The 57671-nt window shown below is 43.4% G+C and carries 51 protein-coding genes, 1 tRNA gene and 4 pseudogenes (1 of these 56 running past the window's edge); 53 read left to right on the top strand and 3 right to left on the bottom strand.

What is annotated here, in order from left to right; translation table 11 throughout:
• The 36 genes and pseudogenes from ACLTD4_RS01195 to ACLTD4_RS01020 form a co-directional block, all read left to right on the top strand.
• Window positions 1-247 carry the 3' end of an MFS transporter gene (locus ACLTD4_RS01195; protein ID WP_181988610.1) on the top strand. 920 nt of this gene lie to the left of the window's left edge, so only the last 247 of its 1167 coding nucleotides appear in the window; its start codon lies beyond the left edge, outside the window; the stop codon is at window positions 245-247.
• An 85-nt stretch (window positions 248-332) separates the two neighbouring features.
• Window positions 333-428 (top strand): annotated as a pseudogene (locus ACLTD4_RS01190) (helix-turn-helix domain-containing protein); the annotation flags it as partial.
• Window positions 429-513: 85 nt separating this feature from the next.
• Window positions 514-846 carry a DUF3795 domain-containing protein gene (locus ACLTD4_RS01185; RefSeq protein WP_025531836.1) on the top strand — a complete coding sequence of 111 codons (333 nt, stop codon included), beginning with the start codon at window positions 514-516 and terminating at the stop codon, window positions 844-846.
• 92 nt (window positions 847-938) lie between these two features.
• A pseudogene (locus ACLTD4_RS01180) lies at window positions 939-1202 on the top strand (MBL fold metallo-hydrolase); the annotation flags it as partial.
• 4 nt (window positions 1203-1206) lie between these two features.
• Window positions 1207-1666: pseudogene (locus ACLTD4_RS01175) on the top strand (site-specific integrase); the annotation flags it as partial.
• A gap of 25 nt (window positions 1667-1691) precedes the next feature.
• Entirely contained in the window at window positions 1692-2552 is an 861-nt protein-coding gene (locus ACLTD4_RS01170) for a phosphoadenosine phosphosulfate reductase family protein (protein WP_270467505.1), read from the top strand.
• Between the two features lie 290 nt (window positions 2553-2842).
• A complete protein-coding gene (locus tag ACLTD4_RS01165) occupies window positions 2843-3778 on the top strand; it encodes a DUF5688 family protein (protein WP_117623076.1) in 936 nt (311 codons plus the stop codon).
• A gap of 36 nt (window positions 3779-3814) precedes the next feature.
• Window positions 3815-3949: a hypothetical protein gene (locus ACLTD4_RS01160; protein ID WP_002591431.1), complete on the top strand. Its 135-nt coding sequence runs from the start codon at window positions 3815-3817 to the stop codon at window positions 3947-3949.
• Window positions 3950-3962: 13 nt separating this feature from the next.
• The gene (locus ACLTD4_RS01155; protein WP_117623075.1) at window positions 3963-5090 is read left to right on the top strand and encodes an endonuclease III; all 1128 of its coding nucleotides are present in this window, start codon (window positions 3963-3965) and stop codon (window positions 5088-5090) included.
• Window positions 5091-5145: 55 nt separating this feature from the next.
• On the top strand, window positions 5146-6177 hold the full coding sequence (locus ACLTD4_RS01150; RefSeq protein ID WP_117623074.1) for a YqaJ viral recombinase family protein: 1032 nt from the start codon (window positions 5146-5148) through the stop codon (window positions 6175-6177).
• Between the two features lie 15 nt (window positions 6178-6192).
• Window positions 6193-6771, top strand: coding sequence for a hypothetical protein (locus tag ACLTD4_RS01145; protein WP_117623073.1), 579 nt, complete (start codon window positions 6193-6195; stop codon window positions 6769-6771).
• A 13-nt stretch (window positions 6772-6784) separates the two neighbouring features.
• Window positions 6785-7243 carry a hypothetical protein gene (locus ACLTD4_RS01140; RefSeq protein ID WP_117623072.1) on the top strand — a complete coding sequence of 153 codons (459 nt, stop codon included), beginning with the start codon at window positions 6785-6787 and terminating at the stop codon, window positions 7241-7243.
• Window positions 7224-8273 carry an ERF family protein gene (locus ACLTD4_RS01135; protein ID WP_243008272.1) on the top strand — a complete coding sequence of 350 codons (1050 nt, stop codon included), beginning with the start codon at window positions 7224-7226 and terminating at the stop codon, window positions 8271-8273. Before ACLTD4_RS01140 ends, ACLTD4_RS01135 begins: the two co-directional genes overlap by 20 nt.
• 38 nt (window positions 8274-8311) lie before the next feature.
• Entirely contained in the window at window positions 8312-9604 is a 1293-nt protein-coding gene (locus tag ACLTD4_RS01130) for a DNA primase (protein ID WP_117623070.1), read from the top strand.
• Window positions 9537-10004, top strand: a complete 468-nt coding sequence (locus ACLTD4_RS01125; RefSeq protein ID WP_227898893.1) for a hypothetical protein — start codon at window positions 9537-9539, stop codon at window positions 10002-10004. Before ACLTD4_RS01130 ends, ACLTD4_RS01125 begins: the two co-directional genes overlap by 68 nt.
• Before the next feature lie 103 nt (window positions 10005-10107).
• Window positions 10108-10677 carry a single-stranded DNA-binding protein gene (locus ACLTD4_RS01120; protein WP_117623069.1) on the top strand — a complete coding sequence of 190 codons (570 nt, stop codon included), beginning with the start codon at window positions 10108-10110 and terminating at the stop codon, window positions 10675-10677.
• Window positions 10678-10751: 74 nt separating this feature from the next.
• Entirely contained in the window at window positions 10752-11282 is a 531-nt protein-coding gene (locus tag ACLTD4_RS01115) for a hypothetical protein (RefSeq protein WP_117623068.1), read from the top strand.
• Between the two features lie 18 nt (window positions 11283-11300).
• A complete protein-coding gene (locus ACLTD4_RS01110) occupies window positions 11301-13526 on the top strand; it encodes an ATP-dependent RecD-like DNA helicase (protein WP_117623067.1) in 2226 nt (741 codons plus the stop codon).
• A gap of 18 nt (window positions 13527-13544) precedes the next feature.
• Entirely contained in the window at window positions 13545-15347 is a 1803-nt protein-coding gene (locus tag ACLTD4_RS01105) for a hypothetical protein (RefSeq protein WP_117623066.1), read from the top strand.
• A gap of 18 nt (window positions 15348-15365) precedes the next feature.
• The gene (locus ACLTD4_RS01100; protein WP_117623065.1) at window positions 15366-17447 is read left to right on the top strand and encodes a cobaltochelatase CobT-related protein; all 2082 of its coding nucleotides are present in this window, start codon (window positions 15366-15368) and stop codon (window positions 17445-17447) included.
• Between the two features lie 12 nt (window positions 17448-17459).
• Window positions 17460-18191: a hypothetical protein gene (locus tag ACLTD4_RS01095; RefSeq protein ID WP_117623064.1), complete on the top strand. Its 732-nt coding sequence runs from the start codon at window positions 17460-17462 to the stop codon at window positions 18189-18191.
• 108 nt (window positions 18192-18299) lie between these two features.
• The gene (locus ACLTD4_RS01090; protein ID WP_002602380.1) at window positions 18300-18554 is read left to right on the top strand and encodes a UPF0175 family protein; all 255 of its coding nucleotides are present in this window, start codon (window positions 18300-18302) and stop codon (window positions 18552-18554) included.
• Window positions 18547-19044: a DUF3368 domain-containing protein gene (locus ACLTD4_RS01085; protein WP_117623063.1), complete on the top strand. Its 498-nt coding sequence runs from the start codon at window positions 18547-18549 to the stop codon at window positions 19042-19044. The genes ACLTD4_RS01090 and ACLTD4_RS01085 overlap by 8 nt, the downstream gene beginning before the upstream one ends.
• Before the next feature lie 245 nt (window positions 19045-19289).
• Window positions 19290-19589: a helix-turn-helix domain-containing protein gene (locus ACLTD4_RS01080; protein WP_039892437.1), complete on the top strand. Its 300-nt coding sequence runs from the start codon at window positions 19290-19292 to the stop codon at window positions 19587-19589.
• The gene (locus tag ACLTD4_RS01075) at window positions 19586-20437 is read left to right on the top strand and encodes a DUF5688 family protein (protein ID WP_117623062.1); all 852 of its coding nucleotides are present in this window, start codon (window positions 19586-19588) and stop codon (window positions 20435-20437) included. Before ACLTD4_RS01080 ends, ACLTD4_RS01075 begins: the two co-directional genes overlap by 4 nt.
• 29 nt (window positions 20438-20466) lie before the next feature.
• On the top strand, window positions 20467-20835 hold the full coding sequence (locus tag ACLTD4_RS01070) for a hypothetical protein (protein ID WP_002591449.1): 369 nt from the start codon (window positions 20467-20469) through the stop codon (window positions 20833-20835).
• Between the two features lie 166 nt (window positions 20836-21001).
• The gene (locus tag ACLTD4_RS01065; RefSeq protein ID WP_117623061.1) at window positions 21002-21883 is read left to right on the top strand and encodes a phosphoadenosine phosphosulfate reductase family protein; all 882 of its coding nucleotides are present in this window, start codon (window positions 21002-21004) and stop codon (window positions 21881-21883) included.
• Window positions 21884-22175: 292 nt separating this feature from the next.
• A complete protein-coding gene (locus ACLTD4_RS01060; RefSeq protein WP_390469886.1) occupies window positions 22176-22775 on the top strand; it encodes a hypothetical protein in 600 nt (199 codons plus the stop codon).
• Between the two features lie 11 nt (window positions 22776-22786).
• Window positions 22787-23206 carry a hypothetical protein gene (locus tag ACLTD4_RS01055; protein ID WP_006775514.1) on the top strand — a complete coding sequence of 140 codons (420 nt, stop codon included), beginning with the start codon at window positions 22787-22789 and terminating at the stop codon, window positions 23204-23206.
• 56 nt (window positions 23207-23262) lie between these two features.
• Entirely contained in the window at window positions 23263-24006 is a 744-nt protein-coding gene (locus ACLTD4_RS01050) for a Cas9 inhibitor AcrIIA9 family protein (RefSeq protein WP_412331077.1), read from the top strand.
• Window positions 24007-24019: 13 nt separating this feature from the next.
• Entirely contained in the window at window positions 24020-24580 is a 561-nt protein-coding gene (locus tag ACLTD4_RS01045) for a hypothetical protein (RefSeq protein WP_117634062.1), read from the top strand.
• Between the two features lie 5 nt (window positions 24581-24585).
• Window positions 24586-26787 (top strand): PcfJ domain-containing protein, encoded by a 2202-nt coding sequence (locus tag ACLTD4_RS01040; RefSeq protein ID WP_117623058.1) that lies wholly within the window; start codon window positions 24586-24588, stop codon window positions 26785-26787.
• Between the two features lie 21 nt (window positions 26788-26808).
• On the top strand, window positions 26809-27603 hold the full coding sequence (locus ACLTD4_RS01035; protein ID WP_117623057.1) for a hypothetical protein: 795 nt from the start codon (window positions 26809-26811) through the stop codon (window positions 27601-27603).
• An 80-nt stretch (window positions 27604-27683) separates the two neighbouring features.
• Window positions 27684-28010 carry a hypothetical protein gene (locus tag ACLTD4_RS01030; RefSeq protein WP_025531325.1) on the top strand — a complete coding sequence of 109 codons (327 nt, stop codon included), beginning with the start codon at window positions 27684-27686 and terminating at the stop codon, window positions 28008-28010.
• Between the two features lie 81 nt (window positions 28011-28091).
• Complete coding sequence (locus ACLTD4_RS01025; RefSeq protein WP_243008274.1) at window positions 28092-29009, top strand: DUF5688 family protein; 918 nt, start codon at window positions 28092-28094, stop codon at window positions 29007-29009.
• A 131-nt stretch (window positions 29010-29140) separates the two neighbouring features.
• Complete coding sequence (locus ACLTD4_RS01020) at window positions 29141-31165, top strand: NERD domain-containing protein (protein WP_117623055.1); 2025 nt, start codon at window positions 29141-29143, stop codon at window positions 31163-31165.
• Between the two features lie 527 nt (window positions 31166-31692).
• Here the strand turns inward: ACLTD4_RS01020 and ACLTD4_RS01015 are convergent.
• A complete protein-coding gene (locus ACLTD4_RS01015) occupies window positions 31693-32112 on the bottom strand; it encodes a pyridoxamine 5'-phosphate oxidase family protein (protein WP_002602394.1) in 420 nt (139 codons plus the stop codon).
• Window positions 32113-32206: 94 nt separating this feature from the next.
• Between ACLTD4_RS01015 and ACLTD4_RS01010 the strand changes: the two genes are divergently transcribed.
• The 7 genes and pseudogenes from ACLTD4_RS01010 to feoB all read left to right on the top strand — a co-directional run bounded on the left by ACLTD4_RS01010 (window position 32207) and on the right by feoB (window position 42150).
• Window positions 32207-33148 (top strand): helix-turn-helix transcriptional regulator, encoded by a 942-nt coding sequence (locus tag ACLTD4_RS01010; protein WP_117624614.1) that lies wholly within the window; start codon window positions 32207-32209, stop codon window positions 33146-33148.
• A gap of 400 nt (window positions 33149-33548) precedes the next feature.
• A pseudogene (locus ACLTD4_RS01005) lies at window positions 33549-33656 on the top strand (site-specific integrase); the annotation flags it as partial.
• A 1005-nt stretch (window positions 33657-34661) separates the two neighbouring features.
• A complete protein-coding gene (locus tag ACLTD4_RS01000) occupies window positions 34662-35855 on the top strand; it encodes a site-specific integrase (protein ID WP_006775569.1) in 1194 nt (397 codons plus the stop codon).
• The gene (locus tag ACLTD4_RS00995) at window positions 35852-37135 is read left to right on the top strand and encodes a tyrosine-type recombinase/integrase (protein WP_117624572.1); all 1284 of its coding nucleotides are present in this window, start codon (window positions 35852-35854) and stop codon (window positions 37133-37135) included. The genes ACLTD4_RS01000 and ACLTD4_RS00995 overlap by 4 nt, the downstream gene beginning before the upstream one ends.
• Window positions 37136-37451: 316 nt before the next feature.
• Window positions 37452-39437 (top strand): excinuclease ABC subunit UvrB, encoded by a 1986-nt coding sequence (gene uvrB / locus ACLTD4_RS00990; RefSeq protein ID WP_117624573.1) that lies wholly within the window; start codon window positions 37452-37454, stop codon window positions 39435-39437.
• A 489-nt stretch (window positions 39438-39926) separates the two neighbouring features.
• On the top strand, window positions 39927-40160 hold the full coding sequence (locus tag ACLTD4_RS00985) for a FeoA family protein (RefSeq protein WP_002602399.1): 234 nt from the start codon (window positions 39927-39929) through the stop codon (window positions 40158-40160).
• Entirely contained in the window at window positions 40153-42150 is a 1998-nt protein-coding gene (gene feoB / locus ACLTD4_RS00980) for a ferrous iron transport protein B (protein ID WP_117621355.1), read from the top strand. The genes ACLTD4_RS00985 and feoB overlap by 8 nt, the downstream gene beginning before the upstream one ends.
• Before the next feature lie 111 nt (window positions 42151-42261).
• Here feoB and ACLTD4_RS00975 read toward each other — a convergent pair whose 3' ends face one another.
• The gene (locus tag ACLTD4_RS00975; RefSeq protein WP_117621354.1) at window positions 42262-43401 is read right to left on the bottom strand and encodes a BtrH N-terminal domain-containing protein; all 1140 of its coding nucleotides are present in this window, start codon (window positions 43399-43401) and stop codon (window positions 42262-42264) included.
• A 222-nt stretch (window positions 43402-43623) separates the two neighbouring features.
• Here ACLTD4_RS00975 and ACLTD4_RS00970 point away from each other — a divergent pair, with 222 nt between their 5' ends.
• The 4 genes from ACLTD4_RS00970 to ACLTD4_RS00955 all read left to right on the top strand — a co-directional run bounded on the left by ACLTD4_RS00970 (window position 43624) and on the right by ACLTD4_RS00955 (window position 49092).
• Window positions 43624-45933, top strand: a complete 2310-nt coding sequence (locus ACLTD4_RS00970; RefSeq protein ID WP_055654068.1) for an efflux RND transporter permease subunit — start codon at window positions 43624-43626, stop codon at window positions 45931-45933.
• Window positions 45923-48046, top strand: a complete 2124-nt coding sequence (locus ACLTD4_RS00965; RefSeq protein WP_117621353.1) for a hypothetical protein — start codon at window positions 45923-45925, stop codon at window positions 48044-48046. Before ACLTD4_RS00970 ends, ACLTD4_RS00965 begins: the two co-directional genes overlap by 11 nt.
• Window positions 48047-48283: 237 nt before the next feature.
• Window positions 48284-48484, top strand: coding sequence for a hypothetical protein (locus ACLTD4_RS00960; protein WP_117621352.1), 201 nt, complete (start codon window positions 48284-48286; stop codon window positions 48482-48484).
• Window positions 48485-48486: 2 nt separating this feature from the next.
• Window positions 48487-49092 carry a GNAT family N-acetyltransferase gene (locus ACLTD4_RS00955; protein ID WP_117621351.1) on the top strand — a complete coding sequence of 202 codons (606 nt, stop codon included), beginning with the start codon at window positions 48487-48489 and terminating at the stop codon, window positions 49090-49092.
• Window positions 49093-50663: 1571 nt separating this feature from the next.
• On the opposite strand, the gene ACLTD4_RS00950 is transcribed toward ACLTD4_RS00955, so the two are convergent.
• Window positions 50664-50735: transfer RNA gene (locus ACLTD4_RS00950), tRNA-Arg, on the bottom strand.
• A 115-nt stretch (window positions 50736-50850) separates the two neighbouring features.
• Between ACLTD4_RS00950 and ACLTD4_RS00945 the strand changes: the two genes are divergently transcribed.
• From ACLTD4_RS00945 to ACLTD4_RS00920, 6 genes are all read left to right on the top strand, one after another.
• A complete protein-coding gene (locus ACLTD4_RS00945) occupies window positions 50851-51615 on the top strand; it encodes a hypothetical protein (RefSeq protein ID WP_081034187.1) in 765 nt (254 codons plus the stop codon).
• Window positions 51616-51709: 94 nt separating this feature from the next.
• Complete coding sequence (gene queA / locus ACLTD4_RS00940; RefSeq protein WP_117621350.1) at window positions 51710-52843, top strand: tRNA preQ1(34) S-adenosylmethionine ribosyltransferase-isomerase QueA; 1134 nt, start codon at window positions 51710-51712, stop codon at window positions 52841-52843.
• The gene (locus ACLTD4_RS00935; RefSeq protein ID WP_117621349.1) at window positions 52840-54549 is read left to right on the top strand and encodes an ABC-ATPase domain-containing protein; all 1710 of its coding nucleotides are present in this window, start codon (window positions 52840-52842) and stop codon (window positions 54547-54549) included. The genes queA and ACLTD4_RS00935 overlap by 4 nt, the downstream gene beginning before the upstream one ends.
• 38 nt (window positions 54550-54587) lie before the next feature.
• Window positions 54588-55262, top strand: coding sequence for a redox-sensing transcriptional repressor Rex (locus tag ACLTD4_RS00930; protein WP_117621348.1), 675 nt, complete (start codon window positions 54588-54590; stop codon window positions 55260-55262).
• Window positions 55259-56179 (top strand): LysR family transcriptional regulator, encoded by a 921-nt coding sequence (locus ACLTD4_RS00925; protein ID WP_412331076.1) that lies wholly within the window; start codon window positions 55259-55261, stop codon window positions 56177-56179. Before ACLTD4_RS00930 ends, ACLTD4_RS00925 begins: the two co-directional genes overlap by 4 nt.
• Window positions 56180-56294: 115 nt before the next feature.
• Complete coding sequence (locus ACLTD4_RS00920) at window positions 56295-57485, top strand: iron-containing alcohol dehydrogenase (RefSeq protein ID WP_055654058.1); 1191 nt, start codon at window positions 56295-56297, stop codon at window positions 57483-57485.
• Window positions 57486-57671: the final 186 nt, after the last annotated feature.

The raw sequence follows: 57671 nt of genomic DNA, 5'->3' as shown, positions 1-57671 counted from the left end.
ATCTTCTGCTATTACAGTACCCACATTAAACGCAACCCTTTCAAAAACTGACAATCAGCATAAAGGAACACTGATGGGATTTGCCAGTACCGCCGGAAATCTTAGCAAAGTTATTGCTCCTTTATTAGCTGGGTATCTGTATGAAAGCAATATTGAATTACCATATATAACCACGGGAGGGATAGCCTTAATCGGAGTGGTTATCTGCTATATCTGGATAAAAAATCAAAGTCTTGCTACTACTTAAACCTATAATATCCTTAATTCATTATGACAAATTCCAATTCAACAGTTTTGATACATAAGGAGGTAATAGGAATGCACCAAAGGGAAGCAACCTCACATCATTCACAAGGAAGCTAAGAAAGAAGATAGAGCCGTCCCCAGACTATCCACAGTACATATTAACTGTCTGGGGTGTTGGCTAAAAATTCAACAAGGTAATGATTTGAAAATAGAAGAATGCAAGTAGATACGAAATTGATAAATTTGAAATTATGGGGGTACATTACCATGAAAAAAATGATTGCATATTGTGGACTGGATTGTGAAAAATGTGATGCATATATTGCAACAATCAATGACAACCAAGAATTACGAAAAAAAACTGCGAAGCTATGGGCTGAATTAAATAATGCACCTATTCTTCCTGAGCATATTAACTGTCAAGGCTGTCGTGTTGACGGAATTAAAACCGTATTTTGTGATAATATGTGTGGTATTCGCCAGTGTGCATTAGAAAAGGGTGTTGCTACTTGTGGCGATTGTTTGGATTTAGAGAGATGTCCCACTGTTGGAGAAATCTTAGAGAATAATCCGTCTGCTTTGAAGAATTTGAAAGGATAAATCTCAATTTGTAAAAGTCAATAATCCAAAGATAAATTTTATTTGAAGGGAGTATGCAGGCTATGGATAACTGGTTTACAATAGATAGAGTAGACCGTTGTGATTTACCAAATAACTTCAACGTATATGATTAAGAGCTTTTTCAAGGAATGCCAACAAAAATTGTAACTGACCATGATGTGATAGATATTGGAGGACGGCAAATTGAAGTGTTGCATACACTTGGACATTCACCAGGGCATTTGTGCTTTTGGGAAAAAGACAAAGAATACTTATTTACTGGCGATTTGGTATATAAAGATATACTGTTTGCATACTATCCTTCTACTGACCCTGAAGTATATCTTGCTTCATTGAACTAACCGTGTGATTAACATAGACCACCAGCTATTGCGTGATACAGAGGTGGGTTACTATATTTCCACACCTAAGACAAAAAACGGGAAGCGTGAGCTTCCATTGACAGAAAGAGCATATCAGGCACTTAAACGAATTTTAAAGAACCGAGGAAAAGCACAACCGCTTGTTGTTGAAGGTTACAGCAATTTCTTGTTCTTGAACCGTGAGGGATTGCCAAAGGTGGCAGGAAATTATGAAAGTATGGTGCGTGGGCTGCTTAAGAAGTACAACAAGATCCATAAGGACAAGTTGTCAAACATCACGCCCCATTCATTCAGACATACTTACTGTACGAACATGGCAAATAAGGGAATGAACCCTAACACCCTGCAATACATCATGGGACACGCAAACATAACGGTATTATGTTCACGGTACTTTCCAGTCTGTAAAGGCTGAATTAGAAAGGCTGGCTTCTTAATATCGAAAATGTATCTTACTTTTATTTGAGTTTCAGCGGAGGAAAGGATTCCACAGTACTCATGGATATTGCAAGGCAGATAGACAATCGGATACTTGCCGTATTTGTTGATACCTGGCTGGAATACCCCCAGATTCGGAGTTTTGTAGGAAAGTTTGATAACGTGGTTATGCTGAAACCAACAATGGGGTTAAAGGACATTATCAGACAATACGGCTGGTGCTTTCCCGGCAAGGATGTAGCGCAAACCATCTGGTATGCGAGGCAGGGAAAGGAATGGGCCCTCAACAAGTTGCATGGATTGGATCGGAATGGAAAAAAATCTGAGTATCGGCAGGGGTATACAAAATGGCTACCACTGTATGAATCGGATATTCTGATATCACACTACTACTGTGTTAAGCAGAATGAGGAGCCGATTGCCCTGTATGAGAAGCAGACTGGACGGCATCCCATTTTAGCACTTATGGCAGAGGAATCTGCCAGGCGCAAGGAAGCATATCTTCGTACTGGCTGTAATAGCTTTGAAAGCGAAAGGCCACTTAGTAAGCCAATGGGATTTTGGAGAGCACAGGATGTGCTCCGGTATACAGTGGAAAAACAGTTAGAAATTGCAGAGCCTTATGGTGAGGTGGTCGAAGTGGGGCAAGTTCCCGGTCAGATTGGATTCTTTCCATCATGTGGGCCGTTTAAGTGCACAGGAGAACAAAGAACCGGCTGTCTGTTCTGTCCGGTGGGCTGTCATCTGACAAGCTTTGAAAAATTCGTAAGGCTGAAAGCATATAATCCCAGGCTTTATGATTTCTGTATGGAGGAATTGGGAGAGAAAAAGCTGCTTAGCTGGATAGAGATAAACTATAGGAGAGGATATAAACAGATTGTATGATGCTACGATTTAGCAATCACATTGAATTGGATAACTATATATAGAACTGGAATATTGACAAACACTATATATAGTGATAAAATAAACATGACATTGATTTGTGCCGCTTTTTTACTAAGCGCATTGGAATGTTTGTTCCGGGCAACCGGAAGCTAAGTTTTTCAGGCATGAGCCTAACATAAGAAAGCCAGGCAGAGAAGCAATCTCTGTTTGTAAGTAAGACATCAGAAATTTGAAGAAGTTTCTGGTGTCTTATTTTTTTGCTAAAAAAAGAAAAGGAGAAAGAAAAAATGAACATGGAAACCCGTAAGACAAGTTTTGAAGAGAAGTTAAAGGAGAACTTGGGTGCGGAATATAAAGTGACATTTCCGCAGCGAATGGAAAAACAGGACGAGGAATTTCTCCGGGTTGGAGTCCAAAAATCCGGTGAATCAGCTGGAATTTGGATATACCTAAACGGCAGTGAGTTTCATTGGCTGGATAATGAGGAAGACATTCAAAGGGCGGTAACAAAAGTGATAGAAGAGTACAAAAAAAAGAGTGAATTCTTAAATGGTCCATATCTTACAGGAGATAGCTTTAGCAACGTAAAAAACAATCTTGTTTGTGCATTGGCCAATCGCGGAGACAATGAGGAAGTGCTGAAGTATATACCGAATATCAGATACTACGATATGGTGGCGTACTTCTTGATTTTTATTACGGTGGATGGAGAATCGTATGTTAGAACCGTGGTAAACGAGGATTTAGACCGGTGGGAAGTGAAGCTGCAGGACGTGCTGGAAACGGCAAAGTCAAATATAGATCTCAATCCGCCGGTGATTGAAATGGTTGAAATTAAGGACTGGAAGGTGATATCAGTTCCAATAGGAAACACATTTGGTGAGATGCTCCAATCTATCAAAAGCCATCAGGAACAGAAGAACCCTATGTATGTGCTGTCAAATCAAAGTGGCCGGTATGGAGCCAGCAATATGATTGACAATCATCTGTTGGGACAGATTTCAGAGAGCTGCAATGACAGCCTCCTTATACTTCCGGTAGACATTCATGAGATTATATTAATTCCGTCCAGAAAAAATAGAACCTCTATTGCGGATTGGAAAGCTGTGATACATGCCTTAAATATTGAAAATAAAGGAGTGAAGCTTTCTGACCTTGTATATTTGTTTGACCGGGCGGATAAGAAACTGCATGTAGCAAAAAATGATGATTTTCAGGCATAAGGCCTGGACAAAAATAAAAGAAAGGAAGGAAAACAAATGAAGTTAGAAGCAAGATGGGATAATGCAGGGAGAGACCAGCTCACAATCGGCGAAATGGTTGAGATGGGAAAGGATGGCTATGAGTTTGTTATCAGCGGAGGCCATATTGTATCTGTTCTAATTAACTTATAAGGAGAGGGCGCATATGAATTTTGCAGATGATTTTTCAAAGACATTCTGTGATAAGGAAGAGTTTCTCGAATTTTTGGATGGGATTGAGTGCGGGGCAGAATGGCAGAAACATCCCACCAATACCGTTCTTGTGATTGCCGGAGAGGAAGAACCAGAGATTTGCGAGAAGATAAAGGACATGGACGAGAAAGAGGAAATCATAAAAGATACAATGAAGAATTCCGGCCTGTTCTTATGCCTTGGCAGTACCTATTATCCGGTCGGACAGACCACCATGAAGTCAATCGAGAGCAGGGCCAGGATTGCAGGTTCTGCGCTATTGGATTTGCCGAAGGGGAAATTAGCCCAGGTATTAAATGACTGTCTGAAAGTGACAAAGGGAAATGCACTTGTGAGAATTCATGAAGGAAAGGTGCGCGCGGTACATGGCGGAGACCCAAGTGACTATTCCGTCCTGCCAATGCCGGAATTATTTGAAGTAGCATCTATCTATGTTGCAGAAAACTATGACAAGGCTACCTTTTCAAACGGCCTGTTCAGTCATTCTCTGGCAATGGCGTCCTGGGAATTGGAAGAAAAAGGGCTCTTGGATACATACCGGGAACTGCTGCTCCAGTATGGCTTACAGGCAGATAACGTATTATCAGCTTTGATTCGTGTCCAGACATCCGATGTTGGCGTAAGTGGTGCGAATATCTATTATTCTCTTCTGCTGGGAGCAGAGAAGAAGCCGTTGATTTTAGGAAAACCATTGAAATTGGAGCATACAAATAATGCATCCATAGAAGATTTCTCTCAGAATATGGGACAGATATTTGCCAGATATCAGGAGGCCATTGGTGATTTGTCAAAGCTGTTTCATGTATATGCCAGCTATCCGGCTAACGTTATGGCTAGTGTTATGATTAAGGCTGGTATCAGTAAGGCGCTGACAGCCCAGACGGTAGAACAGTTTAAGGCCGGACATGGACCGGGAATCTGTAATGGCTATGATATTTATTGTGGAATCTGTGAGGCGATTTTTCTGGCACAGAGCAATGGAATGGGTGCAAAGGCATTAACCGATTTGGAAGAGATGGTTTCACGGTGCTTGACCTATCGTTTCCATGAATATGATATCCCAGGAACAATTCTGTACTAATGAAAGAAATAAGGCAGGGCAGGGACCCCTACTGTTCTGTCAGAAAGGAGACAATATGCTGAACCTGAATTATGAACCAGATGTGCTGGTGGAGGATATAACAACCCTATCCCATGACGAATGGAAATTATACAGAACACTGGGGATTGGGGGGAGTGATGCGGCGGCCGTGTGCGGCATCTCGCCATGGAAAACAGCCAGGGATTTATATGAAGAGAAGGTACATAAAAAAATCAAAGAACAGAATGATGATGGCTGGGTAGCAAAGGAAATCGGAAAGCGTTTGGAGGAATTGGTGGTTCAGATTTTTATGAAACGCACAGATACCAGACCGTATGCTTTGCGTAAAATGTTCCGGCATCCGCTGTATCCGTTTATGATAGCTGATTTTGATTTTTTCGTTAAGCTTGATGAAAAGATCTATTTGTTGGAGTGCAAAACCTCGTTCAGTTACCGCCACATGAATGGCTGGGAAGGTGGAAATATTCCGCCGCACTATGTTCTCCAGGGCATTCATTATATGAGTGTGGCTAACGTAGATGGCATAATTTTTCTCTGCCTTCATGGTAACCATGAGGGTTCTCTTATCATACGGCGCCTGGAGCGTGATTTGGCACAGGAAGAAGAACTGATTCGGCAGGAATCGTATTTCTGGAATCAGTGTGTTGCTTTAAGAAAACCACCTAAGTATACGGAGAAGGCTGACTTAATGCTTAAAAGCATTCTGGGACGCTATGGTGTGCAGGAGAATAAAAAAATTGTACTCCCACCATCATATGCGGCAAACATGACGTCCTATCTGAAACTGAAAAAACGGAAGTCAGAATTGAAGCGCCAAATGGATCAGATAGATGAACAGATGAAAATTGCCTATGCGCCAATAAAGGAAGCCATGGAGGGCGCTGAGGAAGCGGTACTGGAAACTGGTAATATCAGATATTTGGCCGGCTATAACAGGAAGGTTACAACTTCCATCAATAAAGACAGCCTGGAGGTGCTGCAGCTTATGCATCCGGATATTTACAGAGAGTATGCGCAGACAAATACCTCACAGTCTTTTTATATTAAAGAGGATAAGGCAAGTTAGGGGAGGAAAATGAAAATGGACGAAGAAATGAGACAGCCAGAAGAAATGGTATCTGTGATAGATGGAAAGAAGGTACAGGAAATCTTGGTTGGCCGATATCTCAATGTTGTTATTGTGGACCATACGGATTTTATGAGGCTTATGTTAAAGGAAGACTACAGAATCAGGCATAATTTTATGATGTTGATTGGGCAGTGGTTTATATGTTTATCCTCCAGTAGTGAGTGGGATGAACGAAATGAGGGCAGTGTGAAATTGTCCTGTAAACTGAAACCAGAGCTTTCAAAGACCAATTTATGGCCTTGGGTCACGTATGGGGATTCTGCACCCAATGAAGTTTCGGTCAGCGGCCACCAGACGGAATCAGTTGAACGGCTGTTTGCAGCATATTTATCTAAAACAGAATGGGAAATTTGCAATCCATTTCGCCAGTTCCTGGTTGCTATGCAAAAAGAGGACCGTACACTTCAGCAGATATTGACTCGGTTCGCAGTGGAATGGTGTGACTGGGTGGTAAAAGAGGAAAAAGAAATACAGGGAGAATCCTACCGTATTGCCAGTCTGATTGCATCAATACCCTCTGTCTTACTATAACATAGGAGGAATTTTGACTGATAATGAGAGACATTTTCTGGAATTAAAGCTTAGAGTTTGGCTAAGAAAGCTGAAACGGGAAAAAGGCGGTTTTGCCGGCCATATAACTCCGAATGACTGGTCCTGTGAGCTAACAGATACTGCGAAGGAATACTTATGTGATGTGGTATATTCCGGTCAGGGCGGTTATGTGCTTGCGAGTGAAGAATCTCGCTTATTTACTGAGTTGCAGCAGGCTGTGACTCAGGCAAAGGTAAAGGAAAAACTCCATCAGGCATTGTTTGTGGATATGGATTTTGAGATGGTACGAGATTTGGCATATGGACTAAGAGGCCGGGTGGAGACAATTATGATGGAATACAAATCACACGTTAAGAAAGGGAATGAACATGGAACAAAAGATTTTAACACTACAGGAAAAAATGGTAAAGATTCGCTCGGAAATACCTGCATTGGTAAAACGCGCATATAGTGAGGACGTGAATTACGATTTTATAAAGATTGATGATATTTTCCGCTATCTGACCCCGGCAATGAACCGATGGAATGTGAACTTTGAAATTGTTTCGGAATCCGCTTCAAAGAGAAACGAGAATGGGGACCCTGTCTATGTTGAATTCTTAGCATATTGTCAAATGTGGCTGTATGAGGCAGATTTAGAACTAAAGTGGATTAATGCAGAGAAGCCAGAAGACGAGGTAACCGTTACAATCCACGCTATCGGTACCCATGAAATGCCGGAGAAAGCAAAAGGCAGTGCGCTCACATATGCCATGAAATACTACCTAATGGATAAATACTGTATCGACCAGGGCGGTGTAGACCCGGATATGCGGGATATTCCACCGGATACATATGATGGGAGCATACCGGAATATGATGGCTTGTCCTCTGATGCATATGATTTCTCAGATCGGGATTCAGAAGGGATAGCAGGAGATGCCTCTGGAATAACCGATATGGAACTGGACGCTGAAATGGAAGGCGGACAGGAAGAACCGGATGAATTACCGGAGGAAGAACCGATGGAGGAAGTTGAGGAGAGCGAAGCTGATGCATCTGAAGAACGTTCCATGATGAATGATTCAGAGATGAACCCAGAATCAGGGCAGGAGGAAACGGATGCGGAAGAAACAGCAAAACAACAAGATGGGGGTATGGAATCAGATGCAAAAAAGACCAGAAAGAAGTCTGCAAAAGATAAACAGAAGGCAGATAAGGGAGACACGAACCGTCCGGTTCCGAGCCGCCATATCATGCCGGAGAATGGGACGATGGTGAATCTGCCAAACGAAGTAAGCCCGCAGCCGGCTGTAAATATGACAATTGAGGAAGCTGGCAATATTGTTTGCACATTTGGTATCTATAACAATAAATGTCTGAGTGAGCTGCTCTATCAGGGAGAAGAAGGGGTGAAGGCGTTGGAGTGGATAGCCTATAATTACCGCGGCAGAAATGAAACAATCCGACAAGGCGCCAGATTGCTTTTAAGCACGCTGTAGGCCGCATGGTGAAAGCAGCGGGAGAGAATCCTTAAAAGATGTTTAACATATCAGATGTAGCAAATTTGTTGGGAATTAAGAGGCTGACGGAAGGAAATTCCTTTAATGTCGTATGTCCGTTCTGTGGCGATACCAGAGGAAAAATGAATTTCCGTATTGTAAAAGACGGTGAGCTGGCAAATACCTATCACTGCTTTAAATGCGGCGCTCATGGAAATATGCTGACACTCTATGCAGACCTGATGGGAATTTGTGGTGTGGATCGGTATAAAATTGCCTATCGTGAAATTAAGACGGCGCTGCATGAGGGCGCTGGCTGCAGAAACAGCTATGACAGCAGCTTCACAGGAATGGTGACACAGATAGAGGAGGAAGAAACAGCAAGTCTTGAGAAACGAAGTCAGATTTATCAGAGACTCATAGAGATGCTGTCCCTGTCGGAAACTCACCGGAGAAAACTGATGGACCGGGGACTGACAAGCAACCAGATTGAGGCATTCCATTTTCGCAGTACTCCAGTTCATGGGACTGAGGGGCTCGCAAGGAGGCTGATAAAAGAAGGATATTCTCTTGCGGGCATACCGGGATTTTACATGAATCAAAACCAAAACTGGGATATTGCGTTATATCGGAATAACCAGGGAATCCTATGCCCGGCTTACAGTATATCCGGAAAGATTGAAGGTTTTCAGATACGGTTGGATGTTCCCCATGATGATAAAAAGTATTTGTGGTTAAGCAGTACCAATAAAAAACGTGGTGCCGGCAGTAAGAGTCCGGTCAGTTTTGTTGGAAATCCATTTGACAAGACGGTACGGGTAACGGAAGGAATATTAAAACCGATTGTCGCTCATGCTTTATCCGGATACAGCTTTTTGGGGACACCGGGAGTAAACCAGTATAAGAGCCTTGAGAAGGCCTTGGCAGTCCTAAAGGAGAACGGTCTTGAGATGGTTATGGAATACTTTGACATGGACAAATTCATGGATATCGACTGCTATGGTGATTATAAGTCCTCTACTTGTGGTAAATGTAAGAACAAGGACCTTTACTATGGAAGGAAGATTTGTGAAGAGAAACGGAAAAAGCGGGACCAGATTCGTGCGGGTTGCTGCAGGCTCTATGAGAGCTGTGACCGGCTAAACTTAAAATGCATCCGCAAGACTTGGGACCAGAGAGAAGATGGGATTTGGGCTGGAAATGATAAGGGAATTGATGATTACTGGTGGTCTGGCCTGAAGAAAAAAGAGGAGCAGATTGGATATGATGGGATGGACAGAACAATTCATCATCGAAGCAATTTGCCGTCATACGGAACAAGAGTTGCGTAGTGATGAGACAAAAACAGAGAGAATGAAGCTTAGTGCCTGTAGCGCCTTAGAAAGTATCAGAAGACGTGTCAATGGATACGGAGCAGAGTGTTTTGCATTTGTCCTGTTGGTTGGGATTATGTTAAAGAAAAGTCAGATGATACTGAATGCAGATACAAAGGGGGAGCTGGAAGCGATTTTAGAGCCTTCCGTACCCCGGTGGAATTACGGAGGATTTCTCACAGGTCCCTATCATGTACCGGAAGAAGAAGCAATCTTTTGGTCGAAAGCTTCATTGGAGGCCCCGTTGAATGATGAAGGAGCAAGACGGTACCGGGATGTGGCTGCAGTAGCCTTTCCAGAGGAGATGGCTGAAATCTGGGGAACAGATGATACAGGAGAAGGCGGCATTGCCGTATAAAAAGGCAGGGAGAGAAACCATCTTTCCGTGTCTATTTTTGCGCATGAAGCTAAAATGGAGCAATCCCAAAGTGGGTTTGTATAAAAACGAAGGAGGATAACAAATGAACAGATGTATATTTGTGGGAAGATTGACAAGGGATCCGGAGGTGAGTTTTTCAGAGAAAGCCCAGATGTCGATTGCCAGATTCACTGTGGCGGTGGACCGGATACCAAAGAGAGAGGGAGAACCAGAAGCAGACTTTTTTAACTGTGTGGCATTCGATAGGAAAGCAGAGTTTGTGGAACAGTATTGGTACAGTGGTATGCGTGTGGTGGTAAGCGGAAGAATGCAGAATGATAACTACACAAATAAAAAGGGAGAAAAGGTATATGGCGTTTCTTTGAAAGCGGACGATGTTGAGTTCGCTGATGGAAAGAGAGAGACAGATAATGGGCAGGCGCAGAGCACGGCTCCGTCCAGAGCAGCCACTGCGGCATCCAGAGCAGCAGCGCCAGCTACGAATCAGGGCGCCGCAAAACCGGCTGCCAGCAGAAATACATCACAGCGTCAGGCACCTAGCCGAAGCGCGGTAGGAAGAAGCGCATCCCAGCGAGGGGCTGCGAGGGCAGCTGCCGGCGATGACTTTATGAATGTAGCGAATGGAATGGAAGAAGGTCTTCCGTTTAATTGATTTACCAGTATGAATACAGACGGCTAGGATGTGATGGCGCATTCTAGCCGCCTGCTTTTGGAGGATAAACGAAGATGAATGAAAAGAAAGTACAGAAATTTATCATGGTATTTTTTATGTGCACAGCGGGGGCCGTGATGTTACAGCTGGCAGCTCCCATGATTTTGGGACTTATTGTGAATGCGGTATCGATTGGGATTCCATTTGCAGTGTATTACTTGCTTATCATAAAAAAATGGAGAATCAGGATAATAAAATCATCGGAGGAAAAAGAGCAGTCTGGCAGTGGAAGTGGAGCGGCCGAGGAAGGTCCGGATGATGGAAATAATGGTCAGGACGAAACGTACAACCCGGTATATGAATGGTATACACGGTGCGGAAGGGAACGAATCAAAGCGATATCTACCAATATATTTGCACATGGAAAAAATGAATTTTGGATTCGTACCGATGGTGTCTGTAATATCCGCACCCCAAAGGGTTACAGACGGGCTGGCAATCTTCCTGGATATCCGGGCGCACAAGCCAATACTATTACCGAATATTTAAAGCAGGACGGATTTTATGCAGTCAATGATGGGAGATACATTTATGTTTCAAGGTAAGCGGGAGGAAGAGAACCGATGGTATGTAAATTTAAGAGCCGACTGTATATAAACCCGGGGAATGGTTATACCGTGGCTGAATACAGCAGTATGGAGCTGGATAGTATTCCAAGTGAAGCAGTCATATCCAATTATGGAACAGAGGTGACATTCACTGCATTTGGAAAAGAACTTCCTTGTATGGATAATGTAGAGATTGAGATGGAGGGAGACTGGAAAAGGTCCGAGAAATATGGCCTTCAGTTCGGTGTTGACTGGTCCAGGGTTCTCCTTCCCAAAAGCCGGGAGGGAATTATCGGTTATCTGTCCTCCGAATTGATTAAGGGCATCGGCCCGGTTATGGCAAGAGAGATTGTCAACCGATTCGGAACTGATACCTTTACTGTTATGGAGAATCATCCCAATGAACTCCTTGCTATTAAGGGAATTACTGAACAGAAGCTGGAATTTATTATTGAATCCTATCAGAAGAGTGCGGAATTAAGGGAATTAATGGCGTATCTTGCACCTTACCACGTCACACCCAAAAAGGCCGAAAAAATCAAACAGCATTTTGGTCTGGAAGCAGTGACACTGTTGAAGGAAAACCCATACCGTCTTTGTGAAATCAAAGGGTTTGGTTTTATTACCGTTGATCCCATTGCCAGAGCCAGTAAAGACCTCGCTCCGGATGAGCCTGAAAGGATTAAAGCGGCTATTCAATATGTTTTGAGAAAGGGCGCTGAAGAAGGAAATCTGTATTTAGACAGTACCATCATTGTCGATATGGCATATAAGGTGCTCAATGCAGGCTTTCCAACTGATACAGTCAGGCGCGGACAGATTAAGCTGGCAGGAAATGAGCTGGTAATGAAGGATAAGCTTCTGGAGGCAGATGGAACGGCTATTTATTTAAAGGCATACCGGGAGGCGGAGAAAGAGGCAACGTATCATCTTGTCAGGCTGCTCCGTTCACCGGGGAACACATATAATATTGAACGGGAATTAGAGGCTGTTTTAGCAAAAAGTAAAATGACGCTTGCACAAAAACAGGAGGAGGCAGTCCGAATGGTATTTCGGTCCCAGGTATCCATCATCACTGGCGGCCCTGGAAAAGGAAAAACTACCATCCTCAAAATTATTCTTCAGATATTTGAACGTCTGGAAAAAAATAAGTCTGTACTACTTTGCGCACCTACAGGCAGAGCCAGGAAAAGACTTTCAGAGAGCACTGGGTATCCGGCTTTTACAATCCACAAAGCATTATATGTAACGGATGATGAGATGGACAATATGGAACCCGAAATCCTCGAAGAGGATTTGATTATTGCGGATGAATTTACCATGTCCGACATGAAGCTTGCCAGTATGCTGTTTTCAAGAATCAAGACAGGAGCCAGACTTATATTGGTAGGTGATGCGGATCAGCTTCCATCGGTGGGACCGGGAGATGTATTTAGAGAATTAATTGTCTCCGATGTGATTCCAGTTACGGTTCTGGACGAGTTTTTCCGGCAGGCGAAGGGGTCAAATATCATATGGAATGCGGATTTGATAAACAGAAATCAAAAGAATCTTCTTTATGGAGATGATTTTACCTTTACCTATGTGGAAGACGCATATGATGCTGCAGAAAAGATTTCGGAAATATATCAGGAGGAATTGGAAAGAAACGGCGGTAATTTGGATATGGTTCAGGTATTATCACCTCTACGCGCTAAAACAGAGGCAGGGGTAACTGCTTTAAATAACCGGCTGCAGGGAATTGCCAATCCATTTGCTGTTGATAAAGCGGAGTGGGAAACCAAGTACGGTTTGTTCCGTGTTGGTGATCGGGTTATGCAGACGCATAATACAGAAGAGATTGCTAATGGAGATATTGGAAGGGTTGTCCAGATTGGAAAATCAAAGGCTGGGGAAATGGAAATGACCGTGGATTTTGGAGATGTCATTAAAACATATCAGGAAGATGAGTTATCAATCCTTGAGTTAGCATATGCAACAAGTATACATAAATCACAAGGAGCTGAATTCCCAATTGTGATAATCCCAGTACTTACCTGCTTTTGGCCGATGTTAAAGCGAAATATTTATTATACAGGAGTCACGCGGGCAGAATTTCGGGTTCATCTTGTTGGATCAAAGAAAGCTCTCTATATGGCAATTTCCAACAGTGATATCGGCAAGAGGAATACCCTGTTGGCAGTAAGGTTGCGTGCAGAGGCACAGAGACAGGGGCTGATTCCCGGACAAGAGGCTGCATAAGAAGGAGGAAATCAAAAGATGATGAAGATTTTTGAAAACTGGACATTTACCAGAATTTTGCCGGAACCATTTGCGGGCGTGGCTGCAAAACGCGGGAAAAAAGACACAACGGAGGCATCCTGTCTTTCCGTCCATAACCATATGTCAAGAATGAAGCGTGCAACCCTGCACGCTCCCACTTTAAAAGCACTGCTGGCCGTATCTGCAATTATAAGAGGAGACCAGGAAGGCGCATTTGGTGTACAGACAGTGTCGGGAACGGTTAAATGGTATTGTATGGAGTACGCAAAGCCTGTGGCTGCCGGTTCTGAAATAAGAATCGGTGTGTACCATCCACAGGATGGTAAATGGAAAGGGATTGTAAAGAACGGAACAACACTGGCGGCATATCCGCAGATTGGTGAGCGGGGGGCAAGCGGCAGGGAAATTATCATGATGTTCATTTTTGCAAGCTTAGCAGAAGGTTCTCTTCATGACGATGAATTTTCCAAAGCCTTCTTGCTGTTAAACGATGAGATAAAAAATGGATATCCGGATTCGGATAAGGCAACGGACCTGGCTTTTCTATGCTGTGACAATCTGTACCGAAGAATTGTCAATAGTGCGTCTCTCGGTGAGTCTGGTATTTTGTTTGACGGGGATAGTATTGCGTCTGGAAATGTACCGTTAATTCTTACCAGTCAACTGGCCGATGGAGATTATAACCTGACCGAGACGATATATGGAAAATTTCAGGTTCTGGAATGTAAGGACTGTGAACGAACAATAGCAGAATTAAAAGAGCACTATGACCGCAAATTTGAGCTTACCGATGAGGAAAAAAAACTGGTTCCAAAGCTGCCAGAAAAATACAATGTATCAGCAGAAGCACAGGAGATTATGGATGCGGTTATCAACAGCCCCATGCGGGTTTTCCTTAGTGTCGGGGAAGCTGGCACAGGTAAAACAACAAACGCAAAAATTATAGCACAGTTGTTAGGATTGCCGTACTATGCTTTTACATGCAGCGAGGGAACAGATGAAGTGGATCTGGTATCTTCCATGGTTCCCAATACAGGTGAACGGCCGGGAAAAATTCAAATTCCCATGCCAACGTATCAGGATCTAATCATGGACCCGGCTTCCGCTCTGGCGCAGATATGCGGATTGTACGACAACGAAATCAGTGAAGAAAAAGCGTTTAGAAAAATCCTGACCATGTTTTATCAAAATGGATTTGAAAATGGGAAGGATGATAAGAAATTTGTCATGGTAGAGTCTCCTATTGTGACTGGGTGCAGAAGACCATCACTGGTGGAAATACAGGAGCCTTCTGTTATTACCAAACCAGGTACTCTGGTTAAGTTAAATGGACTGCTGGATGAAGGTGCGACAATCACACTGACCAGTGGAGAAGTGGTGAAACGGCATCCCGACACAGTAATCCTCATTACAACTAATATGGGATATAAAGGGTGCCGGGGATTTAACGAATCCGTTTTGTCCAGAATGCGTATGGTTCATTACTTAGAGCCGCTCAATGCGGAGGCAATGGTAGCTCGGGTCAAGAAGAAAGTGAAATTTGACGATGAGACTTTCTTAAAGAAAATGGCGGATATTGTTTGTGAAGTACAAAAACACTGCAATACAGAAATGATTACGGGAGGAGTATGCGGATACCGGGAATATGAGGACTGGGTGTGGGCTTACCTTGTACAGAAGGATATATTGAAAGCAGCAAAATGCACGCTCGTTGCGAAAGCAGCGCCGGAACCAGAGGAAAGGGAGGAAATTTATAAAAAACTGGTGATACCCGCGTTCACAGAGGCGCAGGCGGCATAAAAAGATGAGGAGGAACCAATGAATAAAAAAGTGCAGCAAAAACGTAATCGAATAAAAAATAGAATGGGAAGGCTGACGGATAAAGACCTTTTTCTGTCTCAATCCTATCATGACACCATGTTAAGATCTGTCAGATTGTTGGGACAGAAGAATGATATTACCCTGTTCATGGATTATGAAGAGTCCGATGACGCCAGGATTGCGTTTACAAATGGACGGCTCCTCTACTTAAATACGGCTAATCCAATCACAAATCTGATGACGAGCCGGGTGTCTAAAATAAAGAGCCATGAGGGGTTTATAGCCCATGAATGCGGCCATCTTAGATGTTCGGATTTCAAACGGCGGGGCCGGTATGTAAGCGGATTCTCCAGATGGCGTGTGTATCCAAAGCCTCCACAGGTGCAGCTGGTATACGAAAGAAAAGCCTGGGAGGAGATGAAAGGATACTTAAATGCCCATAACGTGGTAGCGGCCTCGGTGATACAGAAAACCGCTTCTTATATAAATAACGTACTGGAAGATGTGTATATTGAAAGTTTTATGTGCCAGAAGTATCCGGGCAGTATTCAAAATGGAATTCAACGTAATGCCGCGCTTATCATTCATCATATTCCAACGCAGGAAGCGCGTAAGGCAGAAAAGAGCGATGGACTGACCATTATGCTGGATATGATTTTCCGCTATGCCAGAGCCGGAAGGACAGAGGTAGAAAAAGAATATGATAAACAGTATTGTTCCCGCTTAAATTCCTGCCGCAAAATCATTGATGAGGCAGTGGTAAGCGCTGACCCGGATATTCGCTTTTATGCTACGAACCGCCTGATGCTAAAGTTGTGGAAATACATCAGACAGGCCATTAAAACAGCGGCAAAGAGCCTGAAAAATGAAATAAACCGGCTTTCGGAGGAAGAACTGAGTAAGAAAATTCAGGAGTATTTAAAGCGGAAAATGTTATGGGTGGCACTTTCAGAGACCATCGGTGCTTCGGAAGAACAGAATGAAGTGGAAGAGGAAATTGAAGGCTGGGACGGGGAGCTGGAAGGAGAACCGGAATCTCAAAATCAGGACGGTAAGAACGAAGAATTAGAAAATGCGCTTGAGAAAATGCGAGATGGGCAGAGGCAGGAAGGAGGAGAAGAGGAAACAGAGGAAGGACCGGAGATGGATGAGACATTATCTAATCTTTTGCAGAAAATAGCAGAGGAGAAGTCTCTGCAGGACGAGGAATCGGATTTAAAAAGGAATCTGGAGGAGGAGGCAGCAGCTTTTAAATTGGACGGTATCCACAAAGATTCAGTGATTGAAATGCACCGGATGACAACAGTTCCCCTGCGATTGGAAAAAGAATATAAAATGATTGCTCCAGAAATAAACAGAATCTCAAAACGGCTGGAAGCATCGCTTGAAGAGGTGCTGGAGCGGTTGGAGGGAGGTACGCAATCAGGTCTTTACATGGGGAAACGTTTAAGCCGTGGAAATCTGTACCGGCTGGATGATAAGATTTTTGAAAAAACAATAAAACCGGAAGAAGGATTTTCAATCGCATTTGCGGTTCTGCTTGACCTTTCAGGTTCCATGTCATCCGGTGGCAGGATTGAGTCTGCACAAAAAGCGGGTCTTGTCATGTATACGTTTTGCCGGAATCTGGGAATACCGGTTATGCTATATGGCCATACAACCCATGATACGGGATATACGGAAGTGGTAGACATTTACTCTTTTGCAGATTTTGATTCTGTAGACAATCAGGATTATTTAAGAATCATGAGTGTTAGTACCTATGATTGTAATAGAGATGGAGTAGCACTTAGATTTGTAGGACAAAAACTGCTAAACCGGCCAGAGGATATAAAAATATTGTTAATGATTTCAGATGGACAGCCTTATGCCCAAGGATATAAAGGCGAAATTGCAAAAGCAGATTTGCAAGAAGCCAAATATAGCCTGGAAAAAAGAGGAGTTAAGTTGTTTTCCGCGGCAATCGGTGATGACCGTGAGATGATTGAGGAAATATACAAAGATGGATTTCTGAATATTGCAGATTTCAATACAATGCCAGTCAAACTGGCAGGCCTCATCGCCCGGTTCATCAGGTAGAGGAGGAGACATATGGCAGAAAGGGAAGAACGAGACTGGTCTAACGTAGTATCCGGTCAGATTGCAGTGTATAAAACAGATAAGGCACTGTTAGAGCTCATGGATAATTTAAAACCAGCGTCATATTTATTTCCGGCTCATATCCATGCGTCCGGAGACGTGTCAGAAGTTGGGGAAAGGTCCTTAATCCGTCTTAATATGCTGGATTACAGCAAAGGAACAGGGGATAATACAGTGAGTGTCTATGCCAATATCAGCCCGGAAGAAGCTAAATACATATACTCGGCGCTCTTTAATCATCTGTGGGAATTTGATTATCCCCAGGAAAAGATTTTTGGTAATCCAGATAAGGAGGGTTACAGTATTGTCACAAAACTTAATATTGTCCGGTATGATACTGATTCCCAGGGGAATAAACGTAATTATCCATGGTTTGTAGAAATACAAAACGGACGCGGCATTGCAATGAAAAATTCCAATGGCGGCCGGTATTGTAAAAAGAACAGTTATATCTGTGACAAAAAAGCCAGTCTGTACATCAATGATAAAGATCTGTTTATCCTATTTTGCAAGACAGACGCTTATATACGCGCGTTTGAGTCAGAGTATGCATTTCGGGAAAATAGGATTGGAAACTTTACCAGCTTGTATGGTCTTTTAAAGAATGAGATACAGGGAGCAGCCGACAAACTGCTCACTTGTATCCATAGGGAAGATGAGGAACCTATGAAAACGGCAGGATGATTTAGTTCTAAAGGTCCTGTAAAAGTTGTTTGCTTGAATAAGAAGGGCAGATATGATATATTAGATTTGTAAAAGCATAAATTGTCTGGAACAGAAAGGAGGGCTTCTATGTGCCAGATCTCAATCCGCATACCGGATGCAGTTATGTATGATACACATATGAGTGAGGAGGAGGCCGCTGCATTTGCCAGATGTATGGTAGCAGTAGGATATTATACGCAGAATAATGTGTCCATAGGATACTGTGCCCAGATAGCCGGTATGACAGAAGAAGAATTTATTAAATATCTGGGAAAGCGGAAGGTCAGTATTTTCCAGTTTGACAATAAAGCAGAGTTTTTGGAGGAACTGGAGAATGCGTAGAGTGATTGTAAATTCCACCCCCATCATTGTACTTTGTAATATTGGATTATTGGATATACTGAAGGCGCTCTATGCAGAGATTTATATCCCGGAGGCTGTATACCGTGAGGTGACAGAGAAAGACGATTCGGCATGTCAGGTATTAAAGACTGCATTGAATTGGATACATGTGGAAAGAATCGCAAACCAGTCAGATAAAAAGATGTATAAGGCGAAGCTTCACGATGGAGAAGTGGAAGTCATGATTCTGGCCCAGGAGGGGGCAGCGGACGATTTAGTCGTGATTGATGACAATGCTGCTAAAAAAACAGCAAAATATCTGGGTCTAAAAGTTACCGGAACAATCGGAGTCCTTTTGAAAGCCAAGAGAGAGGGGATTATTCCGGAGATTGCTTCCGTTCTCGAAAAAATGAAAAAGAACGGATTTTATATCAGCGAAAACCTGGAACAGCTGGTACTGGAACAGACAGGAGAACAACACAATATATAGCGTAATGAAGTTGACAAAAACTATATATAGTGGTAAAATGAGTGAGAAAGCTGATTTATGTAATCCAAGGATTACAAAAAGTTTTTGTTCCGGCATTAAAAACTGGAAGCAGGATTTTTAAGTAACAGAATAAGAGCAGCTATTGTGCTGCGGGAATGAAGAGACATCAAAATGAATTGTTTTGGTGTCTCTTTTTTTGTTTGCAGAAAGGAGGAAGAAGCCAGAAGGCGGAAAGGAGGGAGCGGATGAGAGATTCTTACAATCCGGAGGGATATCATTGCCTTATCATTGCAATCTTAATGGGAGTCAATGCAAGGGAGGCCCGGTTTCTGTATGAACATGGCCTGAATAATCCGATTTCCCAAAAAATTTTAAAAAAGAAGCATCCCAAAATTGTGCGGGTGTCAACAAGAAAGGAGAGAAAAGAAGTTATACAGCAACTGAGAAGCGAGGGTTACAGTATAGAGGCTATCGCAGATATTTTAAACTGTGACCATTCCACTGTGAAACGAAATTCTAAATTGAAAAGGAGATTCACATCATGATGACATTAGAAAAATTTGCCGAAGCTGTCAGCTCTGAAGTAGCCAAAAGATTAGGGGCCGGTTTCCATGTGCATGTTCTGAAACCGGTTATCAACAATGGCATAGTCCAGACACAGTTGTGCATTGAAAAAGAGGGGCAGCAGTTTCGCCCCTCTTTTCACTTGAAAGATTTTTTTGAGTGTTACAAAAAAGGAACAGGGCTTAAAGCGATTATTGATGAGATTTTGGAATGCTATGCATCGGCGCCAGATATACCGGCTGGTATGCAGGAGATTGTAAATGATATGAGTTTTGAAAAAATCAAAGACAAAATCATGTGTAAACTGGTAAATACCCACGACAACGCTTCTATGCTGGAGAACATCCCAAACATTCCATATCTGGATTTATCCGTTATATTTTTATTATTATGTGAAGAAACAGAAGAAATAGCAGCAACCTTAATGATAACAAATAAGCATTTGAACTATTGGTCTGTGGACAAAGAGGAATTGTATAAGAGGGCATTGGTCAATATGGTAAATAAGTATCCACCAGTGCTTATGAATATAACGGACATGATGTATGTGTTAACAAATCGGATTCACTTTTGTGGTGCAGAAGTCTTACTCTATCCCGGGCTCATGAGATACTGTGAATTACATGTGGGAAAGGATTTCTTAATCATTCCTTATAGTGTAGATGAAGTGATTCTGTTTCCGACCCTGGGTGCTGAGGAGGCTGTAGTCTCTCAGGAACTGGCGGATTTGATACAGTCCATTAATGCAGAGGAAGTTCCGGCAGATGAACGGTTATCCAATCATGCATATAGATATTGTTCCGCTGAGGATAAGGTTATATGCATTTAAGGTGACTTTCATTAGGATAGGAGAGGTTTATGCATATACATAAATTTGCAGATATCGCCTCGTTTGCAGAGATTGGGGTTGGAGGGAATCTTCCGGCAACAGAAGAGTACCGGGAATTCATCAAAAAGCTCCACCCAACACAGTTCCTGACAGGACGGCTGACAGCTCCGTTATATGAAGTAGAGTATTCCTATGTAACTGTGCGGGGAAATTACCGAAAGGCTTATAAATATATCCTGCTGCGTTTGGAGCATGATGATCTGGACCTGGAGATTGAAATGATATTCTCAGACTGGGTAGAGGAATTAAACCGTAAATGTCCATACCGGCGTATTTTAAATGCACAAATTCTTAAAATAACGCCCATAGCGTATGCAACAATCCCATTTGAAATCTAAAAAGGTTCCATTCCCTCATTTCCCGGAGAAAACTCCTGGTTGCCGTTAAAGGCCAGGTTACTGCGGACCGAGGCCTTGAAAGAAGAGCGGTTAGCGGCGTAAAAAGACACACCGGAAAGAATGGCTTTTCCGTCAATAGCAGAATAATTGCGAAGGACGGGAGAGAATGGAACAATACAGACTTTTTGATGATTTTTCAGATAAGGTAAAACGGGCAATCCAGTTGTTTCAGATGTTTGAAGATGCTGCGGTCCGGTATCATGAGGATGGTTATTACCTTGCCTTCAGCGGCGGAAAAGACAGTGTTGTGCTTTATGGGCTTGCAAAGATGGCCCATGTGAAGTTTCAGGCACATTATCATTTGACTACAGTAGATCCTCCGGAGCTGGTGTGGTTTATACGGGAGGCATTTCCAGATGTCAAGGTTGAGTATCCGGAGCTGACCATGTGGGATTTGATTGTCAAGAAACAGATGCCGCCGCTGCGTACAGCACGCTACTGTTGTGAAGTGCTGAAAGAAGGAGGGGGCGAGGGAGCCTTTACGGTGACCGGAGTCCGCTGGGAAGAAAGCAGGAAAAGAGCCAACCGGGATTTCTTAGAGATTCATAAGAAGAAAGGGGCTATTTATCTAAACTGTGATAACGAGGAAGACCGTAGAAAATTAGAAATATGCAGCTTGAAGGGAAAAAGAATATTAAATCCCATCATCGACTGGACAGAGGAGGACATCTGGTGCTTTATCCGTAAGTATCAGGTGCCTTATTGCTGTCTGTATGACCAAGGCTTTTGTAGGATTGGGTGCATCGGTTGCCCTCTGGCAAGCATAAGAAGCCGGGAACGGGAATTTGAGCGATATCCCAAGTACCGTGATGCTTACATAAGAGCCTTTGACCGTATGGTAAAGGCTCGTACCGCCAGTGGAAAATCTAAGGGAAACTGGAAGGATGGTGAGAGTGTGTTCCGCTGGTGGATGTATGGAAATGAAAAAACAGATAAACAGGTTGCAGGTCAGATGGAGCTAAAGGATTTTATCGACATGGCGGCTTAGTCACTTCACTGGGTTCATAAAAGACATCAATGAGTGGAGTAAAACGTATTGCACGTAAGCACCCAATACGGCCGTAATGTACGTATAACGAAAGAAGGAGGACCAAATGAAAAAACAATCGTGTAGGAACTGCCACAATATTGAGCTGAATAAAAAAGAGGAAACAGAAGGAAGGCTGAGTGGACGCTACCGTTATGGCTGCACCGTGCAAAGAAGTGGGTTTATATGCGGCTTTATTATCAGTGATGAGAAACTGGAAGCATTGGTATGCCCAAACTGGAAAGGAGGGAAGATGGAGGAGGCAGACTATAAAAGGTTGGCGGACGAATTTGGGAAAAGGCTTCAAACTCTGTATGACCGGTGGAATATGTGGAAAATAAGGGGATGCCCGGAGGCGGATGTGCCTGACGGAGAATATTTAAATCGACTTCGCAGTGGAATAGAAGCAATGATGAGGCAGATTGAGAATACCTTCGTTGAGGCAGATTACCCAGAATGTTATTATGCTCCGCTTCCTCCCGTTATGGATGTGGATTACATGGCGAATTGCCAGCAAATTAAAGAATCCGCAATTCGTGCGCTTGAAGAATACCGAAATAATAAGGATTATTTATGGTTAGCAGACCATATCCAACATTTGGATAATGAGGACAAAGAAAACAGTGAGGCTTACCGTCTCTTGTGTCATGTACAAAGTTTGGAAGAAGCGATTTGCGAAGATGCCTACTTGCAGATGAAGAGAGTGAGCTTCCAGGAAAGCCTGTATGATGATCTGGCTAACTGTAAAAGGCGTATTTTGAAAAGAAAGCGCCGGCCGTCAAATAAGAAATCGAAAAAAAATAGCCCGCAGATTGTTGGTCAGTTAAGAATCGGTGATTTGAAGGCTTCATAAGGAGGAAAAGAATGGACCATCTTATGTTAGTAAAAAATCTGTTCAATGATATGTTTGTGTTTCTTAATGGTACTCAACCGCTGCCTTTAGAATCGCTGGATGATGTCTACCAGGGGGAACCACTATTTCTGGCGCTGATTGGAGGATTGGACCAGGCACTTTTGGTTGATTATAATAGCGCAATGCAGGAAAGCTATGGATTCTATAAGAAGTATTGTGGCAGAGAACTTACTGAAGAGGAATGGGAACAAGTGGTAGAAGAAATCCAGATGTTCATTGATAAATGGAACAATAGCTGGTGTAAGGGAATGATTTTGGCGTTATTGGCGTTGATGGAACAGGAAGAGGACGAGCGGAAAGGAGAAGGAAAGATGGAGCAGGCAGAAAGTTCCGGAGATGAAGAGCTGGATAGCATGGATAATGCTGCATAAAGTCAGTATAGCCGGGGAATGGTGAATTCTCCGGCTGGATTTAAAGGAGTATGACAATGGTAGAAAAATTATATAAAAAGGTTAAGAATATTCAAGATTTTAACGAGACAGCCAGTAAGTTGCGTCAAATGGGACTAAAGGATGAACTTAAAAATCTTGCCGGGAAATATAAGGTTCCTGAAGTGGATTTGAAAGAGTTCCTCTCTGGAAAGCGGTATTTCCTGATAGACGGAGGAGAGACGCAGAAAGATTATATGTCAGCCCGGAGTAAGCTGTTGGATGAAATGTTTAATCTGAATGATCCTCACTTTACGGATGTTATCGGCAACTATCTCATAAAGTGCTGTGATAAAAGTGATTTTGCTGACCTGGTGCTCCAGAAACATAAGACACTGCAGCGGTGTGTTGAGTCAATCATGAGTCGGGCGTATGAAATGGTAAGCGATGAGGTGAAAAAAAGTGGCCGATATGCAAACATGGCTGTTATGGAAGACACAGTTTTTGAATGGGTACGGGATTATTATTTAACGGATGACCGCGAAAAGGAGGCCGAGAGAAGAACGGAAGCAGAAGAGGCCTTCCACAAACGATTGTCGGTGCAGATGAATACGCCGAAGGGAAATAAAAACAAAACCACTAAGAAACGCAACGCTTCCAAGAAAAATAAAACAGGTGGAACAAACAGCAATGCATCTGAGAGGGAAGGAAAACATTCTTCAGCCAAGACTGAGGCAGCTGACCAGAATAAAGACCAGATTGAGGGTCAGGTTTCTCTGTTTGAGAACGGCCTGGCTGAATAAGGAGGAAATGACCATGTTAATTGCATTTAAGGGCTTTGATAAGGATTTAACTTGTACAAACCGCGGTAATACATACCAATATCGATTAGGCATGTGGAATGAGGAGGATAAAGCAAATTGCGGAATAAATGGAATGCATTGTGCTGAAAACCCATTGGACTGCTTATCCTACTATCCGGACTGGGACAGGGCAGTGTATTACATGGTTGTCGCTGATGGTGATATTGACGAGGATGCATATGACAGTAAAATTAGCTGCACCCGGTTGAGGCTTATAAAGAAACTGGACAAAGGAGAATTTGTGGCTCATAGCTTAAAATACCTTCTTGATCATCCATTTAGAAAAAACAATCACCTTGTGTGTCTGAATCAAGGCGTGGCAAAAAACGGTATTGTGATTGTCAGAGGAAAGAACCCTATTGCCAAAGGCACAAAAGGAGATATCCTGGGCTTTGCAAAAGAAGTGAGAAACCAGTCCGAGATTACAGAGATAGGAATACATGTTGTGGATGGAAAAGAGATTCTTCCAGATACTTGGTATAGCATCAATGGAAAAATAAGAAAGGCAGGATAAGAGTCATGAAGAAAACAAGACTGAAAAAGCTGGGTCATCTGTATGCAACAGATGAAATGCTTTGTATGGCAGAACAGGATATACCGAAGAATAAAAAGATTGGGTGGCAAAGAGTTGAGCCTGTCTTCCAGCGAGAGGTATATCTGCAGAGTCAAATTTGTGACGGTATTTTGATGGTTGCTATCTATTTGGCGAGGGATTTACGGCTGGGAAGTATAAAACCGTTATATGAAATTTTTATTGATAAAAGTAAAAGAGAATATCTTACTTGGGATACATTAAAGGAGAAATGGCGAACTGCGTGTGTGGAGGCCCTTGAATTTCCCCATTACTACAGTTATTCTTGTGCTTACATGACACCAGAAGATAAGATTAGATTGACTGAGTATCTGGGAGTTACCCAGGAAGGTATGGAAGGTATCTGCCAGTACCAGCAGTCCATCCTGGAGGAGCGTCTGGAGAATAGATATAAAAAAGAGACATCTCTATGGGAGGCGGCGATGAAGTTGGTTCCTAATGTTCCAAAAGATTGGCTTCGCTGGGTAAATAGACATGGATTGAAGGAGAATTTTATATTTTATGATTATTTAAAAAATGTGAAAGAGGGGTTTTGTACCTGGTGCGAGAAAACAGTACCAGTAAAGAAAGCCAGACATAATACATATGGTACCTGCACTTGCTGCGGGCATCGTATCCAGTATAAAGCCAAGGGAAAAGCAGGGAGACTTTGTACAAAGGAAGAACAGGTTTATTTGCCGCAAAAGTACGGTGATGGCCTTATAATCCGGCAGTTTACAGCACAGCGGTTCTATCAAAAAGGGGAGTATGAAACACCAGAAATAATGTGTAATGAAACCGGAAGGGTTATTTATGATAAGGATTTAATGGGTACACAATATTATTATGGCAAGTATAAACAAAGAGGATACCGCTGGATTAAAGGCTATCCCAATTACTCGTTTTTTTATGGATACTACGATTATAAACTGAACCATGCTGGGGCTGTGTATAAACGTACAGTACCAGCACTGTCCCGCCATATATTAAGCAGGACTGGTCTGCCGCAGTTGATATCTTCCGGATACAAAATAAGTCCGAATGATTATCTGAGCAGTCTGGACGCGGCCCCGTATCTGGAACGCTTTATCAAGGCAGGACTAAAACACCTTACTCTGGATGCACTTAAGGGGCGGATTAAGGTGTCAGAATCCCATAGTCTGGCAAAGTCGCTAGGAATAGACGGAAACCGTTTGGGACGGTTACGGAATAATGATGGGGGCGAATTGTTTCTTATATGGATGCAGTATGAAAAGAAAAAACGCAAAAATATCGTGGATTCAGTAATTTGCTATTTTGAAGAACAGAATATCCGACCGGAGAATATAAAATTCATCCAGGATAGAATGAGTGAATTAAGAATATGCAATTATCTGAAACGTCAGTATGCGTTAACCAACCGACCTCCCCTGGAACTTCTATCTACCTGGCAGGATTATCTCAATATGTCAAAACGGCTGAAACGTGATATCACATTGGAAATATTCTATAAGCCCAAAAATCTGGTTGAAAGTCATGATGAAGTTCTCCAGTTGTGTGAAGATAAAAACATAACGCTTCAGGCAGTTGATATCGCAAAAGTATATCCGGACGTGGATGCAATCTGCGAGTCCATCAAAGAAAAGTATGAGTATAAAGATCAGAAATATGTTCTTCTTATTCCAAATCGGATTGAGGATATTATACAGGAGGGCAGGGCACTCAGGCATTGTATACGATTCAGCGATGACTATTATGAACGGATACAGAGAAGGGAAAGCTATATTGCATTTTTGAGGAAAGCAGATCAGCCAGAGAAGTCATTCTATACATTGGAATTTGAACCGGACGGGACTGTCCGTCAAAAGCGTACAAGCGGTGACCGACAAAATGTGGATTTCAACCAGGCTGTCAGCTTTATAAAAAAATGGCAGGCAATCCAGCCACGATTAACAGAGGAGGATTACCGGTTGGCCAAAGTAAGCGCAAGTCTCCGTGTAGAAGAATTTAAAGAACTGCGGAAGAAAAATGCGAAAGTATGGCATGGTCATCTTGCGGGCATGCCTTTAGCTGATGTTCTGGAAGCTGATTTGATGGAAGTTTCTTTGTGTATAGAGGATGCAAGGGTAACGGAAGCAGACGGTCAGAATAGCGAACTTGTGGCCGCATAAAATCAAGGAGGGATACGGCAAATGAAACAGAAGCTTTACTATATTAAGAATGAAACAGCGGAAAAAGCGATTTATAAGAATTTAGAGAAGCAGAGATTTTCAGTGATAGAAAAAGACAGCGGACCTCCAATGGTACTATCGTTTTCCGATGATAAAAATGTGACTGATGAATATGAGTATGTTTATATTCCACGCGAGATGTCTAAAAAAGAGGTTGAAGGTCGTTTTGAAGTGGAGAAGCAATGCCCTATGTGTGGAACCGTTACAAGTATTTATCTTACAGATGAGGACATGGATAAATACAGCTGGTACAGCAACTCGCGTTTCAATCGTAGGGGAAGCGGCCTGCCGGCTCCGTATATCCAAAACTTATTTCCGGACCGGACAGAAGAAGAACGGGAATTAATGATGTCAGGGTACTGCTATTGGTGCCAGGAAGTGATTTTTGGAGAGGATGAGTTTCTTCTAATAACAGAAGAAGAATTTTCGATGGAGCCAGACCACCTCATTGCATATAACCGTGCAGACCATGATGGATATCGGTGGTGGAATAGGTGGTTTCCACAAAAGGGTACGGATGGAAACCAGTACATGGTGCAGGAAATGGAAAAATTCTCTGCGTATATTTTGGAGGAACAGCTTGGCAAGGGCATTTCCGACATTCCGAAACTTGGAGCGTATTATGGAGCAGAGCCATCTGAAGACCAGGAATATCACTTGTACTGCGAGGGAACATATTGTAATTTTCATGTGAAGCTTATAAATAGGAAGAGAAGCTACAATGTGTACATATATGTTTACGAAACAGAAGAGTAAATAAAAAATAGGCAGGAAGCCGCCGGGACATATGATATCTGGCGGCTTCCGTACCATTTCTTATAAGAAGAGGATATGGGATGAGAGACTATATTAACAGAAATATCAGGATAGATGGAAGATTGATTCCCTATCCGGTGTATACATCTTGGGAATATTTTGAGTTGCATGATGGGATTGAAGATGTGGAAGATTTTGTAGATTCAAATCCTGCGATAGAAGAATTAGTGACTCAGATTTTAGCGTTAAAACAGAGTTGTTTTCTTTTGCGTCATACAACACATAGCTGCCAAAGCTTAAGCGACAGTTTGTTTTACCTAAAACTTAAACTTATTAAAGAGCTCAAAGAGAAATATCATTATAATTTTGATGATGCATGGATGGAAAATCTCATAGGCAGGATTTGATACCATAATGACATGTTTCGTAATTATTATACAAATATGAAAAAAGGTAGTTGCCCATAGTGGCATGAAATGGAGGCTTATATGAAATATGAAGAATTTATTGCGGCGCTTTGCCAGAAAATACGCGAAGTAACAAAAGGATGGAGTGGAACGAGTATAGAATTTAGGACAACACCACAGAACAATGGGAGAACCTTGGATTTACTGGTGGTGAGCAAGCAGGGGAAAAAAATGAATGGAACTTACGAATTGAGTTTCCATACACAGGAATTATATGAAGCACTTGCATTTGACAAAATGGATTTGAAACATATTTTGAGAATAGTGGAAAGTAAACTGAGACAGGCTGGGGAAGTTGGAAAAATCAGCCCGCTGGAAGTCGCTGATGATTATGAGCAGATACGAAGTCACCTGATTATTCGACCGATTAATTATGTAAAACATATGGAAACGTTAAAAGACGGAATGTACAATTTAATTGGTGACATTGCTTTGGCTGTCTATATTCATATTGGCTTTGTTCATGGAACCTATGTAAGCAGTGCTGTGAGTTCCGAGTACCTGGAGATATGGAATAAAGGAAAAGAAGAGGTAATAAAAGAGGCATTTACGAATACATATAATTTATTTCCGCCAATTATGTTGACAGGTCTTGAGGCATATTCTGTCATGGATACCGATATATTTCAAAAGGATGTTGGATATGATATGGTTGGGGTTACAAATGAAGTCATATTCAATGGAGCAGTTTCAATTTTCCTTCCTGGAGTAGCAAAAAAATTAAGTGATATCTTAGGAGAAGATTTATATATTGTATTCCTTAACTATGATTATGCAGTTATTCATCCTGTCAGCATTATACGGCCAGAGGAGATTCGCAGTTTAATAGCTAGCGTCAATTCTGATAGTCCGGATGAAGAAGGATTTTTGTCGGATATGATATTCACATACAGACGCGATTCTGATAAAATGGAAGTAGTGAAAGAAGTTTATAGTTAGGTAAAGTTTTCTGTATGATATAGCAGTGTATGTATGAGAGTATATACACTGCTGTATTTTTATTTCGGTATATTGTATAATGGGGTTAGATGATTAGATGGCTGAAATTGTAATTTAAAAGGTGGTTTAAAATGGACATTAAGGAACTATACAACATATATCAAGGAAATCCGGAGAAATTTAAAAAGATTGTATTGTATCGCAACCTTCTTGGCTCGCCAATTTCATATAATTACAAAGATTCAGATTTAGAATCTTTAGTACAGATGATAATGTCAATGGATGAAAAATATGAAACAGACTTTGGATTTATGATGATGGAACTGGGGTTGGCTTATGAGGCTATTTATAGTAACATGAAAAATAATAATGCTGCCAGAGAAAAGACGGAATTTATGAATTATCCATTGGATTATCAATTGAGGGCATTAATTTCGTTTTTTGAGGATCAGCATAAACTTGGTATTGAGTTGAATAACATAGATGGTAAAAAGCCAATCACAGGGATAAAGCATTTGGTTGCAAATGTAGAATCTGAAATCTATCCTGGTATGAGATATTCAACATCACAGAATAGCGAAAATCTAATAGAGCTGATAGATTATTCAATTCCTTATTTATATTATTATGACAGTAATTTTGAAAAACCTTGCGATAATCTAACATATGAGCAATGTTTGCAATGTCCGGATATTATGAAGTTCGTTCATCATTCAAATTTTTGTGAATTAATAAACGGATTATGGTCCCTTTATATATATAAGGATTACTCGGTTAAACTTGGAAAAACGGATACAGATGATGATATTACAGTTTTTGTGCCCAATTCCAATGAAGCGAGCCTGATTGATTTTGTTGCAGGAATACGCAGAGAGGCCAGAAGATTTCAAAATAGTATTGATTTATTGATATCAAATCAAAATAGAATAATTAATGGGAATAAGTTTATAATACGCCTTGCCAAGAAAATAAAGTTGGATTTGTGGAAGAGCATTTTTGAACTGGAATTGGAGGTCTACTTGCGTTGTAATTTATCTGCTAACTGCACAATGAAAATTATAAAGCAGACGGATATTTTTCCAGCCTATTTAAGGCAAACGTTACCATATGGTGAATTGAATGACTTCCTTGAAGTGCATGAATTTTTGGTGACAATGAGCGAAATTTATTCAAATATCTTAAATCATAATTGGGAAGAGATTGAACATGATCGGTTTAATTATCTATGTCCAGTAGTTGATATTGATTTGCTAATTAAAAGTTTTTCACGATTATATGGCAAGAGTTTAAATACAGCAGCTAAGCTGGTGGAGTGGTTTATATATTATCCGCAACGCGGGAAAGAGGGCGATTTATTCTCAAAACCGTTGGTTCAAATAAGTGGTAAAAGGGTTTTATTTGCCCCTAATTTGATTCGGCAAATTAATATCACCCGAATGCTTGAGCAGATTATGCTGGATTATAAAATAAAGCGGGCGGCAATTGGAGATGAGTATGAATCCTATTTAAGAAATAAATTGTCTCAGTCTTCCTTATGGAATGTCTATGCAGATAAAATAGAATTTAAATCCTCTATAGGAAATACAGATTTTGATGTTATAGCTTTATTTGATAATCATGTTGTGATAATTGAAATAAAGCATCTGGTGACACCTTACGATCCCAAACGTTACTATGAAGACCGCCAAGAGATAAAGAAGGCCATAAAACAGCTTAAACTAAGGAAGCAAGTTTTATTAAGGGATTGGGCCTTGATTAGAGATATAACCAATGGATTTCTTCCTCCTGAACCTTATCCGGAAGAACGGATTATTCAATTGGTCTGCACGAATATAGATAGCTTTACATCGCTGGAAATTGATGGCATAAGAATTGTTGATGAGTCCGTTCTAATCAGGTTTTTTTCTGACAATGGCCAGTATGTAAAGATATGGAGTGGATCGAAGATTTATAAAAAGGAGAAAATATGGGAAAATAGCCAACCAACCATCGATGATTTCAAAAGATATATTGCTTCTCCGACTGCGGTGAAATGGTATAGGGAGGTTGTAAAAAGAAAAAATATAACAATACCAAGATATGGAGAAGGAGAATATCTTGGCACGGTAAATTATATTTTAGATGAAGATATAGTGAAATTTGATAGACAGATATAAAGCCCAGCCTGTGTTTTGCAGATGATAGCGCTGGGGGATATAAGCACCAGAATCTGTTTCCATGAGGGGGCGCAGGAAGCATATTGCTTCTGGCCACACTAATCAGAAGTGCCCCTATTGTAAAACGCCGCCTTGTTTTTTGGGATGGCGTTGTTGGTAAGGTTGGCAACTCTGTACCTAGTAGTGATTTTTATTCCCAGATTAAACTATACTTTTGACTATCTCTTTATAAGTTCTTATATGCCGGTATAGCCTGTATTTACAGGCTTCCCGGCGTTTTTCGTATCGGAAGATATTCTTAAATCTTCTCATATCCCCTCATGTTTCAGTGTTCAAAGGTAGTAGAAAGAGTAGTAAAACCTCTATTTACTACTGCGCAATCAACCGTTCCATTTTCGCTAATGCACTGTCAGAAGTGGCATGAGCATAATAGTTCAACGTCATGTTGATGTTGGAATGTCCCATGATATACTGTAATGCTTCCTCATGGCACTTGTACTATAATTAATAAATTTAGTTTTAATTATTTACAACTTGAGAGTTTTACTATTCGATAAATCTAAAGTAACGGTCGCTGTTTCAAAGTGTATTTCATATACTATCAGTGATTTCCAACCATATTCTATTGTTTCTCGATAATCAGGTATCTTCTCACAAAAACAATCTGCCAAATCAAAAATAGTTTTTTTACTCTTGATAGCAGTTCCTCTCGCTTTTATATGCTCGTTTTCTTTTTTTGGAATTGTTGTAAAGGCAACATTCTGATTTTGTTTCATTTCTTTTACTTTGACGTTATTTTTAAATGTTGCAAAGTATACAATATTATTTTCGGGATTGAAATAATAATTGACAACTCTAACATTTGGAATGCCGTCTGTTCCGATAGTTGCCAACGCAAGGTCAGTCTGTTCTGCCATCATTTTTTGAAATTCATTTAGTGTATCCATAGAAATCCTCCTTTTATTATTGATACATGATTAGTATAATATAAAAAGGTATCAGAACATGACACCATTTAACGAAATAAGGAGGTTTAAACAAATGCGTAAATCAACACGATTGAATGACATGATGATTTTTTTAAATGATAAAAGTTTTTTTAACTTGAAAGATATTATGCAAGAGTACGGAATATCTAAAAGTACAGCAATTCGAGATATACAATCTTTAGAAGAAATCGGTATGCCCATATTTTCAGAAACAGGAAGAAATGGACGATACGGTATTTTGAAAAATAGACTTCTTTCACCAATTATTTTTACTGTTGATGAAATGTATGCTTTGTATTTTGCTATGCTAACTTTAAACGCCTATGAATCGACTCCTTTTCATTTAAGTATTGAAAAGTTAAAGATAAAGTTTGAAACTTGCTTGTCTGATGAACTTATTAATACTATTAATAAGATGGAACATACATTAAGCCTTGAGGGGACTAAGCATTATAATAGCAGCCCTTTACTAAAAGATATTTTAGAAATGGCAGTAAAAGATACGGTGTGCTGTATCTCTTATAAAAAAGGTGAATTCGTATCAGAAGTACAAGTGCAGTTTTTTAATATATCTTCATCTTTTGGACAATGGTATGTTACAGGTTTTAATCATGACAGGCAAAGAGTTCAAGTTTTCCGTTGTGATAAAATTATTGATATTTCAGAAAGTGAGTGCTATATACCGAAGCCAAGGCAAGAACTTCTAAATCGTTCGACAAACATATTTAAGTCTGAAAATGCTACAGATTTTGAAGTTCAAATATTAGATAAAGGAGTGGATTTATTTTATAAAGAAAATTATCCCTCAATGGAATTAGTCAAATATGATGGACAATATAAAATAAAAGGATTTTACAACGTAGGGGAAGAAAGATTTATTGCTGATTATTTTCTTTCATATGGAAAATTGATTAAGTCTATCTATCCAGAGCATTTAAAAAAACTTGTATCGAAACGAGCAAAAGAATTGTACCAATATTACGATAATCTATAAAAATAAGGCATATAATTTTATGTGTTTGTATGCTTATGAATTTATTTTACAATCTTCCAGTTGCTATCCTTATGTAGTACAAGTTCAAACTGTGATACCTACGTTGTCTTTGTCTGATTATCAATGAATTTCACGGCAACTTTGACTTTCACATTATTCTCATGGCAATAAAATCCCCCTTTATTCCTCTTGATTATCTCAAAACAGTAAAGAAAAAGTCCTGTCAAGAGCCTTACCACCGTAGGTGGTGCTTGCACTCTTGATTGGACTTTTTGTTTGCTGTATCTTCTGTGAGAGGATAAAGGCTATTCATCTTCATCATCAAAATTCATATTTACAATAACCTTGCCTTTGCCGAATTGAACATACGGGTTCATGTGGACAAAATGATTATGTGAGGAAGAACCCACAGTATATCATGGGGCATTCAAATATCAGTATCACTATGAACTGGATGCTCATGCGTCCATAGATGGCAAAATCAGAGGTTCAGCGTCTAATCGCATAGAAGTATTTACCACGATTTTAACCACGTTTGAAAGGAAAAATATAAGAAGTTAGACCTTGATATGCGAGGTTTACCACAAAAGAAAAATGCCCGAATAGCTGATAAAATGGAGCTATTCGGACATTTAAGAAGATATGAAAAGATAAGGAAAGAGACATATACAATCTAAAATAATCTATTTATTTCTATAAGATTTCTAAATAATCCCATTCTAATCCTATTTATATTATATAAGGTTTATTTTTTGTACATTGAAAATAGCATAGGTTCAGTTGTCCTATAACAAAAACTGAAATCGAGCATACGAGAGATACGCCATAGCAGAAATGCTGCGAAATATATCAAATCAAAATAAGCCCGGGCAGGGGTTTGATGGCTTGTGACGGCCGCATAAGCTGTGCGAGGATGATATCAGTTGGAAACTTGTGGGGACTGCCGCTCACCTAATGAGGGGAGGCTGCGTTAGTATGGAAACATCTGGCGTGGTTTAAGCTGTTTTGCAAACAGATAGGACAACTCCAGATGCCGGGGGACGAGTAAATACGGCATGAAAATTTGCTTTGGAGAAAGCACAACCACCTTAATGAAATGTTATAAGAAGTAAAAAATTGTGAAATGCTCTTGAGGAAACTAAAGCCAATTTTTTACAATGATTGTAGAGAAACAGACTGTTTTAAAAACCGAGCGGTTTTGTGAAATCAATATAGTATTAGCGATTAGTCTAAGATTGAACCACGTTAGGTGGTATCAATCATGCTCATGGCTAGTTGCCTTTGTAAAGGGGGTGACAGCGATAGAAGTTTTACAGAAAGATAAAAAAGTATATAACGCAGAGGAAATCCAGGAGATTTTAGGGATTGGGAGGAGCAAAACATATACCTTTTTGGACGAGGCGTATAGGAATCAAAAGCCGTTCCGGGTCCTTAAAGTTGGAAAGCTTTTCAGGGTTCCCAAACAATCTTTTGATGACTGGCTAGACGGAATTAGTTAAGGCGGGTGAGATAGTTGAAAAGAAAACCACAGAATAGTGCAGCTTTTTTTGAAAATAATTCATGGTATCACCGTACCAAGATACTTCAGGACGATGGTTCGATAAAGTACAGCAAAAAGGGCGGGTTTGCTACCAGTGAAGAGGCTGATAAGAGCTATAGGCGACACGAAGATGAGTTTAAAAAGGCGTATCGGGCCTATCATCTGGCACATCAAATCAATACAGAAGTCACGCTTAAGGATTATTTGATTTATTGGTTTGAGGAGATATTCTCTCAAAGAATTGAAACAACAACCAGAATGGTAGGCGCGTATGCGGTTTATGACTTAATTTTGCCGAATATTGAGTACGACATCAAGGTCCGGTTTGCCAATGCAGAGTATCTTGATGCATTGTTGGAGCGGGTAGCAAAGGTCAGTGCCTCTGCAGGAAATAAAGGGCGGGAGATTCTAAATATGGCAATGAAAGAGGCAGTAATCGGTGGGTATATTAAAACCAATCCGGTTACTGGCACAAAGCCGTATAAGAGACAAAAGCCAAAGATAACAATTCTGAGTAAAGAAAAAATCAAGGTCCTGCTGAAAGCGTCTTCCGAAAATAACTGGTATTTGGAAATATTGTTAGGGCTATTCTGTGGCTTACGAAAAGGCGAGATTCTTGGACTTAAATTCAGTGATTTGGATATGGAGAAAAGGACTGTAACTATCAGAAGGCAGATTGCTTCAGATCCACTTATAAAAAAAGGGAGTGGAAGTAAAATAGACAATTATGGGCTGATTGAACGAGATCCAAAAACACCAAACAGTTTCCGGGTTTTGCGGGTTCCAGCCATAATCATAGAAGAACTGGAAAAACGGAGACGACTTGTGGAGTCCAATAAGGTAGTGTATGCCGGTCAATATGATGACAATGATTATATCAGCTGTCAGAGAAATGGAAAACTACATAGTTTGTCAGCTTTAAATAGCGCTTTAACTGGAATTTGTAGCAAGAATGGCCTTCCGCATATCACGGTACATGGATTAAGGCATATGTATGCAACAATTCTGATTGAGATGGGGGTTCCACTGATTAAGATATCTGCATTACTTGGGCACGGCTCTGTCCACACAACGTTTGAATATTATTGTGATGTAATGGATGAAAACGAGAATATATTGGCATTTATGAATCAAGCATTCGTTCCTGTGGAAAGGAGAGCAGTATGATAATTGATTTGAGCCTTCAGCAGTATGTGGATTGGGAAGTAAAGCCAGTGATTCCTATAAAGGGAAAATTCGGATACCGTGTTGTGTTAAAATACATAGATGGTACTGAAAGAACTCAGCAAAAGTCGGGGTTTAGGACAGAAAAAGAGTCTAATGCTGCCAGGGATAACACAATAGGTAAATTACATGCTGGAACTTATATTGTATATGAGAATGTTAAAGTAAGTGACTTTTTAGAGTTTTGGCTAAAGGAGGATATATGCAAGAGGGTAAGAAGCGAAGAAACTTATGCTGCTTATTCCAATATCGTGTATAACCACATTATTCCAATCCTTGGAAAGAAAAAGATGTCGTCCGTTAACCGTGGAGATGTTCAAAAGCTGTATAACGACCGTGCAGAATATTCTGTATCGGTCTCAAGGCTGGTTAAAACGGTGATGAACGTCTCTATGAACTATGCTGTAGCGAAAAAAATCATTGCGGAGAATCCGGCAGTTGGTATCAATCTTCCTAAAAAGGTAAAAAAGAAGGAATACCATGCCCGCAGTATTGACACACAGAAAACCCTGACAATGGATCAGATTCTGATTCTATTGGAGGCCAGCAGGGACACGCCGATACATATGCAAATCCTGTTTAATGTATTAATGGGACTTCGCAGAAGGGAAATCAATGGTGTGAAGTATTCGGATATTGACTATATTAACCGAACACTAAAGCTTCGCCGGCAGCTGGGGAAGAAAATCAACACAAAAAAAGAAGACTTTCCACCTAAAACCTTTACGAAACAGGAACTTGGATTGAAGACCCCATCGAGTTACCGAGACATTCCGATACCAGATTATGTGTTTGAGGCGATTCTGCAACAGAGGGAGGTGTATGAGAGAAATAAGAGCCGCAGAAGAAGCCAGTTTCAGGATTCAGGATATGTTTGCTGCTCTAACTACGGGAAACCGCGAAGCAAGGATTTCCATTGGAAATATTATAAAAAACTGTTAGTGGATAACAACCTGCCGGATATAAAGTGGCATCATTTACGCAGTACCTTCTGCACACTGCTTTTGAAAAATAATTTTAATCCCAAAGCGGTATCCAAATTAATGGGACATGCAACGGAGCTAATCACCTTAGATGTATATGGTGATAACCGGGAAATTATTGCTGACTGTGTAGATGAAATTCAGCCGTTCATAGATGAGGTGCTTCCGATAAAGGAGGTAGACAAGCAGCTTGAGGAAGAACTGTTGGAAATCGAAGTTCCAGCAGAAGATTATTTTTAAAAATTAAGGGCAGTAGTAGTTTCAATCAAATATCAATTTGGTTCTCAAAATGAAACAAGGCGCAGGAAAGAACAAATGTTCCTACTTGCGCCTATACTTTTTCCTTCCGCTATGTTATAATTTTGGTGACATTTGGTATTACTAATTTCATTGAGTTTATATAGTGTTGCGGAGTTAAGAAAATAGCATTTTGGTGACCTTCATTCGTAAAATGGCAAAAGTTCGTCTATTAGGCAACTCAAAACGGTCTTCTTTTACGAATTTCTGCCTAATAGGCGAACTTTTTAAGTGGTCACCAAGGAAGGAAAAAGCGAAAATGGAGTTCAAATTACACTCAGAATACCAGCCCACCGGCGACCAGCCGCAGGCGATTGAAGCCCTTGTAAAAGGCTTCCAGGAAGGCAACCAATTCCAGACTTTACTAGGGGTTACGGGCTCTGGCAAGACCTTCACCATGGCAAATGTAATCCAGCAAATCCAGAAGCCGACCCTCATCATAGCGCACAACAAAACCCTTGCCGCACAGCTCTACAGCGAGTTCAAGGAATATTTCCCGGAGAACGCGGTGGAGTATTTTGTGTCCTACTACGACTACTACCAGCCGGAAGCCTACGTCCCTTCAACGGACACATACATTGAAAAGGACTCTGCCATCAATGACGAAATTGACAAGCTGCGTCACTCCGCCACGGCTGCGTTGTCTGAGCGGGAGGATGTAATTATCGTGGCCTCCGTGTCGTGTATTTATGGTCTGGGCAGCCCCATCGATTATAAGGAGATGGTAATTTCCCTGCGGCCTGGGATGGAAAAAGACAGGGACGAGGTGATCCACAAGCTTATCGACATCCAGTATACACGAAATGATATGGATTTTAAGCGAGGCAGTTTCCGCGTAAGAGGCGATGTGCTGGAGATTTATCCGGCTTACTCGGGCGGAGACGCTTACCGGGTGGAGTTCTTCGGGGACGAGGTGGAGCGGATAACGGAGATCGATTCGCTTACTGGCGAAGGAAAGACGGAGCTGGGACACATTGCGATCTTCCCGGCTTCCCATTACGTGGTTTCGAAGGAGAAGATGGAGCTTGCTACACAGACAATACTCGCAGAGCTTAAGCAGCAGGTGGCTTATTTTAAGAGCGAGGATAAGCTGCTGGAAGCGCAGAGGATTTCCGAGCGGACGAACTTTGATGTGGAGATGATGCGGGAAACCGGGTTCTGTTCCGGTATTGAGAACTACTCCAGGCATTTAACTGCATCGAGGGCGGGAGAGCCGCCCTGCACGCTGATCGACTATTTTCCCGATGATTTCCTGATCATTGTGGATGAGTCCCATATCACCCTGCCTCAGGTCCGCGGTATGTTCGCGGGAGACCGGTCCAGGAAGACGACCCTGGTCAACTATGGATTCCGTCTGCCTTCCGCTCTGGACAACAGACCACTGAATTTTGAGGAATTTGAATCGAAGATCGACCAGATGATGTTTGTGTCGGCCACGCCTTCTGTCTATGAGGCGAACCATGAGATGCTGCGGGTGGAGCAGATTATCCGGCCTACGGGACTTTTGGATCCGGAGATCGAGGTGCGTCCAGTGGAAGGGCAGATCGATGATCTCGTCTCGGAGGTCAACAAGGAGGTTGCGAATAAGCACAAGATTCTGATCACAACGCTGACAAAACGTATGGCCGAGGACCTGACGGATTACATGAGAGAGATCGGAATCCGGGTGAAGTATCTTCACTCCGATATTGATACGCTGGAGCGTTCGGAGATTATCCGTGATATGCGTCTCGATGTATTCGATGTACTCGTCGGAATCAACCTGCTGCGTGAGGGCCTTGACATTCCGGAGATTACGCTGGTAGCGATTCTCGATGCGGATAAAGAGGGCTTCCTCCGTTCGGAGACGTCTCTGATCCAGACGGTCGGGCGTGCGGCGCGTAACTCTGAGGGCCACGTAATCATGTATGCGGATTCTATCACGGATTCCATGCGGGTGGCGATCGAAGAAACGAACCGAAGGCGCGCGATTCAGCAGCAGTACAACGAAGAACACGGCATCACGCCGACGACCATCAAGAAGTCAGTCCGTGATTTAATCGCTATCTCGAAGGCGGCGATTGAGGACAAGAAGTCCTTTGAAAAGGATCCGGAATCCATGGACCAAAAGGAACTGGAGAAACTGGCGAAGGAGCTGACGAAGAAGATGCATCAGGCGGCAGCAGAGTTGAACTTCGAGGAGGCCGCAAGGCTGCGTGACCGTATGGTGGAAGTGAAAAAGATGCTCCAGGAACTGGACGAGTAAATAAAACCAGAAAACTATCCGTAAAACATGTTACCGTTCGCAGCCCTGTCGGCCTCAGCTTCCCGGTCTGCCCCGGCTGGCTCATGCGCCGTTTCCAGTTCAAGTTTCGGGGATAAGCACTTCTAAACGTGCAGAATTTTTCTAAAAACCAGGGAAAATTCCCAAACTCGCTGCGCTCAGACAGGTGGGAATTTCCCCTGAACGAAAAATTTTGCGCGTTAAGAATTGCTAATCCCCTGCAAAGTCACTGGAAACGGCGCATGAGCCAGCCGGGGCAGACCGGGAAGCTGAGGCCGACAGGGCTGCGAACGGTAACTAAAACATAGAAAGTCAGTAGCATTTGATATTGACAATAATTCTCAATAAGTGTAGAATTTCTATGGACGCCGGAATATATGAGGTGCCCAGGCTTGCGATTGTGAGGCCTGGGTTTTCCGTTTTATAAAATAGGGGAAATACATTTGAAACGGCAGTCCGGAGGAGAACAGAATGAAATTGCACGAAGGCGAAATAGGTAAGACATATATTGTCTACAGCGTAATGGTGGATGACACGATTACGAGGCGGCTGGAGGCTCTCGGCGTCAACGAGATGACGCCGGTAACCCTGATGAATAAAAAAGGCAGTGGGACCGTGATTATAAAGGTAAGGGGTACCCGTCTGGCGTTAGGGCGCAGAATATCAGAGGGAATTGAGATCAGGGAGGCCGCAGACCATGAGTGATGAGAATAGGGTGATTAACGTAGGCTTCGTCGGAAATCCGAACTGTGGTAAGACAACGCTGTTCAACGCCTTCACAGGAGCAAAATTAAAGGTGGCAAACTGGCCCGGAGTTACGGTGGAGCGGGTGGAAGGTGAAACCAGCTATAAAGGACGGCCGATCCGTGTCATTGATACACCAGGAATCTATAGCCTGACTTCCTATACCATCGAGGAGAAAGTCACAAGAAAATGCATCGAGGATGGGGAAGTCGACGTCATCATCAATGTAGTGGATGCCTCTTCACTGGAACGAAATCTTTATCTGACCCTTCAGCTTCTGGAACTGAAGAAACCGGTAATCCTCGCTTTGAATATGATGGATATCGTGGAGGACCGCGGGATGGAAATCGATCTGCACCGCCTTCCTGAGATGCTGGGTTCCATTCCTGTCGTACCGGTATCGGCCAGAAAGCGTACCGGCCTGGATGTGCTGATGCACGCCGTGGTTCACCACTACGAGGAAGGTCCTCAGGGCACGGTAGTCAAGTATACCCCCCGGATCGAAAACAAGATTTCCAAGGTGGAGACGGTGCTTAAGGCCCACTATGGGGAGATGGACAATTTACGGTGGCATGCCATCAAGTTTATGGAATACGATGAGACCGTATGGAATGATCATCCGGTAGATTTAAATAACATCATTGATCATAATTACGAGAAAGAGATTATCAATCAGAAATACGATTACATAGAAGAGATTATAAAGGAGTGTCTGGTCAACAAGGAATCAAAGGCCGCATCGACCGATAAGATTGACGAGTTTTTAACGCATCCAATCTGGGGAATTCCTATTTTCTTAGGGATCATGGCAATGGTATTCTTTCTGACGTTCACGGTCGGTGATTTCTTAAAGGGATTTTTTGAAGTCGGTCTCGACTGGCTCTCGGGCAGTACGCTGTATTTCCTTCAGAATATTCATGCTTCGGAATGGATCACGTCCCTGGTTGTGGATGGTATTGTGGCCGGTGTTGGCGGAATTCTGACATTTTTGCCGAATATCTTTATCCTGTTTCTGGCGCTGGCCTTTCTGGAGGACAGCGGTTATATGGCCAGAGTTGCCTATGTCATGAATGAGACAATGGGGCGGGTAGGGCTTTCCGGCAAGGCATTTTTACCCATGCTGTTAGGCTTTGGATGCACCGTGCCTGCCGTCATGGCGGCCAGGGCTCTGCCGAGTGAAAAGGACAGAAGAAGAACCATTCTGATCACACCGTTTATGTCGTGTTCGGCCAGACTGCCCATTTACGTTCTGTTTGCGGAGATGTTTTTCCCGCGGCATGCGCTGATCGTGGCTTATTCCCTGTATCTGATCGGACTCGTCGTAGCCATAGCGGTAGCCCATGTGACGCACCGGATGTCAAAGGGCGGGGAAGAGGATACCCTGTTGATTGAGCTTCCCGAGTATAAGACGCCGAATATGCGCACGGTGTCCATCTATGTGTGGGATAAGGTAAAGGATTACTTAAGCAAGGCGGGGACCACCATATTCCTGGCTTCCATTGTCCTGTGGTTTGTGTTGAACAGCGGACCGTCCGGATTTGTGGAGGATGTTTCCAATAGCTTTGCCGCTATGATCGGGCGGGTTCTGGTGCCGGTTCTGAATCCTGCAGGCCTTGGGGACTGGAGAATCGCGGTGGCGCTGATATCCGGTCTGTCGGCGAAGGAGGTCGTGGTATCCAGCTTCTCCGTTCTGTTTGGAATTGGAAATATTAATTCGGCCGGAGGCATGAACCAGCTGTCTGGAGTTCTGTCTTCTATTGGCTTTAACGGGGTCAATGCTTATGCGCTGATGATTTTCTGCCTGCTGTATTCTCCGTGTATCGCTGCGGTGGCAACCATACGAAAAGAGACCGGTTCTACAAGATGGACTCTGGGAATGGTTCTGTTTCAGCTATTGACCGCATGGGGAGCCGCGGTGCTTGTGTTCCAGATTGGAAGCTTACTCTTTTAATTTCAAAAATAATTTGTAACGCCCGAACGGTAAGTTTGTTCGGGCGTTTTTCTATACAGATATGAAAAGAAATTAGGATTTAATCAGGAGCAGGACATGGCAAAAGCCGGTTTAAAGCAGCGAGTAACCCTTCTTTAACTGTTCCAGCAGAGAGGTGAAAAGGGACGGAAAATGGTCCGTTTCATCACCGTTTCCACTCAGATAACGGATGATGATGGTGGATATCTCCTCAATATAATCGGCACATCTGTGGAAACAATCCGCTGCTTCAATCCAGCCAGCCTGCCGCACCATACCGCCTTCCTCCTGCCGTACCATACCGCCTTCCTCCTGCCGTACCATACCACCTTCTTCCGACTGCACCATACCGCTTTCCTCCGACCAATCCGTTCCGATTTCGACAAGCATTTGGGCCATTTTGTCGAATGTTCCCCGGTAATGTATTTCATCCGGCTCCGCGATTCCCTTCAGCGCATTGGGAACTGTGGGAACGGTACCAAAAAATGTGACCATATTCAGCAGAATTTTGTCATACTCTTCTTTTGTCAGCTGTTTTTTCCAGTCGGGAAGCTCGCGGATCATCTTTTCAAGACCTTTGTATCCCAGGAAGGAAGCGGGCGGATTCAGAAAATGCTCCTTTTGAAGCGCCAGAGCTTCGGAGGCAATCTGGTTCCTGCTCCTTTTTTCCGTCATTCTGACCGTACAGATCGTATTTTCACTGCTTAATCCTGGATAACTGCAGTTCATACTGTTTTTCAGTTCGTCGTATCCCAGGGTGAGAAGCTGCGTCCGGCCGCAGTCATAGAGGCAGATGTGGCGCTGATCGTCGTCGTATCCTGTCATCAGTACGTAATGAAAGGGAATATGCTCCTTATGGTAAAGCTTTGGATAATAGGAGAGATAGTACATATCGAGAGCCCCCAATACGACGGGATGGCCTGCGTCGATTTCCTCTTTCGCCTTTTTCAGCGCCCGTTCAAAGGTGCTGTAGGAATGGTGTGCGTAGGTAAACCCTGCGATCGGTGCCAGAAATGCATACATGTGTTTTGTCCGGCCGTCGCCGAGGGCTACCATGCGTTTCAAGTCTGATTTGTCTGTTTTTCGGTAGCAGAAGGAGCCAAAGCCGGAGAGCAGAAAGAAAAATCCATCCGGGAGAGATTCTCCTGTTTCGTTCATATAGAGATCTTCGATTCCATTCCACATGCACTCATAGTCGTGGGAGTGGTGTTTCAGTTCAATGATTTGTTTCATAGTACACCTCGCTTTTCGTGATTCTGTTTATCTTGTTATCCTGATCTTAAACCATGACATTGTGATAGAGTCAAGAGGCTTTTGAGCATTTGTACGACCGGTTTATCTATTTTTAGACATATTTCTGTTTTTGTCTAAAAACCATCCAACTTAAATAAATTGTATAATTACAAAAAGGCAAAATGGTATTATTGTTAAGATCGTAAAGATTTGAAAAGGGTGATGGCTGTGAAGACGAGAAAAATAAGAGAGAAAAAACAGAAAAAGCGTTTTAGTATGGTTGATGTAATTGTACAGAAAGGCAGATGGATCGAGAAAATTTTTGCCATTGCGGTGATTCTTTCGGTGATATCTGCCTGTTTTGTGCATGTGAATTATGATTTGAGCGAATACCTGCCTGACTGGGCGCCTGCCAAGGAAGGCTTAAACCGGATGGAAGAGGAGTTCGGCTATCCGGGAACCGCCCGGGTGATGGTGGGGCCGGTGACGCTGTATGAAGCCAAGGCCTATAAGGACCGGATTGCGGAGATTGACGGCGTGGACATGGTTATGTGGGCGGATACGACGACAGATGTGTACAACGCCAATATCTTTATTAACTACGACGATATCCAGGATTACTATAAAGACGGCTATGCGGTGATGGATATCATTTTTGAGGAAGGCGATTCCAGCAGTTTGACGAAATCTGCCATCAATGAGATGCAGACCCTCACAGGAGATAAGGGCTATTTCATGGGCTCCGCAGTACAGAATAAGTCTTTAAATGAGACGCTGATGCGGGAAATCAGCATTGCCATGGCTCTCGGTGTGGTGATGATCGCGGTTATTTTATGCCTCACGACCACTTCGTGGTTTGAGCCGGTCATGTTTTTGATGGTCATGGGAATTGCCATTATTATCAATATGGGAACGAATCTGATTCTGGGGACCATATCATTTCTGACCTTCAGCGTGGCCTCGATTCTGCAGCTGGCCGTTGCCATGGATTACTCGGTGTTCCTGCTCGATATGTTTACGAAGGAGCGGGCCAAAGGAAATGATCCCGTTACCGCCATTACCAACGCAATACATAAGTCACTGCCCTCTATTCTTGCAAGCGGCGCCACCACCATTATCGGGTTCGTCGTACTGATGCTGATGCGTTTCAGTATCGGTAAAGACTTGGGCTTCGTTCTGGCGAAGGGAATTGTGGTCAGTCTGATTACCGTGCTGTTTCTGATGCCGTCGCTCCTGCTTCGCTGGGGAGACCGGATTAAACGGACGGAGCATAAGTCCTTTATGCCTTCCTTCCATGGTCTGGGACAGGTGGTCTACAGAGTGCGGTATGTGGTTCTGGGCGTTGTACTTCTATTTGTGGTTCCTGCATTTACAGCCCAGAATATGAATTCATTTACGTTTGGAAACAGCGCTCTCGGGTCCAGCCCCGGAACGAAGGTGTATGAGGACGAGCAGCAGATCAACGGGCGCTTCGGCAAGAGCAATCTGATTCTGGCCGTGGTGCCGAACACCAGCATGGTGAAAGAGAAGGATTTGACGGATGCGCTGGACGATCTGTATTACGTAAAATCGGTGACTTCCCTGGCGGGCACCATTCCGGAGGGAATACCGGAAAAAATTATTCCAAAGAGCGCAACGAGCCTGCTGCACACAGATAACTACAGCCGAATTATGATCTATGTAAAGACCTCGGATGAGAGCGATTTTGCTTTCCAGTGTGCCAATGAGATCACGTCCATTGTACGGAGCTATTATCCGGAGGACTCCTATATAACGGGAGTGATCCCTTCCACGCAGGATATCAAATCAATTATTACGGCGGACTACAATTTCGTCAACCTGTTGTCAATCCTCGGCGTGGGGCTGGTGGTTCTGATATCATTTAAATCGCTGATAATCCCGATTGTCGTCCTGATTCCTATCGAGGTGGCAGTCTTCTTCAACATGGCGGTTCCGTATTTTACAGGAGAAAGTATGTTGTATATGGGATATATTATCGTCAGCTGTCTGCAGCTGGGGGCTACGGTGGATTACTCGATTCTGATGACGAATAATTATATGGATGCGAGAAGAACGTATCCCGAAAAGGCGCGGGCGATCAAGCATACAGTATCGCGAAGTGCCCTTTCCATACTGACATCGGGGACGATTCTGACGATTGCGGGGTACGGCCTGTATTTCGTCTCCTCGGTGGCTGCTATTGGCGGTCTGGGTCATCTGATCGGACGCGGGGCATTGATCAGCGTCCTAATGGTACTGTTTCTGCTGCCCGTGCTCCTTACCTTAGCGGATCCGCTGCTGATGAAGGAAGAAGCTAAGAAAATTAAGATAGAGGAAACTCGCCAGGCGATGAAGCAGAAGAAACGGGAATTAAAGGAACAGATGAAGCAAAAAACGGTGCAGATGATGCAGGGGCAGCCAGAGAAAAAAATGGAAGCGGAGCAGATGGGACCGGTGAAGCAGGATAAGAAAATGGAAACGGAGCAGCCGTCAAAGAATATTGAGGATGAGGTGAAGGAAAATGAGAAATAGAAGAAAAATCAGATATAAAATTACCGCCGCCGCATTGATCAGCTCGATGCTCGGTATGTCCATGGCGGGCAGCGCTCTTGCGGGACCGCCCGCGGTTGCCACGGATGAGGCGCTGTATGTGAACCTGGATTATTACGGAAATCAGGTGGACAGCAGCGTAGTGAAGGGAGTTTCCTTAAACGGCCTTCGAACATTTACGGATTATGGAAATTATACAGATGTAACGAATATGTCCAATTACGCGGAACCGGTGATCAGCGGGGACGGAGTCACCTGGCAGCTGCCGGAGGACTCAAAGGAACGGTTTTACTACGAGTGCCAGCTGAACAACGACGAGGTGATTCTCCCATGGAATTTTGACGTGTCCTATAAACTAAATGGTATTCCAAAGGAAGCAAAGGACCTGGTCCATGCCAATGGACTGGTGGAAATGGATGTACACTGCATTCCCAATGAGAATGCAAAGGAGTACTACCGCAACAACATGCTTCTTCAGGTGGCGACCATGGTTAATATGGAAGATGTAAACGCTGTGGAGGCGCCAGGCTCTCAGACACAGGCATTAGGTACGTATAAGGTTGTGATTTTTGCCGCTGTCCCAGGGGAAGAGAAGACCTTTCACATCGGGATCAGCACGACGAATTTCGAGTCCATGGGCCTGATCATGATGATGATTCCCGGAACGCTGGACCAGATGAGCGAGATTACCGATATCAAAGAGGTAAAGGACACGGTAGGGGATTCCACGGATAAGCTGCTGGATGGTATGAATGAAATTCTGGATACCCTGGACCGGATCAGCGGCGGCATGAATGTGGCACAGGCGGGGCTGGAGGATTTGCAGAAGGCGAGAGCGGGGCTGGACGCGTCGAAGGACGAAATCATAGCCAACGCGGATAACAGCCTGGACAGTCTGGAAGCTGTCAATGAAAAAATCAGCCAGCTGGCTCCGGATATCAATACGAATAAGCAGTCCCTGGATGAAATCAACACGAGAATCAACGCCATCGTGAAAACTCTGAGAAGCTCCGGCAATGACTTCTTTGATCTGGCAGGAAAGCTCAGTGATCTGGAGGACTCTCTGGGGGATTTGCGGGATGATTTGAATAATTCCAACAGGGACGAGATTCTGGATCATCTGCAGATTGTAGACGATCAGCTGGAACAAATCAATGAAGTGCTTCAGAATATCATACAGACAGCCGGAGGCATCCCTGCAGAACTGGATGAGGAAGATCTGGCGGAGCAGCAGGAGACGCTGAGCGATTTGCTGGAGGAGACGTACGGAATTCTGGATGACATGGAGTCCGTTGTCGGCTCCGATGCCGTGGACCGCCTGCGCAGCCAGCTGGATGCGATTAACGGAAACGGCCTGGGAGACGCGGCCAGCCTTTCGAAGCTGGCGGCAGCGGCCAAGGCGCTTCTCCCTGTGGTTAACGGTCTTCAGGGCATGGTGAGCGATCTGGAGCGCACACTGTCTGGAATCCGCCTGGATGACGGCCTTGAGAGCAGCCAGGACGCGGCCGGGGAGATCAGCTCCATCATGGGCCGGATCGAGACCTTGATCGGCGATGTCAATGATTTAAACAGGACCGTCAATGAAGATAAAGCCGGTTTTGACCTGATGCTTGATGACATGGCCGCCTCCCTCGATCAGATGAGTTCCGGCACGAGCCAGGTGATCGCGCTTTTAAGAAGTGTGCAGAATACAGCAAAAGTCAACCGGAGCGCGGTGGAAAACGGTACAAAGCAGACACTTGACGGCCTGATTGATATTCTGGAAAAGGCTGCGGATACCAAGGGTACCAGCGACAAATTAAAGGATGCCAACGAGGACTTGAGAGCCAGTGTAAAGGATGAACTGGATAAGATCGAGGATGACACGAATCTGCTGGAAATTGACCCGTCTCAATCGATGATTTCCTTTACCTCGGATAAGAATCCGTCTCCGGCCAGCATTCAGATTATTCTGCGCACAGAGGAGATCAGCGAAGAAGATGTGAATACAAACGCGGTTGATATCGAACCGGTTCCGCAGAATGTCGGGCTGTGGCAGAGAATTGTAAATGTGTTTGTAAAAATATGGGATACGGTAACGGGATTTTTTCTTTAAGCTAATGGGTTTAGCATTTTGTTAAGGTATACTATATTAGGCGGTGAGGTGCTAAGGTGTTTACATTTGTATTATAATTATTTGTTGATAATAATGCTTTAATAACTAAATTAAGTCGTTTTTTAGTTTTTATACATATTTTTTCCCGATATATTTATTCTATTAAAGATTATGTTTCTACATATTTTGCAAGTTCATTGTTGTATAATGTTGCAAACAAAAAATGGAGATGCTATAATGAAAAAGAGAAGTGTAGAAATTAAAACAACAAACGAGAAAGACGTACAAAGGAGAATACATATGGCAACACAAATTGCAGCTACTCCTATTATTAGAGGGGAACAAGCAAAATCCATTTTAAAACAAATGGAACAAAAGCCTAATGAAGCGGCTAAATTAGGTGCGAAGAAAATTTTGGAACTTTTTGAGAAGAAGTAATTATGATTAAAACTTGTTTCGATAAGTTAAATGAGGACTATTCTACACTTCTCGATTCTTTTACATGTCAAGAAAGTAATGACTTTTTATCGAGTTTAGGTTTTAATAAAAAAGACCGAAAACGAATTAAATCACATAATAAAGATATAGAAGCTTTTTTGAAAAATGAAGCATTAATTGAACAATCAAAAAATTTAAATACGACCCATTTGCTATTATCTGAAACTAAAGATATTCTTATAGGTTTTATTTCTTTATGTAACGATTGTATCCCTTTAGAACTTGATGAAAAAGAAAGCTATGGTTTTACTTATACCACGATACCGGCTTTGAAAATTGCCAGATTAGCAATATCTTCCGAATATCAACATCAAGGATACGCTTCACTTTTAATACAATATGCAATTTATAATGCGATGAAAATACGTGAGTCAAGTGGATTGGCTTTTATTACAGCCGACTGCTACAAGCACCGATTGGATTTTTATTCAGGCAAATTAGGTTTTGTTATCAATCAGATTCAAGGAGAATCAAATGCTGATGATAAACCAATAAGTATAAGGTTGTATATTGATGATTATTTAGCGAAGATTGCAAGTTCTAATTAATCAAAATATGTATTAAGTATACCAAAAGGGAATACGAAGAACAACAGCTGATGACTAAAATCAATAGTCGTTGGCTGTTGTTCCATTTAGGAACCTACACCTCTATCAATCAGGTGCATATGAAGCAAGTTCCTATAATGGTGTTACAATCAGAAATCGCAATAGAAAATTCAAAGGAAAGAAAAGAGATTGTAACGCTTTATCATAGACACAGAACCAGGATAAATTCCCAGATCTATGTTTGCATTTTGTCAACAAGGTGTGTTTAATCAGCCGAACTAACTGAAATTGATCAACCCCGTAATCTGAAATTGTAAAAAAGATCATACTTGTTTTTTCATCTTGCCTTTTAATTCTTTAAATATATTCAATGCATCTATCATATATGGTATATAAATAAAACCAATTATTCTTCTGGCCTTTATATCAAATAGGCCAGAAAATTCATTAAAGAAGTAGTATAATAATGCACATATTATTATAATTAACGAAAGTACATGAATTACAAGATTTCTTCCTTTTGTTCCGTCAGAAGTATGTAAAAAAGATTAACTTTATCCTTCCAACCAGAAATCAATTTTAAGTCATACATAAATCCCTTATAGTAAATGGTAAAAAGACAAGAACATAAGTATCTGCAAAAATTCCCACACAAAAGTATTTATATTTAACTATATAATTTGTAAAGGAATCGTACTGACTTGTAATTGCAAAAATAGCGAGCGGCAGTCTCAACAACCAGGCACATAAAAATTGAGCGGTCATGAAATTCCAGCCGCCTATTTCTGAACTAAATATGTTGCCTTTTTCTACAGGTATATTTGGCTGATTTTTGGAAAAGTGTTTCGCTCTTTTGATTCCCTTATTGTATTCAAATTGATTTATATGCATACACCATGATATCAGTATAGAAAATGTGTACCATAAAAAAACAATACAGCCCCATTCGTCAGTGAAAAAATCTGTTTGCTAGATGATAAAAATATATGATATTAGAAAATCTACACCTTGAGTCCTAAAAAAGTCTTAAAATGTTTTCTTCTAGTATTCTTATCCTTTTTACAAAATTTATATACCCTATATTCCATGTGGCGCCTATCTCCTCAATGAAAACAAAGATCATTTACAATTTCAGTTTTCTAGTCCTAAAAACTGCAATTTACCCTACAGCGTTTATAAATAAAGGTAACATATTTATATGTATCCAAATCTATCATAGTCCAAAGCTTTTCGCATTATTCTGTTTAATTGTTATCAATGCGACAGCCTTATCTACTACTTTAAAATTTATTTTATGGAAGTGTTGTTAGTAAATTATTAGGCTACACAGATATTAATACAACATATAAAATGTATATACATGTGGTCGATGGACAGATGAATGAAGCAATAGATTTGATGCCGAGAGTTTGACAAACATTGACACTCAAACAATCAGAAAAACAGAATAGACTAGAATGTACCAGTAAAAACAGTAGATTCTGGGAAATACCGCCCCCCCAAAAAAAAAATGTCCGAAAACCACTGCATTTACAGGGGTTTCAGACATTTTTCGAAAAATAATAATTTAGTGCACCTGATAGGAATCGAACCTACGCACGCAGCTCCGGAGGCCACTGCTCTATCCACTGAGCTACAGATGCATCTTTCATATTCTACTATATTTTCTTATGAATTGCAAGACTATTTTTATTGATTTTTATATCATAGTTTGTTAGAATAAAACGGAGATTGAATCTCCAGGAGGTTAAGGCCCGTATGAAGGACTTGTTAGAAAACTTAAAAAAACGTCTTGCAGATGAAGAAACCATCCGATATTTAAAGTTTATGGTGATTCCGCTTGTTGTGATTATCCTGATTATTGTGATCGTTGTGGCGGACAGGCCGCAGGGGGAAGAGGGAGAATCGACGGAAGCTGTTTCACAGATCGAAATCGGAACGGCGGAAGCGACAGAAGAAGAGAAGACAGGGGACACAGAGGACACCGCATATCATCTGGAAGAGGCAGGGGAAGAGATCCGCAGCCTGATGGAGGCTTATTTTAAGGCGAGAAGGACCTGCGATATCAATGGTCTTGCAGAGGTATACGGAGACAGCGCTTCACCGGAGGAACTGAGAGAAGAAGGCCTTCGTATGGAGGAAGAAGTAAAATACTATCAGAGTTATAACGATATTGCCTGCTACAGCGTGAACGGCCCTGAGGAAAATACCCTGGTGGTCTATACCAGGTTTCAGATCAAGTTCCGTCAGTCTGATACCATGGCACCGAGCCTGTTTTCCTGCTTTGTGAAGCGGGGAGCGGACGGAAGCTGGCATATGATGGCGGAAGTCACTCCGGAGGAAGGGGCGTACATGGCCAAAGTAAACGAGTCGGAGGCCGTGCAGAGTATGGCGGAAGAAGTCAATGTCGGCCTGCGCACCGCACTGGAAACGGATTCCAACCTTCTGGCTGTCTATCAGGCACTGATGAGCGGAGACGAAGTAGAAGCTTCCGGAAATGAAGTGACGGTAAACGGAGACTAAACGTCCGGAAACGAATGACAAAACATACATAACAACAGATGCTTCTCTGCGTGGCACCGTGCAGGGAAGCATTTTGAGATTAAGGAGAAGAGACATGAATGTAAAAGATTTTGATTTTGAACTGCCGCAGGAGCTGATTGCGCAGGACCCGCTGGAGGACCGTTCGTCTTCCCGGCTTCTGGTTCTCGATAAAAAGACGGGAGAAATCGAACACCGGACGTTCCGCGATATCCTCTCTTATTTGAGGAAGGGAGACTGCCTTGTCATCAACGACACGAAAGTCATCCCGGCCAGACTGTTCGGCGTGAAGGAAGGAACCGAGGCGAAGATCGAGATCCTGCTCTTAAAAAGACGGGAGAATGACATCTGGGAGACGCTGGTGAAGCCTGGAAAAAAGGCGAAGATCGGCACGGTGATTACCTTTGGCGACGGGCTGCTGACGGGCACGGTGGTGGATATTGTAGAGGAAGGAAACCGGCTGATACAGTTTTCCTACGAGGGGATTTTCGAGGAGATTCTCGACAGGCTGGGCCAGATGCCGCTTCCGCCGTATATCACTCACCAGCTTAAGGACCAGACCCGCTATCAGACCGTTTACGCAAAGCATGAAGGATCGGCAGCAGCCCCTACGGCGGGACTCCACTTCACAAAGGACCTGCTGGCGGAGATCGAGGCTATGGGAGTCGCGATCGCCCATGTAACGCTTCATGTAGGGCTCGGCACATTCCGGCCGGTCAAAGTGGATGAGATCGAGGAGCACCACATGCATTCCGAATTCTATATTGTGGACGAGGCGGAAGCGAAGAAGGTAAACGATACGAAGAAGAACGGAGGGCGGATTGTCTGCGTAGGAACCACCAGCTGCCGTACTGTCGAGTCTGCTTCCACGGACGACGGCGTGCTGAAGGCGGGGAGCGGATGGACGGAGATCTTTATCTATCCGGGATACCGCTTTAAGACGCTGGACTGCCTGATAACCAATTTCCATCTTCCGGAATCCACACTCGTCATGCTGGTTTCGGCTCTGGCAGGCAGAGAGCACGTGTTGAACGCATATGAGGAAGCCATCAGAGAGCGCTATCGTTTCTTTAGTTTTGGAGATGCCATGTTTATCACCGATCTTCACGAGGGAGCGGTTCCCGATGTTGGAGAGCAGAACGGTGATGGAGATCAGGCCGGTGATGGAGATCAGGTCGGTAACGAGACTGGGGAAAGGACGGAAAAATGAAATCAGCAGAAGATTTGAGACAATTTCTCCGCTCCGTTGACCGGAAGGGATATCCCGCCTACAAGGGAGCAAAGGGTGTTTACCAGTTTCCGGACTTTACCTTAAGCATCGACCATGTGCAGGGCGACCCGTTTGCGTCGCCGTCCAGGGTCAGCATCCGGGTGGAGGGAAAGAAAGCCTGTTTTCCGGCAGAGTCCTATCACCTGAGTCATAAAAGGGTGGCGCTGCAGGACCTGCTGCTTCGTAAATTCGCCGCCAAGGTGGAACGGTACAATTTTAAGGCGAGAGGTTCGGGAAAGAGCGGGCTGATCGCAGTCAGCCGGTGCGGCCAGGAGATTCTGGAGAGAACCGCGTGTGTGGCAGAACCGGAGGATGGAGGCATTTTGATCCGAATGGAAGTCGGATTTCCGGCAAACGGAAGGACGATCAATTCCGGGGAACTGATTAAGATTCTGTTTGAATTTCTGCCGGAGTGCGTGGCGGGCACGTGTTTTTATAAAACCTATCCGGCTGCAGAGAAGGAGAAGGTGAAAAAAGTCTCTGAACTGGCGGAGGACCAGGAGGAAGCGAGACGGCTGCTTTCTGCCATGGGACTCACCGCGTTTGTGGCGAACGGATCTATTTTGCCTAGGGAATCCGGGGTATCGGACCGGCCGATGGCGAAGGCGGTTCCATTTACGTCCCCATCTTCGATGGAAGTAGTGATGAAGCTTCCTCATGCAGGGGCGATTAAGGGGATGGGCATCCCCAGGGGTGTAACTCTGATCGTGGGCGGAGGCTACCACGGCAAATCCACGCTTCTCTCAGCCCTCGAGTCGGGCGTGTACAATCATATCGCCGGAGATGGCAGGGAGTATGTCGTCACGGAAGCGTCGGCGGTGAAACTGCGCGCAGAGGATGGACGGAGCGTCAAGAACGTGGATATCTCCCTGTTCATAAAGAATCTTCCGGATCGGAGGGATACGAAAAGGTTCTGCACCGAGGACGCCAGCGGAAGTACGTCGCAGGCGGCCGGTGTGGTGGAAGCGATGGAGAGCGGAGCAAAGACATTTCTGGTGGACGAGGATACCAGTGCGACCAATTTCATGATACGTGACGAGCTGATGCAGATGGTGGTGCACCGGGAGCAGGAACCGATCACTCCATTTGTAGAGCGGGTCCGGGCGCTTTATGACGAGCAGGGAATCTCCACGATTCTGGTAGCCGGAAGCTCGGGCGCCTATTTCCATGTGGCGGACCGTGTCATACAGATGGACTGCTATGTGCCGAAGGAAGTGACCAAAGAGGCGAAGGAGGCCGCTGCCGGGTTCGGAGAAGGCGTCCAGTCGCTTAAATTAACTCCGGTTTCCTTTGAACGGGTACCGAAGAAGTTTAAGACCGGAGGCAGGGACGAACGGTTTAAAATGAAGGTTCTGGGCCGTGACAGCTTGCAGTTTGACCGGGATGTGGTGGAACTTCGTTTTGTGGAACAGATTGCGGATACGGAGCAGATCGCGGCTCTGGGATATCTGTTAAAATATGCGGGAACGCATTTCATAGATGGCAGGCGGAATCTGATTCAGATCGTGGACCTGCTGGAAAAGAAGGTTGCGGCGGAGGGCCTTGCGGCACTGGCGGAAGACGGATATCTGCCGGTTAATTTATGTATGCCGAGGCGTCAGGAGATATTTGCCTGCATCAATCGCTGCCGCAGTCTGATGTTTTAGGGAACAGGCGGTTAGCTGGATTAGCAAAGGGGTCAGTCATGGAAGAAAAAAAACATCTGGTTGGGGGGATTTCCAGAAAGACGCTGGAACGCCTTCCTGCGTATCATCATTACCTGGAGCGCAGAGATTCCGAGGGACTTGTCAATATTTCCGCACCGGTGATTGCGCTGGATCTGCAGCTGAATGAGGTTCAGGTCCGAAAGGATATCGCTATGGTGGCGCGTTCGGCGGGGAAGCCGAAGACGGGTTACGTAGTTAAGGATTTGATCGATGACATTGAGGAATTTCTGGGGTACCATAATACGAATCAGGCCGTCCTGGTGGGCGCAGGTTCCCTTGGAAAGGCGCTTTTATCGTACCGCGGGTTTGAGCAGTACGGCGTGGAGATCGTCATGGCTTTTGACGGAGACGCCAAAAAGGCAGAGCAGAAGGTCGGGGAAAAGATGATTCTTCCCATGGAGAAACTGGAAAATCTCTGCCGGAGAATGAATATCCATATCGGCATTATCACAGTTCCGGCGGATTCTGCGCAGGAGGTGTGTGACAGGCTGGTGGACGGAGGTGTGAGAGCCATCTGGAATTTCGCGCCGATTCATCTGAATGTACCGGATCATGTACTGGTTCAGAATGAGAATATGGCCGTGTCTCTGGCGGCACTGTCAAAATATCTCTACGAAACGGATAAGGATGCAGTGAGGGGGAATGGTGTTTGAATACTGTATTGCTGCAATATGCCGTGGAGGTTGAAAAGACCGGATCCATCACTCAGGCGGCCGGAAATCTCTACATGGACCAGCCGAATTTGAGCAAGGCCATAAAGACGCTGGAGGAAAGCCTGGGAGCGCCCATTTTCAAGCGGACGCTCAAGGGGGTCGTCCCTACGGCCAGAGGCAGGATCTTTCTGGAATATGCGAGAAATGTGCTGGCTCAGTTAGAGGAGATGGAGGCGCTTTATAAGCCTGCGAAGGCAGGCGGTGTGGAGTTCGCCCTGTCCATGCCCCGGGCCAGCTATATCAGCTATGCATTTTCCCTGTTTGTGAAGCGGATTGACCGGAAGGAAGGCATGAATCTGTGGCTTCGGGAGACGAATTCCGCCGATACTCTGCGTGATGTGGACCGTGGGGAGTATAAACTGGGGATCATCCGCTACAAGCCGTCCGCAGAGGCATATTACGCCAAGCAGGCTGCGGAATGCGGGCTGAAGACGGAGCTTTTGCTGGAATACGATGAACGCCTCCTGATGTCGCAGGCCCATCCCCTGGCCTTAGCCGGCCACATAGAGCCAGGCGATCTGCTGCCCTATATCGAGATCACACACGGAGACGGCAGTACTTCCGGCCATCGGGAATTTAAGGCGGCGGACAGCCCGCCGGCCAACAGGATCTATATCTTCGAGAGAGGGACCCAGATGGGGCTTCTCCATGAGAACAGCGATACCTATATGTGGGTATCCCCCATGCCGCCGCCTGTCTTAAGGCAGCACGGACTGACCGAGAGGCCGTGTGCAGACGGAAATCACCGGTACCGCGATGTCCTCGTCTACAGAAATGGTTATAAGATGGGGAAATGGGAACGGCTGTTTCTGGAAGAGCTGGAGCAGGTAAAGGCAGGCCTGATGGGTAAAATTTAATCAGTATCTATATATCGATATTTATATACTGATATATGGGAATTTACATTTGTATTTTTTCCTCCCTGAGTCTACAATAAGATCAGCATAAAAATATGGCGAGGAGGATTTTACTATGGCAAGATTCACATTACCTAGAGATCTGTATCATGGAAAAGGAGCCCTTGAAGAGCTTAAGAATTTAAAGGGAAATAAGGCAATCGTGGTAGTAGGCGGCGGCTCTATGAAGCGTTTTGGCTTTCTCGATAGAGTAATCGACTATTTAAAAGAAGCCGGCCTGGAAGTGAAATTATTTGAAGGTGTGGAACCGGATCCCAGCGTGGATACCGTTATGAAGGGCGCTGAGATGATGCGCGAGTTCGGTCCGGACTGGATCGTGGCGATCGGCGGAGGTTCTCCGATTGATGCGGCCAAGGCGATGTGGGCATTCTATGAATATCCGGATACCACATTCGAAGATCTGTGCATTCCGTTTAACTTCCCGACACTCCGTACAAAGGCAAGATTCTGTGCGATTCCGTCAACCTCTGGTACTGCTACCGAGGTAACGGCATTCAGCGTAATTACGGATTACAACAAGGGTATCAAATATCCGCTGGCTGATTTCAACATCACTCCGGACGTAGCGATTGTTGATCCGGATCTGGCTGAGACGATGCCGGCCAAGCTGACCGCGTTTACCGGTATGGATGCCATGACACACGCTATCGAAGCGTATGTGTCCACGCTCCACTGTGATTATACCGATCCGCTGGCGCTTCATGCCATCAAGATGATACATAACGACTTAATCGATTCCTATAATGGAGACATGGCTGCCCGTGACCGCATGCATAATGCACAGTGTCTGGCAGGAATGGCATTCTCCAACGCGCTTCTGGGCATTGTTCATTCCATGGCCCATAAGACGGGCGCCGCATATTCCGGCGGCCACATCGTACATGGATGTGCCAATGCCATGTATCTTCCTAAAGTAATCAAGTTTAACGCGAAAGAACCGGAAGCGGCAAAGCGTTACGCTGAGATTGCACGTTTCATTGACCTCAAAGGTTCCACCGATGAGGAGCTTGTAGATGCGCTGATCGCAGAACTGCGCGGGATGAATGAGAAGCTGAATATTCCAACCTGCATCAAAGAGTACGAAGGCGGAATCATAGACGAGACAGAATTCAATGAAAAATTACCGTCAGTAGCAGAGCTGGCAGTCGGTGATGCATGCACCGGGTCCAATCCGAGACCGATTACACCGGCCGAAATGGAGAAGCTGTTAACCTGTTGTTACTATGATAAAGAAGTTGATTTTTAACCTTTATTTATCAATGCAATGTGTGCCGGGGGCGCAGGATCGTATGGTCCTGCGCCTCTGGTGCGTGAAAAAGGTTACAGTTTACAGCCCTGCCGATCTCTGCTTCCCGGTCTGCCCCGGCTGGCTTATGGGTGGTTTCCAGTTCCGGTTTCGGGGATAAGCACTTCTAAACGTGCAGAATTTTTC

The organism is Hungatella sp. (genome assembly GCF_046966825.1).
This window is presented reverse-complemented; position numbering and strand designations above follow the sequence as displayed.

Coding starts and splice junctions, on each gene's coding strand:
- ACLTD4_RS01010 (WP_117624614.1), top strand. CDS start 32,207: ATGCGTAAATCAACACGATTGAATGACATGATGATTTTTTTAAATGAT.
- ACLTD4_RS01050 (WP_412331077.1), top strand. CDS start 23,263: ATGGTAGAAAAATTATATAAAAAGGTTAAGAATATTCAAGATTTTAAC.
- ACLTD4_RS01125 (WP_227898893.1), top strand. CDS start 9,537: ATGATGGGATGGACAGAACAATTCATCATCGAAGCAATTTGCCGTCAT.
- ACLTD4_RS00960 (WP_117621352.1), top strand. CDS start 48,284: ATGAAAAAGAGAAGTGTAGAAATTAAAACAACAAACGAGAAAGACGTA.
- ACLTD4_RS01080 (WP_039892437.1), top strand. CDS start 19,290: ATGAGAGATTCTTACAATCCGGAGGGATATCATTGCCTTATCATTGCA.
- ACLTD4_RS01060 (WP_390469886.1), top strand. CDS start 22,176: ATGGAGGAGGCAGACTATAAAAGGTTGGCGGACGAATTTGGGAAAAGG.
- ACLTD4_RS01025 (WP_243008274.1), top strand. CDS start 28,092: ATGAAATATGAAGAATTTATTGCGGCGCTTTGCCAGAAAATACGCGAA.
- ACLTD4_RS01030 (WP_025531325.1), top strand. CDS start 27,684: ATGAGAGACTATATTAACAGAAATATCAGGATAGATGGAAGATTGATT.
- ACLTD4_RS00965 (WP_117621353.1), top strand. CDS start 45,923: ATGAGAAATAGAAGAAAAATCAGATATAAAATTACCGCCGCCGCATTG.
- ACLTD4_RS01145 (WP_117623073.1), top strand. CDS start 6,193: ATGGACGAAGAAATGAGACAGCCAGAAGAAATGGTATCTGTGATAGAT.
- ACLTD4_RS01015 (WP_002602394.1), bottom strand. CDS start 32,112: ATGGATACACTAAATGAATTTCAAAAAATGATGGCAGAACAGACTGAC.
- ACLTD4_RS01115 (WP_117623068.1), top strand. CDS start 10,752: ATGAATGAAAAGAAAGTACAGAAATTTATCATGGTATTTTTTATGTGC.
- ACLTD4_RS01040 (WP_117623058.1), top strand. CDS start 24,586: ATGAAGAAAACAAGACTGAAAAAGCTGGGTCATCTGTATGCAACAGAT.
- ACLTD4_RS00995 (WP_117624572.1), top strand. CDS start 35,852: ATGATAATTGATTTGAGCCTTCAGCAGTATGTGGATTGGGAAGTAAAG.
- ACLTD4_RS01110 (WP_117623067.1), top strand. CDS start 11,301: ATGGTATGTAAATTTAAGAGCCGACTGTATATAAACCCGGGGAATGGT.
- ACLTD4_RS01130 (WP_117623070.1), top strand. CDS start 8,312: ATGTTTAACATATCAGATGTAGCAAATTTGTTGGGAATTAAGAGGCTG.
- ACLTD4_RS01120 (WP_117623069.1), top strand. CDS start 10,108: ATGAACAGATGTATATTTGTGGGAAGATTGACAAGGGATCCGGAGGTG.
- ACLTD4_RS01055 (WP_006775514.1), top strand. CDS start 22,787: ATGGACCATCTTATGTTAGTAAAAAATCTGTTCAATGATATGTTTGTG.
- ACLTD4_RS01075 (WP_117623062.1), top strand. CDS start 19,586: ATGATGACATTAGAAAAATTTGCCGAAGCTGTCAGCTCTGAAGTAGCC.
- feoB (WP_117621355.1), top strand. CDS start 40,153: ATGAGTGATGAGAATAGGGTGATTAACGTAGGCTTCGTCGGAAATCCG.
- ACLTD4_RS00930 (WP_117621348.1), top strand. CDS start 54,588: ATGGAAGAAAAAAAACATCTGGTTGGGGGGATTTCCAGAAAGACGCTG.
- ACLTD4_RS00935 (WP_117621349.1), top strand. CDS start 52,840: ATGAAATCAGCAGAAGATTTGAGACAATTTCTCCGCTCCGTTGACCGG.
- ACLTD4_RS01070 (WP_002591449.1), top strand. CDS start 20,467: ATGCATATACATAAATTTGCAGATATCGCCTCGTTTGCAGAGATTGGG.
- ACLTD4_RS01160 (WP_002591431.1), top strand. CDS start 3,815: ATGAAGTTAGAAGCAAGATGGGATAATGCAGGGAGAGACCAGCTCACA.
- ACLTD4_RS00970 (WP_055654068.1), top strand. CDS start 43,624: ATGGCTGTGAAGACGAGAAAAATAAGAGAGAAAAAACAGAAAAAGCGT.
- ACLTD4_RS01065 (WP_117623061.1), top strand. CDS start 21,002: ATGGAACAATACAGACTTTTTGATGATTTTTCAGATAAGGTAAAACGG.
- ACLTD4_RS00920 (WP_055654058.1), top strand. CDS start 56,295: ATGGCAAGATTCACATTACCTAGAGATCTGTATCATGGAAAAGGAGCC.
- ACLTD4_RS01165 (WP_117623076.1), top strand. CDS start 2,843: ATGAACATGGAAACCCGTAAGACAAGTTTTGAAGAGAAGTTAAAGGAG.
- ACLTD4_RS00945 (WP_081034187.1), top strand. CDS start 50,851: ATGAAGGACTTGTTAGAAAACTTAAAAAAACGTCTTGCAGATGAAGAA.
- ACLTD4_RS01090 (WP_002602380.1), top strand. CDS start 18,300: ATGTGCCAGATCTCAATCCGCATACCGGATGCAGTTATGTATGATACA.
- ACLTD4_RS01035 (WP_117623057.1), top strand. CDS start 26,809: ATGAAACAGAAGCTTTACTATATTAAGAATGAAACAGCGGAAAAAGCG.
- ACLTD4_RS01085 (WP_117623063.1), top strand. CDS start 18,547: ATGCGTAGAGTGATTGTAAATTCCACCCCCATCATTGTACTTTGTAAT.
- ACLTD4_RS01155 (WP_117623075.1), top strand. CDS start 3,963: ATGAATTTTGCAGATGATTTTTCAAAGACATTCTGTGATAAGGAAGAG.
- ACLTD4_RS00975 (WP_117621354.1), bottom strand. CDS start 43,401: ATGAAACAAATCATTGAACTGAAACACCACTCCCACGACTATGAGTGC.
- ACLTD4_RS01100 (WP_117623065.1), top strand. CDS start 15,366: ATGAATAAAAAAGTGCAGCAAAAACGTAATCGAATAAAAAATAGAATG.
- ACLTD4_RS00985 (WP_002602399.1), top strand. CDS start 39,927: ATGAAATTGCACGAAGGCGAAATAGGTAAGACATATATTGTCTACAGC.
- ACLTD4_RS01150 (WP_117623074.1), top strand. CDS start 5,146: ATGCTGAACCTGAATTATGAACCAGATGTGCTGGTGGAGGATATAACA.
- uvrB (WP_117624573.1), top strand. CDS start 37,452: ATGGAGTTCAAATTACACTCAGAATACCAGCCCACCGGCGACCAGCCG.
- ACLTD4_RS01045 (WP_117634062.1), top strand. CDS start 24,020: ATGTTAATTGCATTTAAGGGCTTTGATAAGGATTTAACTTGTACAAAC.
- ACLTD4_RS01185 (WP_025531836.1), top strand. CDS start 514: ATGAAAAAAATGATTGCATATTGTGGACTGGATTGTGAAAAATGTGAT.
- ACLTD4_RS01095 (WP_117623064.1), top strand. CDS start 17,460: ATGGCAGAAAGGGAAGAACGAGACTGGTCTAACGTAGTATCCGGTCAG.
- ACLTD4_RS01020 (WP_117623055.1), top strand. CDS start 29,141: ATGGACATTAAGGAACTATACAACATATATCAAGGAAATCCGGAGAAA.
- ACLTD4_RS01105 (WP_117623066.1), top strand. CDS start 13,545: ATGATGAAGATTTTTGAAAACTGGACATTTACCAGAATTTTGCCGGAA.
- ACLTD4_RS00955 (WP_117621351.1), top strand. CDS start 48,487: ATGATTAAAACTTGTTTCGATAAGTTAAATGAGGACTATTCTACACTT.
- queA (WP_117621350.1), top strand. CDS start 51,710: ATGAATGTAAAAGATTTTGATTTTGAACTGCCGCAGGAGCTGATTGCG.